The following is a 56,845-nucleotide window of genomic DNA, read 5'->3' as shown; positions in this document are numbered from 1 at the left end:
TGCTGTACAACCCCCGCTTCGGCACCACCGAGGTCTACGCCAACACCCGCAGCGGCATCAGCTACCGCTACTACGCCAACAGCTGGTCCGGCTGGATCAACCTCGGCGGCACCGTAAGCGGCAACCCCGCGCCGCTGTACAACCCCCGCTCCGGCACCACCGAGGTCTACGCCAACACGGGTGGCGACGTCAGCTACCGCTACTACTACACCGGCTGGTCCGGCTGGATAGCGCCGCAGCCGCCACCACCGCCAGCGGTGCCGGCGCCGGCGTACCCCAGCTACGTCGCCCCGCGTGTCGGTGCGCCGCAGAAGGTCAGCTGCTCCACCTCGGGCGGGTTCACCACCGCCATCTACAAGATCGTCTTGTCCGGTGGCCGGTACTCGCTGTACGCGGGCGGTATGAGCCGCGCCGACATCGGGTGGAACGGTGGCCCGTCCACCTACACTCTCCAGTCGGAGACCTACTACCCGGCCGGTGGCACCGCCTCGATCGTGTTCTTCAGCCTGAGCCTCGCCAACCCGGGCAGCACGGACGGGCAGTACCAGGTCATTCCGTTCGAGCAGTTGCCGATCGACGCGAACTGCAACCGCAGCTGACCGCCACGGCCCATTGCGGCAGCCCTGAGCAGATGCTCGGGGCTGCCGCATGCGAACTGTCGGGGGGTGGATGCTTCGATGGGCCATGAGCGACACAGAGATGGTTGTTCTCGGGGCGACCCGTTACGGCAATTCCGTTACGCGGGCTGGTCGTCACCCAGAGCGTCGATCAGGAGTCGGCGGAGCCGATCGACGTTGCCCGCCAGGTAGGTCACGCCAAGTCTGTTGCCGTATCGAACGATGTCGAGTCCGATAACCGGTGCGAGAGTCCGGAAGAGCCGCTCCGGCAGCGGAGGAGCATGAAGGATGGCCGACAGCGCCGTCAACATTCGCAGGACGTCCTCGGCTTGATCGCGACTCAGCTCGATGCGCCTCGCCATGGAGCCCTCCTGCGATGTCGGGCTTCGATTGACGGACACGATAACGGAAATCCGAGACCCGGAACATGCGTGGAACGACCCGGCTTTGACGCAAAGGGTCTACAGAGCGTCCGGCACGCGCAGCGCCTCATGGCGTTCGCCCGGTCGCGCGAACCAGGCAGCGCCGCCGTCGCCGAGCGCGGTATCGATCCGTAGCCGCACGTACGGGTTGACCTCCGGCAACTCCTCCAGCGAAAACCATCCGACCGCCAACGACTCCTCGTCGTTGACGCCCGCGGTTCCGCCGACCGCACGGCAGCGGAACCACACGTTGAGGTACTGGCACTGATCACCGTTCGGGTAGGCGACCGGGTGCAGCGCCACGCCCGCGATGTGCTCGACGGCCACGTGCACACCGGTCTCCTCGTAGGTCTCGCGCACAACGGCGTCGGCCGGCTGTTCACCCGGATCGACGGCACCGCCCGGAAGCGACCAGCGCCCGTCGTCGGCCCTGCGCAGAAGGAGGATCTGCCCGTCCTCGTCGACGACCACGGCGCTGACCGAGGGCAGCAGCAACAGGTCGTGCCCGACGTGCTCGCGCAGATCGAGAATGTACGGAGAGATCGCCACCAGCGAAGCCTACGTATTCGCTCGGTGGACCGGCGGGCCCGACGCCCCGCGCGGTCGTCCGCTCGAGGGCGTCGGGGTCAGGACGCGACCGGGGTCGGGGTCAGGACGCGACCGGTACCGGTCAGGCGGGTACGGCCGGCCGCACGGCGGCCGCCAGCTCGCGCAGCTGGGCGGCCGGCACCTGTTCGCGCAGCTGCGGAAGCTCGAAGCGCTCCTCGTTACGGACATGCGACAGGACCGCGCCCCGCAGCTCGCTGAACCCGTCCTCGAAATCGTCGGAGTCGATGCCGGCGTCGACCAACCGCAGCAGCATCTGGTTGATCGTGCGCTCCTCGTCGACGAGGTCCCGCACCACGTCGAACCCGCCGACGACGGCATTGCGGGTGATCGGGTGCACCAGTTCGTCCTCCACTCCCTCGTGCGCCGCGAGCAGATCGACCAGCTCTTCCCACACGCCGCGCCGGCGCTCGCCGGTCGCGATCTCCATCTCGTAGAACAGCTCCTCGATCCGACGGTGCTGCTCCATCAGCGCGTCGATCATGTCGGGTGCGGGTGCGTTCTCCAGCCGCTCGCGCACCTCCCGGACCTCGGGCACCTCGCGGACCGCGCCGGAGCCGAGCGCCTCCGGCGCCAGGCGGCTGGCCAGCAGCTCGCGCAGGAACTCCCGGTTCCGGTCGAAGCTGAGCGGCTCGGGAAGGCCCTCGCCGACGATCTCCTCGGCCTCGCGGCCCTCGAAGCGGCGCAACAGGTCCCGGGCGATCTGCAGGCGCGCCAGCTCCATCTCCAGGAACAGCTCCCACACCGCCCGTACCCGGGGATCGGTCTCCTGCTGCAGGAACGAGTAGTACAGGTAGCACTCGTCGTACTCATGTATCACCAGCCGCTGCCACCAGCTCGCGCCCGGATCGACCAGCGCCCGGTGCCGGCTGACCTGCTCCTGCTCCACCTGGCCGATCTCGCGGTACGCCGGCCGGGTGAACGGGTCGACGCGGGCGGGGTCGGCGCTGCGGTAGAAGCCCTGCAGCAGCCGCTCGACCGACAGCAGCGTCAGCGCGTTGAGGTCCGACATCGGCGCCGACGTCGGCTCGCGGCCGGGCTCCTGCTCGTACCGCGCCCGGCCGGGGCCGGCCCGCTCCGGCAGCACGTCGGTCACCTCGTCGACGACCCGGTCGGCCCGGCGTCGCCGGAGCATCTCCAACACGTCGGCGTACCGGTACAGGTGCTCGAAGTCTTCCAGCGCGTCGCACTCGTAGACCTCCCGGCGCCGCGGGTCGGGCTCCGTACGGGCCAGCCACGAGTCCAGGTCCACGGCGGCGTGCTCGTACTCCAGCGCCCGTTCCAGGACGCTGCCGGCCTCCGGCAGCAGGCGGTCGGCGACCCGGTGCTGCCGCTCGGACAGGCTGCCGAGGAAGTCCATCTCGCGGCGGATGTCCGAGTCCGCGTGGTTGCGGGCGATCTGGTACTCGAACCTGATCGCGTCGTTCTCGATGCCGTTCACGGCGATGATCCGGCAGGTGGCGTACGGGTCGGCGCCCTCGGAGTCGATGGGGGCCACATCGAGCTCGCGCCAGTCGCGCGTCTGTCGTTCCAACGGGATGCCGTTGTACTCGAGGGGATTGAACACGGCCTCTCCTGGTACTGGGTCGCGGTGGGCGGCCACCGGCAGCGGGCCACCCCATGTCAGGGATCGGCCCGCTTCTCTACCCGGTGTCACCAACCGAAACCTCCCGGCGGCACTTATTCGGTGCCGGATCGCCGGCGCAACGCGACCGCCGGCAGGGTTGAACCGTGCGATCGCGGGTAGCGATTGCGGACATGAGCGCGCTGGCGGGTCCCGCCTGGCGGCCTGAGCAGTTGATCCATCAAATTGATCTATCGACTGAGATGCTCCGGGCGGGCGTTCACGCCGTGGACGGCCGGGAATGGGCCGACCCGACGACACGGCGGCGCACCTGGTGGACGCGTCGGCGTGGCATGGACGCGGGGATCCCACGCCAGCGGATCGCGGATGTGCGGTCGGGCGAGGTCGCGGCCTGGATGACGGGCGGGTACCGCCAACCGCAGTACCCGGCGGTCGTTGTCGGCTCCCCCCACGTGGGCGCCCTGCACCTCGCGGCCGCGCTCGGTGCGCCGTGGCTGCCGGCCGGGTTCCGGCTGTCGGTACGCTGCTCGCCCACCGACGCGAAGCGGCCGCAGCCGGCGCTCCAGCAGGGCCGCGCGATCGCCTCCCACCTGCTCAGCGAGGATCCGGACATCGCCGTCTACCAGCGCTGCGACCCGATGGGGCAGGCTGCCGGGGGCAGCACAACGCTGGACTTCTACGTGAAGTGGACCGCGGTGCCCGAGCAACTACGCCGGTTCCTGTCCGAGCGCCTCATCCCCGGCGGCACCGTGGTGCTCATCCGCGACTGCCGGGGATGGCCCGCCACCCAGCCCGACGACGGGTACCGGTTCCAGGTCGGCACGGTCGGCTCCGGGCTGTCCTGGCCCGACTACTGCCGGCAGCTGCGTCGTCACGGCGACGAGAGCGGCGACGACTGGAGCGACGAGGAGAGCTGGACGGTGCCCGCACCGGATGGCGGCGACGTCGACGCCGAGCAGGGCATCCACCCCGGCCTCCTCGGCGATCTGCGCCGGTGGAGCAGCGCGAGCGGGCGGCGGCTGCGCATCGTCGCGATCACCGATTCGGCCGCCCTGAGCGCGGCCGTCGGCGACGTGTACCGCTCCTGGCTACGCGCCGCGGGCAAGACCGGCAACCGCCTCGTGATCGGCTGCGGGACGCTGCTGGATCCGTGGCACGTCGTACGGGCCGGGCTGGTCCCGTACTGGTGTCCCGGCCCGCTGCACAGCGACATCGACGCGTTGGAGTACTGGCTGGCCGGCAGTGAGCCGTACCGCAGCATCGACCTGCTGGTGGAGCCGCCCGGACGGGTCTCGCCCAAGGTGGTGCCGCGGGACCGGCTGTCGGCGCTGGCCCGGTTCGCCACCGAGCGCGGCGTCCTCGACCCGACGTGCCGGCGCAACTACCCGCTCGGGGTGGTCGATCAGCGGCACGTCAACCGGGTCTTGAGCGAGCAGCCGTACGACGCGCCGCAGCCCACGCCGCTGTCGACGGCGGCCGCGATCGAAGGGCTCGACCGGCTCGCCCGGTACGGCCGACTGCTCGTCACGTGAGAGCCGCTCGCTACGCAAGAGCTGCTCGTCACGCAAGAGCCGCTCGTTACGTGACAATCACCTGGTGGATCTCCTCACCCGCTGGCGGGCGTTGGTACCCGACGCGGACGCGCTCGGCGCTGAGCTGATCGCGTGCTGGTCGCAGCCGCACCGCCACTACCACACCACCGACCATCTCGCGGCGGTCCTCGCGGTGGTCGACCGGTACGCCGACCTGGTGCCCGACCCAGACGCGGTGCGGCTGGCCGCGTGGTTCCACGACGCCGTGTACGACCCGCGCGCCGGCGACAACGAGGAACGCAGCGCCCGGCTGGCGGAGGCAAGCCTGCCCGGCGCCGGGGTGCCGGCAGAGCGAACAAAAGAGACAGCCCGCCTGGTACGGCTGACGGCCGGCCACGCGGTGGCCGGCGACGATCACGACGGTGCCCTGCTGGCCGACGCCGACCTCGCGATCCTCGCCGCCGACCCGGACGTCTACGACCGGTACGCGACGGCGGTGCGCCACGAGTACGCGCACGTGCCGGAGGCCGCCTTCCGCGCCGGCCGGGCGGACGTGCTGGGCGGCCTGCTGGCGTTGCCGGCGCTGTACCGGATCGTGCCGGTAGCGACGGAGTGGGAGGCCCGGGCGCGGGCCAACGTCGGCCGGGAGCTGGCCACCCTACGCCCGACCACCCCGCGCCGATGAACCAACTGGTACATGAGTGTGTACCATCTGGTTCATGAAGCCCGTGACCGTCGCCATCGACGTGCCGGATCCCGGCGAGGACGTCTACAACTTCCTCGCCGCGACCGCCGCGCACGAGTCGTTCACCGACCACATGCTCCAGGACTGGACGTGCAGCGGGCCGGACCGCGGCGTGGGCTCGAAGGCGCACGTCACCTCGGTGCTCGGCGGCCGTCGCGAGCCGATCGACATCGAGGTCGTCGAGGACCTGCCACCGCGCCGCATCGTCGAGCGCAACGTCAGCGCCGGCGGGCGACGGGTCGCGACCGGCACGTACGAACTGGCCCCGATTCCCGGCGGCACCCGGGTGACCTTCACCTACGCCTGGGCCGACGCGCCGCTGGGAGACCGGATGCTGGCCCCGGTCGTGCGCCGGCTGATGCGGCGCAACCTGCAGCTGGCGATGCGCCGGCTGGCCGCGGAGCTGGACCGCCGACGCACCGAACCGAGCGCGGCAGGCCACGCATGAGGCGGCCGGTGACACCGATGCGCATCTTCGTCGCGGGCGCCAGCGGCGTCCTCGGCAGCCACCTGGTGCCGCTGCTGGTCGCGGCCGGGCACTCCGTCGCCGGAATGACCCGCACCCCGTCCAAAGCCGACTCGTTGCGCGCCGTGGGCGCCGAGCCCGTCGTCTGCGACGTGTTCGACGCCGACGCGCTCACCGAAGCCGTGGTCTCCTTCCGCCCCGACACGGTGCTCCACGAGCTCACCGACCTGCCCGACGACCGGCAACTCCTGCCGCAGGCCGCCGAGGCCAACTCGCGGATCCGCCGGGAGGGTACGCGCAACCTGCTCGACGCCGCGCGGGCGGCGTCGGCGGGGCGGTTCCTGGCGCAGAGCGTCGCGTGGACACTGCCCGGCGACGGTGGCGCGGCCGTCGCCGACCTCGAGTCGGCCGTGCTCGCCGCCGGCGGGGTGGTGCTGCGATACGGCCAGTTCTACGGCGACGGCACCTTCTACCCGCACACCCCGCCGGCCCCGCCACGGGTACACGTGGCCGACGCCGCTCGGCGCACGGTGGCGGCCCTCCACGCACCGTCCGGAGTCATCACGATCGTGGACGAGACCGACCCGACGTGACCTCGCCTGACCCCGCCGGGACGCACCGGGACCCGCACCCACGCGACGAACTGCTCGCCGCCGCCGTCGAGTACGCGGCCGGCCAGGGCCTCACCGACATCAGCTTGCGGCAGCTCGCAGCGGAGCTCGGCACCAGCCACCGCATGTTGATCTACCACTTCGGGTCCAAGCAGGGCCTGCTGGCCGCGGTCGTGGCCGAGGTCGAGCGCGGCCAACGGGACGCCGTCGCCCAACTGCGACGCGAGCCGGGCATGACGCCCGTGGAGATCGCCAGACTGATGTGGCAGCGCTTCACCGACCCCGAGCTGTGGCCGTTGGAGCGGCTGTTCTTCGAGCTCTACGCCCAGGCGCTGCAGGGTCGCGAACACACCGGCGGGTTCCTGGACGCGGTCCTCGAGCCCTGGCTCGACCTGTTCACCCAGCTCCACGTCGCGCACGGCCTCCCGCCCGAGCGGGCGCGGGCGTGTGCGCGCCTCGGCGTCGCGGTGACGCGCGGACTGCTGCTCGACCTGCTCGCCACCGGCGACCGCGACGGCGTGGACCAGGCGGCGCAGCTGTTCGTCGAGTGGTACGAGAGCGCCCTCCGCAGTGCCCGCCGTTAGGTGGGCACGGTGCCCAGCGAGAACACGTCGGCGCGGCCCCACCACCCCGGTACGCCGGACAGCGCGACATGGCCGCAGCGCAGCGGCACGTGGGCGTCCATGCCCAGCCCGTCGCGTCTCGGCTCCAGCCCCATCATGCTGCGCAGCAGGAGCAGCGGCGTACCCGACGACCAGGCCTGTGGCGAGCAGGCCGAGGCGTACGCGACGGGCACCCCGGTCGCCCGGCGGTCGGTGCCGACCAGCGCCTCGGGCAGCCGGAACTGGAAGTACGGCGCGGCCTCCAGCATGGCCGCGGCGAGCCGGGCCGCCTCCGTGTACCGGCCGTAGCGCGTCAGCCCCATCGTGATGAGCGCGTTGTCGTGCGGCCACACCGTGCCGTTGTGGTACTCCATGGGGTTGTACGCCCGCTGCCCGGCAGCCACGGTCCGCACGCCCCAGCCGGAGAAGAGGTTGTCGCCGAGGAGGTGCTCGACGACCCGGTCGACGTTCTCGTCGGGCACGATCCCGCTCCACAACAGGTGGCCCATGTTCGACGCCAGCGTCGGTACGAGCTGACCTCCGCCGTCGCGCGCGAGGGCGTAGAAGCCCTCGTCGGGTAGCCAGAACGCCTCGTGGAACCGTTTGCGCAGCGCGTCGGCGTCGCGCTCGAGCCGGTCGGCCAGCGCCAGGTCGCCCCAGCACTCGCGGGCCAGCCGGGCCATCCGCCGGCGGGCGTCGTAGGCGTACCCCTGGATCTCACAGGTCGCGTGCGGCAGCGCCGCGATCGTGCCGTCCGGGTAGACGATCGAGTTCCAGGAGTCCTTCCAGCACTGCACGCGCAGGCCGGTCTCGGGGTTGCGGGTCAGGTACTCGATGAACCCGTCCCCGTCGAGGTCGCCGTACCGCTCCATCCACCCGAGCGCCGCGCGGGCCGCGCCTTCGAGCGCCTGTACGGTCTCGCGGTCGCCGGTCCACCGCTCGTACTCGTCGAGCACGATCAGGAACAGCGGGGTGGCGTCGGCCGTACCGTAGTACGGCGACTGGGGGCGCTCGCGGAAGTACGCCAGCTCGCCCTGGCGAAGCTCGTGCAGGATCTTGCCGGGCTCGGCGTCGCGGAAGTCGTCGATCTCGGTGGCCTGCTGCGCGGCGAGGGCCCGCAGGGTCGTACGGCACATCTCGGGGACGAACGGCAGCGCCTGGTAGCTGGTGATGAGACTGTCCCGGCCGAAGAGCGCCATGAACCAGGGCAGACCGGCGGCGGGCAGCGACGAGTCCGGGACCGACTCGGGGTAGAAGCGCAGCGCGGCGAGGTCGACCAGGCTGCGGTGATAGACCCGGCGCAGGTCGTCCCAGCCCGTGTCCAGCCGTGGCGCGGCGTCGAGCCACTCCTGCAGCCCGATCGGCATGTTCGGCTCGTGGGCCCGCTTGACCACCGGGCGTACGGCAGCCGTCGCGACCCCAACCTCGACCTCGGTGCGCCAGGTCTGCCGGGGTTGCAGCGTGATCCGGAAGGTGGCCGACTCGTCGGTGAAGAAAGCGCCGGCCGCCCGGACGATCGTTTCCCGCCGGAAGGCGCCCCGCTCGTACCCCAGGGTCACCTCGTCGGGGCCGACGCGCCGGTAGAACCGGCCGGTCTTCTGCAGGCGGTCCTTGATCTCGAAGATGTCGGCGAAGTCGGCGGCGAACAGGATCGACAGCTCCAGCGTCAGCGGCTCCATGCTGTGGCTGGTCAGCTCGAGCTCCTCCCGCATCCCGTCGCCGACGTGCCGGCGGCGCAGCAACGAGACGGTGGGGTTGCGGTAGATCGTTCCGGTCGGCTCGACGAGGAAGAACACCGCCTCGTCGTACTCGACGGCCTCACCGGAGAGCGCGTCCAACTGGTTGCCGTTGAGCCTCGCCTGCCAGCGCGAGAGGTGGCGCATGTCGCGGTAGAACAGGCCGGTGGGCTCGTCAGGATCCGGTTCGATGTCGCCATGCATATCACTGACGACGAATGTAATGCCTTCGAGGATGTTGACCTGCGGAAGCTTCACCAAATCTCCAAATTTCGTCCACTTTGTTCAAAGCTGACGATTCATCACCCAGAAATGGCCCGGGATGTTCGATTCGGCAGAGAAGGGGTAGTCGGCCGTCGGCTCAGGGTCTCTACCTCGCCTCGGGTGACGTACCCGGCGAGTGATGACACAACCGGAAGGGGCCAGATAGTGATTCCGACTGAGGGTGACCATAAAGACCCTACTTCCCCGCTCAGAATCGCAATGGTTGTTCCGCCGTGGTATGAGCTGCCCCCGAGCGGGTACGGAGGCATCGAACTGATCTGCTCCGCGCTTGTGGACGCCCTGTGCGCCCGAGGCCACGAGGTCACGATGTTCGGTGCGGGGCAACGGACCGGCACCAGGGCGCGCTTCGTGAGCACCGTCGCCGAGCCTCAGTACGAACACCTCGGCGAGGCGATGCCCGAAGTGCTCCATGCCGCCCGCGTCACCCAGTTACTGGCCGATACCCAGTTTGACGTCATCCACGACCACTCCCTGTCGGGCCCGCTGACCGCGGGTCACCGCAACGCGCCCACCGTGGTCACGGTGCACGGCCCGGCCGACGGCGAGCTCGGCGACTACTACGTCGCACTCGGCGACCACATCCACCCGGTGGCGATCTCGGACTCGCAGCGACGCCAGCGGCCGGAGCTGCGCTGGGCAGCCACGATCCACAACGCCATCGACGCCGACCAGTTCGTCGCGGCACACACCAGCGACGGGCCGGTACTCTGGCTCGCCCGCTTCTCCCCCGACAAGGGCCCTGACCTCGCGATCGAGGCGTGCCGGAAGGCGGGGCTGCCGCTGGTGCTCGCCGGCAAGTGCAACGAGCCCGGCGAGAAGCGGTACCTCGACGAGGTCATCCTCCCCATGCTCGGCGAAGACATCGAACTGGTCGTCAACGGCGACCGGTCGACCACCAACCGCCTGCTCACCGAGGCGCGCTGCCTGCTCATGCCGATCCGCTGGCACGAGCCCTTCGGCATGGTGATGATCGAGGCGATGGCGTCGGGCACGCCCGTCGTGGCGACGCGACGCGGGTCGGTACCGGAGATCGTCCGGCCCGGAACCACCGGCTTCATCTGCGACGACGCGTCCGACCTGCCCGAGGCCCTGGAACGGGTGGGCGAACTGGACCCCGACGACTGCGTGGCGCACGCCCGTACCGCATTCGGGGCCCAGCGGATGGCGCGCCGGTACGAGCGCGTCTACCGGCAGGCGATCGCGTTCGCCCGCCGCCCCCGCCGGGCGATCCGGCGGCAGACCTCGCTCGTACCGACGCGGGTCCTGTCGGCGATCGGCGAGGCGCGCGGAGCCGTCGGCTGAGCCGCTCCACCGCACCACCAGCCGTGCCCTACGGCCGGCGCTCCACCGGGGGCGCTTTCCGTCGACGCAGGCCGGCTGCGTAGAGCCGCTGAACGATCTCACGGCTCGGTACGACCGTCGCACCCAGCCAGACAGCCAACCGTGCCCGGTCGGCCGGGAGATCGTAATGGTCACGCTCGAACGCCCGCCGGGGCGCACCGAGGATCTCGGCGAACGCGTGCAGTTCAGCGAAGGAAACGTCGCTGACCAGGTGTGACCACAGCCGCCCACGAGCCGGCCAGCGCGGCGGGTCGATGTAGATCATCACTTCCCTTGGGGACGGGATCTTGGACACCTAGACCAGTCTGGCCCGCAGGCTCCGCCGGGCGGCCCAGACCAGTCGCCGCCGATAGCCGGTCCAGCTGTCCAAGATCGCAGAGAGGCCTCAGGCGGGCGCGTAGCCGCGCGGATCGGGCGCGCCCAGTCGGGCGGCATCCGCCGCGACGTCGTCGGGCATCCGCTGCGACTCCCGCTCGGCCGCGACCCGCGCCAGGTAGTGGTCGACCTCGCGCCGCCGCCTCGGCTCGTCCCAGCCGAGCACCTGGCCCATGATCAGCGCGGCGTCCTCGACGCTGTCCACACCGCGGTGCGTGGTCTCGATGGAGATCCGGGTACGGCGCGTGAGCACGTCCTCCAGGTGCAGCGCACCCTCGGCGAGAGCCGCGTACGCGATCTCCGCGGCGAGGTACTCGGGAGCACCGACGAGCGGTCGGGCCAGCGTCGGGTCCTCCGACACCAGCGTCAGCAGCTGGTTCGACAGCGTCCCGTACCGCTCCAGCAGGTGCTCGACCACGCCGACCGGCACCCCGTGCCGGCGCGCCACGTCGGCTCGGTTGGTCCACATGTGCTGGTACCCGTCGGCCCCCAGCAGCGGCAGGTCGTACGTGCGGGAGGCCGACACCCGACCGCCGTGCCGGCGCAGGCCACCCAGCCGGCGGGCGGCATGGTCGATGACGTCGGCGGCCATCACCCGGTACGTGGTGTACTTGCCGCCGGCCACCAGCATCAGACCGAGCATCGGCTCCACCACCGCGTGCTCGCGCGACAGCGACGAGGTCTGCTCGTCGCGGGTGTGCGGACCGACCCGGTGGCGGGCCTCGGCGGACAGCAGCGGACGCAGGCCCGCGTACACGCCCTCGATGTCCTCAGGTGTCAACGGGCGGTCGAGCACCTGATTGACCTGCTCCAACAGGTAGGAGATGTCGCTGGCGGACGCGGCCGGATGCGCCCGGTCGAGGTTCCAGTCGGTGTCGGTCGTGCCGATGATCCAGTGCCCGCCCCACGGGATGACGAACAGCACCGACGACGCGGTACGCAGGATCAGGCCGGAGTCACCGGTGATGGCCGAACGCGGCACGACGAGGTGTACGCCCTTGCTGGCGCGCACCCGCAGGCCGGTGTACTCGGCGGGCTGGTTGTCCCCGGCGAGCAGTTCGGAGATGTCGTCGCTCCACACTCCGGTGGCCGAGACGACGGTGCGGGCCCGCACCTCGATCTCCTCGCCGCTCTCCAGATCGGTGACCCGCACCCCGGTCACCTCCCGCGCCGAGCGCAGGATGCCGCCGACGCGCGCGCTGGTGACGACGGCGGCGCCGAGGCTGGCCGCGGTACGCGCCAGGGTGACCACGAAGCGCGCGTCATCGACCTGGCCGTCGTAGTACTCGATCGCGCCGGTCACCGCGTCCTCGCGCAGGCTGGGGAACAGCCGGCGGGCAGCGGTGCGCGACAGGTGCCGGTGCAGCGGCATGCCGCGGGTGGGCTGGCCGCGCAGGAGCCGGCCGGCGAGCCCCGACGCGCTGGCGAACGCGTCGTAGAGCGCGACGCCGGCGCCGTAGTACGCCCGGTGCCAGATCCGTTGCGGCACTCCGGTGGGGCCGGCCGGCGCGGTCAGCGGCACCAGGAACGGCACCGGCCGCACCAGGTGCGGCGCGAGCCGGGTGGTCAGCAGGCCGCGCTCCCGCAACGCCTCGTGGACCAGGCCGAACTCGAACTGCTCGAGGTAGCGCAGGCCACCGTGGATCAGCTTGGACGATCGGCTGGACGTGCCGGAGGCCAGATCCCGGGCCTCGATCAACGCCACCGTCAGGCCGCGGGAGGCGGCGTCGAGGGCCGCCCCGGCGCCGGTGACGCCGCCGCCGATGACCACCACGTCGAACTGCTCGGTCTTCAGCCTTGCCAGGTCGGTGGCGCGCCGGTCGGACGAGAGCTGTCCGGCCCCGAAACGGGACGCCTGAGGATCTCTGCGCACGTACTCCACCGTAACTCCCGGACCGGTGCGGTTACCCCGCGGTAGTGTGGAAACTCATGTTTGCTGTCGCTTAGACCTCGACGAATCGCTAAAGGCCTTTAGACGAAACGGCGAACGACGTTCATAGCAAATTCCGCGCGCAGCGGGACACGCCGATGTCGTCGTACCGGCCGAACAATCCCGCTCGACGTACCGGCTCGACGGCGAACGGCTCATTGTTTTGCAAATTCCGGGTGCAGGTGTTTGCCGGGCCCGACCACCGTCACCGGTACCGTCGCCGAACCCGGCAGACCGTACCGTTTGACTCATGTCCGTGCTGGAGCCGCCACCCGGCGACGGTGAGCGTTCACAGCCGCCGCCCGCGGACCGGCCGCCACAGCCGCCGCCCGCGGACCGGCCGCCGCAGCCGCCGCCCGCGGACCGGCCGCCACAGCCGCCGCCCGCGGACCGGCCGCCACAGCCGCCGCCCGCGGACCGGCCGCCACAGCCGCCAGCCGCCCGCCCGGCGGACGGCTGGCGGGCCCCGGTCACCGTGCTGCTCGCGGTACTCGTCGGCCTGTGGGTGCTTGCCACCGTCACCGGCGGCCAGGTGATCGCCTGGGGCGCCGAGCAGCTGTACGCGGTCCTCGCCGGGCGCGACCTGCCCCGCTGGGGGTGGCTGGCCAGCAGCCTGGGGTCCGGGCTGCTCGCGTTCGTACCCGCGGTGCTGCTGGCGGTCGTGCCACGGATGCCTGGCGCACGGGCGGCCGGGCGGCTGTGGGCACGTGCTGTCGTCGCGGGGACCGCGCTGGGCCTCGCCCGCGCCGCGGTCGGAGTCTCCCGGCATGAGCTGTACCTGCTGCTCCTCGCCGTGGTGGCGGCCGTGGCGGCGGGCGCGCTGCGGCTGCTCGACCGGCACCGGACCGCCGCGACGGACACCCGTCAACGCGGCGCCGACCTGCTCGGCCTCGCCGCCGGGCTCGCCGCGCTGCTGCCATGGCTGGCGGTCGGCGCGCTCGGCGGCGTGGTCGAGACGCTGCTGGCCGTCGTGGCCGCCATAGCAGTCGGGTTCCTCGCCGCCACGGTGGTGGACGGCCTGCTGACCCGGCACGGCTCGGCCTGGCTGCGGGTCGGCGTGGGCGGCCTCGTCGCGGGGGTCGCGCTGGCCGCGCTCGCCGCCGGCACCGGGGCATCCGGCATCGCCCTGGCCGAACTGCTCGTCGTCGCGCCGCTCGGCTTCCCCGCCGCGAGCCTGTACCGCCTCTCCGGCCCTCGGCCGGTCGGATGGCTGGTCTCGGCCGCGGCCGCCGGCCCGCTCGCCCTCGCCGACCCCCAGGAGACGACCCTCGTGCTCGGCCCGTCCGACGCGCCACGGTGGATCCTGACCGCCGCCGCCGGGTCGCTGGCCGTCGGGCTGCTCACCGGCCTCGGGTACGCGCTGAGCTGGGGCCGTGGCGCGGCACCCCGCCGGTGGCTCGCGGGCGTCGTCACCGGCGTCGTCGCGATCGCCGGGATGGCCGTCTACGCAGGCGTCGGTCGGCCCGGCAGCTACCCCGACCGGCTCTTCGTGGTGCTGCGGACCCAGGCCGACCTGTCCGGGCTCGACGCCATCGGCGACCGCGACGAGCGACTGCGGGCCACCTATCGCAGGCTGGTCGACACCGCGGACCGGTCCCAGGCGTCGCTGCGGGGCGACCTGCGCCGGCTGCACATCGGCTACACGCCGTACTACCTCGTCGACGCCCTGGAGGTGGACGGCGGCGAGGCGGTACGCGACTGGCTGCTCACCCGCCCGGACGTCAGCCGGGTCCTCGACAGCCCCCGGCTGCGCCCGATCCCGGAGCTTCCCCCGCCCATGCGTGGCAGCAGCCCGGCGCCGACCGGTCCGCATTGGAACCTGCGGCTGATCGGCGCCGACCGGGTGTGGCGGGAGTTCGGCGTCACCGGCGCCGGGGTCGTCGTGGGCACCTCCGACTCCGGCGTCGACGGCAGCCATCCGGCCCTGGCCGGCCGGTTCCGGGGCGGCGACGACTCGTGGTACGACCCCTGGGCCCACACCCGCACGCCCGTCGACCACGGCGGGCACGGCACGCACACGCTCGCCACCGCGGTCGGCGGGCACGACGTCGGGGTGGCGCCCGGCGCGCAGTGGGTGGCCTGCGTCAACCTGGAACGCAACCTGGGCAACCCCGCCCGGTACCTGGACTGCCTGCAGTTCATGCTCGCCCCGTTCCCGTACGGCGGCGACCCGCTGCGCGACGGTCGGCCCGAGCGGGCGCCCCAGATCCTCACCAACTCGTGGGGATGCACCCGGATGGAGGGGTGCGACCTCAGCGCCCTGCGGCCCGCCGTCGACGCCCTGACCGCGGCCGGCATCTTCGTGGTGGCCGCCGCCGGCAACTCAGGGCCGTCCTGCCGGTCGGTGACCGATCCCCCGGCGCCCTATCCGGGCACCGAGACCGTCGGGGCGGTCGACGCCGCCGGCCGGCTGGCCGACTTCTCCAGCCGGGGACCCACGCCCACCGGCGCCGCCAAGCCCGACCTCGTCGCACCGGGGGTCGACGTGCTGTCGGCGCTGCCCGGCGGCGGGTACGGCCGGGAGAGCGGTACCTCCATGGCCACCCCGCATGTGGCCGGAGTGGTGGCGTTGATGTGGTCGGCCAACCCGCGACTGGTCGGCGACATCCCGCGGACGCGGGAGATCCTGCGGGCCACGACGAAGCCGGCGACCGCCCCCGTCGGGTCCTGTGATGGCCGGTCCGACCTGATCGGCGCCGGCCTGGTCGACGCGTACCGGGCGGTCGAGCTGGCCCGGGCGCAGGGCTGACTCAGTCCGCCGCCGTGTCCGGCTCGTCGATCGTGGCGACCGACGGCCCGCGCTCCCGGCGGACCGCCGCGGCCACCGACTCGGTCTCCCGGAGTACGCGGAGGGCGTTGTGCCAGGCGAGCCTGGCCAGCTCCGCCTCCGACCAGCCCCGGTCGGCCAGTTCGGCCAGCAGCGCCGGGTAGGCCGACACGTCGGCCAGCCCGTCCGGCATGGTCTCGCAGCCGTCGAAGTCGCCGCCCAGCCCGACGTGGTCGACGCCGGCCACCTCGCGTACGTGCTCGACGTGGTCGGCGACGTCCGCGACGGTGCACGCCGGCCACGGGTTGGCCCGCAGCCACTTCGCGTGGGCCGCCTCCCAGTCCGGACCCTCGTCCGGGTACGTGTCCCGCAGCCGCTGCTCGGCGACCATCCAGTCGCGACACTCGGTGTTGACGAACCAGGGAACGAAGGTCACCATCACGACGCCGTCGCTGTCCCGGACCCGGGTCAGCACGTCGTCGGGGACGTTGCGGGGGTGGTCGCACACCGCCCGCGCCGACGAGTGCGAGAAGAAGGCCGGCGCGAGCGACGTGTCCAGCGCGGCGTGCATGGTGGCCGGCGCCACGTGCGAGAGGTCGACGAGCATCCCGAGGCGGTTCATCTCGCGTACCACCTCGTGGCCGAACGGCGACAGGCCGCCGACGCTCGCCTCGTCGGTGGCGCTGTCGGCCCACGGGGTGTTGCGTGTGTGGGTGAGCGTCAGGTACCGGACCTCCAGCTCGTACAGCATCCGCAGCGTGCCCAGCGAGCAGTTGATCGAGTGGCCGCCCTCGGCGCCGAGCAGCGACGCGATGCGCCCTTCGCTACGCGCGCGCTCGACCTCGTCGGCGGTCGTGGCCAGCGCGAGGTGCTCGGGGTGGCGCGCGACGAGCCGCCGGACGGCGTCGACCTGCTCGAGAGTCGCCGACACAGCGTCGTGGCCGGCGAGGTCGCACGGGACGAACACCGACCAGTACTGTGCGCCGACGCCACCGGCCCGCAGCCGGGGCAGGTCGGTGTGCAGGCCAGAGGCCGACTGGTCGGTCGCTATGTCGAGGGCGTCGAAGTCGTAGCGGACCCGCAGGCGCAGCTGCCAGGCCAGGTCGTTATGTCCGTCAAAGATCAGCTCGCTCACCTTCGGGTACGTTACCGGCCAGGCGGGTATGACACCCGCATGACTGAACCGCGTGATCCGAGCCGGCAACGGGCGACCGGCGAATCGGGTGTCGCCGGCAGTCGCCGGGACGCCGCTGTACCGAGCGGCTCCAGCGTGCCGGACGTCATCGACGTGGCCGACCGGTCGACCTACCGCGGCGGCGAGAAGAACCCGACGACGTCATCGCTGAGCGAGATGGTGACGGAGCCCGAGACACCTACCTCCCCCGACTCCCCATGATCCTGGAGGATTTTCCGTGCTCTGACACGGAAAATCCTCCAGGATCATGAACGGCGCAAGCAGAGGGGGCGGGCCGCTGCGCGACCCGCCCCCTCTGCTTGCTGAAGACTTCTCAGAAGTCCATGTCGCCGCCGCCGGGCGCACCCGCCGGGGCCTTCTCCTTCTCCGGCTTGTCCGCGACCACAGCCTCGGTGGTCAGGAACAGGGCCGCGATCGACGACGCGTTCTGCAGCGCCGAGCGGGTCACCTTGGCCGGGTCGATGATGCCGGCGGCCAGCATGTCGACGTACTCGCCGCTCGCCGCGTCGAGGCCGTGCCCAACCGGCAGGTTGCGCACCTTCTCGACCACGACGCCACCCTCGAGGCCGGCGTTGGCCGCGATCTGGCGCAGCGGAGCGTCCAGCGCGAGGCGGACGATCTGAGCGCCGGTCGCCTCGTCGGCGTTGAGCTCCAGCTTGTCGAACGCGGTCTTGCCGGCCTGGACCAGCGCGACGCCACCACCGGGAACGATGCCCTCCTCGACGGCCGCCTTCGCGTTGCGCACGGCGTCCTCGATGCGGTGCTTACGCTCCTTGAGCTCGACCTCGGTGGCCGCGCCGACCTTGATGACCGCGACGCCGCCGGCCAGCTTGGCCAGGCGCTCCTGCAGCTTCTCGCGGTCGTAGTCGGAGTCGCTCTTCTCGATCTCGGCACGGATCTGGTTGACCCGACCCTGGATCTGGTCGGCGTCACCGGCACCGTCGACGATCGTGGTCTCGTCCTTGGTGACGACGACCTTGCGGGCCCGGCCCAGCATGTCGAGCGTGGCGCTCTCCAGCTTCAGGCCGATCTCCTCGCTGATGACCTGGCCGCCGGTCAGCACGGCGATGTCGCCGAGCATGGCCTTGCGGCGGTCACCGAAGCCCGGGGCCTTCACGGCGACGGACTTGAAGGTGCCGCGCACCTTGTTGACGACCAGGGTGGCCAGGGCCTCGCCCTCGACGTCCTCGGCGATGATCGCCAGCGGCTTGCCCGACTGCATGACCTTCTCCAGCAGCGGGAGCAGGTCCTTCACCGACGAGATCTTGCCGTTGTAGACCAGGATGTAGGGGTCGTCGAGGACGGCCTCCATCCGCTCCGGGTCGGTCCAGAAGTACGGCGAGATGTAGCCCTTGTCGAAGCGCATGCCCTCGGTGAGCTCGAGCTCGAGGCCGAAGGTGTTGCTCTCCTCGACGGTGATGACGCCTTCCTTGCCGACCTTGTCCATCGCCTCGGCGATGATCTCACCAACGGTGGGGTCACCGGCGGAGATCGACGCGGTGGACGCGATCTGCTCCTTGGTCTCGACGTCCTTTGCGATCTTGGCCAGCTCTTCGGCCACGGCGGAGACGGCGGACTCGATGCCCCGCTTCAGGGCCATCGGGTTCGCGCCGGCCGCGACGTTGCGCAGGCCCTCGCGGACCAGCGCCTGGGCCAGGACGGTCGCCGTCGTCGTGCCGTCACCGGCCACGTCGTCGGTCTTCTTGGCGACCTCCTTGACCAGCTCAGCGCCGATCTTCTCGTACGGGTCCTCGAGTTCGATCTCCTTGGCGATGCTCACACCGTCGTTGGTGATCGTGGGAGCGCCCCACTTCTTCTCGAGGACGACATTGCGGCCCTTCGGGCCAAGCGTCACCTTCACGGCGTCGGCGAGGATGTTCATGCCCCGCTCAAGACCGCGGCGCGCCTCTTCCTCGAACGCAATAGTTTTGGCCATTCGGCGTTGTCCTCCTGGACACAGTCACGGCTCGCCCTGGCGTTGCCCAGTGGCGCTCCGCTGCGTACGCACCTTCGGCGGTCCATCCAGCGGTTGCTGGGTGGACCCACGTAGGCCGGACCGGATAGCCCGCGACGACCGGTCCCCTGCCGCCCCCGGCCCGTCCGGCATCTTGTTGCCCGCCGGACGGCCCGGCCACGGCCGGTGACCCCACCGACCCCGACCTTTGGCACTCACCACTTTCGAGTGCCAGTGACTTGTTTAGCACTCCCCACCCGAGAGTGCAAGCAAACGGTGCGTGACGAGGAGGGTGCTCCGGACCCCACCGCCGACAGCGCTCCCCGGCGCCGGCCGCCACCCGGAATCCCCGCCGGGCCGCCGCACGCAGAGATCATCCGGCGACCACGGCCGCCGAATTCCACCCACATAGGCCGCAACTTCCCAGAAGCTGCGGCGTTAGCTCCCATAGAAAGCACAACTTTCCGCCAGAACCTGCGTGATCAGATTTCTGACGGCGACGCACGATCGAGAAACGGATCACAAAGAGTGGCGGCCAAGAACCTTCTGCACGACCACCGACAATGGGGCGCGGTGACACAGAGGCTCGACGGCACGAAACAGAGGACACCGCTCCCCGACAGAGGAACGGTGTCCTAGAAGTGGTGCGAGTCTGGAGTTGTGGTCAGGAGGCGAGCCGGACGTTCTCCGCCTGAGGGCCCTTGTTGCCCTGGGCGATCTCGAACTCGACGCGCTGACCGTCCTCCAGCGTCTTGTAGCCGTCCATCTGGATCGCCGAGAAGTGGACGAAAACGTCCTGCCCCCCGTCGACGGCAATGAAGCCGTAGCCCTTCTCGCTGTTGAACCACTTGACGGTGCCCTGTGCCACGGTGCACTTCCTCACTTCGGTATTGCTTAGTCTTGCCAACCCCCGACGTCGCGGTCGCGATGCCGGAGTCGTCGGTGCCTCGATGTGCCCCCATTGGACACCGACGACGAACGACGACCGAACACGCACGCTACACGAGGTCGGCCGACGCCGTACAGCCCCAAATCGGACAGCTGAGCCAACCTTGAGATTCGCGATCATCTCAGCCGTTTTCAGTTAGAGAACGGAATTGGCGGGTAGTCTAAGCGTCACCGAGTGATAGACCTATGTCTATTAGTGATAGCGTAGCGGCCTCAGACATGCCGCCGCGACTGCACTACACGGAAACGACTGGCCACGTACGCCCCATCGGTAAGCGCGGCGTTCGCGGCGGCGTTGGCGCCGCTGCCATGGAAGTCCGAGAACGCGGCTGACTGGTTGACGAAAACACCGCCGGTCAGATTTGCCGAAACGTGCACCCCGACATCCAGCGCGGCCCACTCCGCCTCGTCGAGCACCTTGTCGTCACGGGAGTAGATCGAGGCGGTCAGCGCACCCCGGCGTCCGACGGTGCGCCGGAAGATATCGAGACTATGCGCGGTGGAGTCCGTGGCGATAACGAACGAGATAGGCCCGAACCACTCATTGCCATACACCTGCTCACGGTCCGCATCGAGCTTCAGGATCAGCGGCGTACGTACGACCGCGTCGGCGAATGCCGGATGGGTGACGGCCTGCGAGTCGAGCAGGATCTCGCCCAGGTCGCGAACGCGCTCCAGCCGCTCCAGCACGCCGTCGTTGACGATCGCGCCGGTCAGCTCCACCGCCCGCGCCGGGTCGCCGGTCAGCTTGCCGACCGCCGCCGCGATCCCGCTGGCGACCTCGTCGAAGCTCTTGTGACCGGCCTCGGTCGCAATGCCGTCGCGGGGCACCAGGATGTTCTGCGGGGCCGTACACATCTGTCCGCTGTAGAGAACCAGCGAGAACGCGATGTTTGCGCACATCCCGGCAAAATTGTCGGTGGAGTCGATGATGATCGTGTTGACGCCGGCCTTCTCCGTGTACACCGCGGCCTGCCGGGCGTTCGCCTCCAGCCAGTCGCCGTACTCAGTTGATCCGGTGAAGTCGACGATCCTGACCTCGGGCCGCAGCGCCAGGACGCTCGCCAGCCCCTCGCCCGGCTCCTCGGCCGCGAGCGTCACCAGGTTGGGGTCGAAGCCGGCCTCGGCCAGCACCTCGCGCGCGTACTTCACGGTGATCGCGAGCGGCAGGACCGCGCGCGGGTGCGGCTTGACCACCACGGCGTTGCCGGTGACCAGCGAGGCGAACAGGCCGGGGTACGAGTTCCAGGTGGGGAACGTGTTGCACCCGATGACCAGCGCGATCCCGCGCGGCACCACGTGCCAGGTTTTGTTCATTCGAAGCGGCTCGCCCTTGCCTGCCGGCTTCTCCCAGAGCGCCTCGGCGGGCGTGCGGGTCATCTCGGCGTACCCGTAGGCCAGCGCCTCGAGGGCCCGGTCGAGCGCGTGCGCGCCGCCGGCCTGGAACGCCATGACGAACGCCTGTCCGCTGGTGAACTGCACCGCGTTGGCCAACTCGAAGATGTTCTCCTGGAGCCGGGTGAGGATCTCCAGGCAGACCCCGACCCGGGTCTGCGGGCCGGCGTCCCGCCAGCCGGGCATGGCGGCGGCCGCGGCGACCAGCAGCGCGTCCACGTCGGCGTGCGGATACCGGACGTCGAGCCGTACCCCGAAGGGGCTCTGCTCGCCGCCCGCCCACCCGGTGGTGCCCGGCTGGTCGAGAGGGAACTCCGTACCGAGGTAGGACTCGAAGGCGGCCGTGCCGCGCGGCGCCGCCTCCTCGCCGTGCACGCGAGGGCTGGGTGACTCGTTGAACGCAGACCAGTAGCCACGCTCCCGGATCGCCGTGAGCGCCCGGTCGAGGGTGGCGACGTGCTTGTCGTACAGGGGATGAGGGTTGCCCATACCGTTACTCCCGCTCCGCTTTCGTGCCGTCGTGGGGCACATCCGCTCGCAAGCTCGCGAACTCACTCTCCGCGCTCGCTCACCCGTCATCTTGCACCATGATCTCGGGTTCTCCGCTCCCCGCTTCACACCTGACGGGGATCCGCTAGGGCGCGCCTCCGGCGTCGGCGGTCGCGGGCGCCGGCTCCTCGCCATCGGGACGGCCGGCGCCCGCGGCACGGCCAGCCGGAAGCTCGCGCATGGTGCGCAGCGGCGATCCGAAGACCGGCAGGAACGTCAACATCCCGCCGATCGCCGCCACCCACAGGGCCGGCCGGACCCCGAGGTAGCTCCCCAGCGCCCCGCCGACGAGGCCACCGATCGGCATGGTGCCCCAGACGAGGAAGCGCATGGTCGCGTTCATCCGGCCGAGCAGGCGCTCGGGCGTCAGCCCCTGCCGGAAGCTGACCTGGGTGACGTTGTAGACGACGGCCCCGAACCCGGACATCAGCATCCCGCAGGCGGCGGGCAGGAGCAGCCAGCCGCGCTGGGCCGTCGGGACCAGGAGCCCGAACAGTCCGCCGACCGCGACCGGCAGCCAGATCGCCGGCCCCTGGCCGATCCGGGTGGCGATGCGGGTGGCGGTCAGCGCGCCGACCAGGCCGCCGACCGCGCCGAACGAGAAGAACACGCCGATCGTGCCGGCGGACAGCCTCAGGTCGCGGGCCAGCAGTACCACGACCATCGACCAGGTGATCGTCGAGAAGAAGTTGAACGAGCCCGTACACATCGCGATCGCGCGCAGCAGCCGGTTGCCGAGCACGAACCGCAGCCCTTCGGCGATCTCCCGGCCGAGGTGGGCGTCCGGTCCACGGGCCGGGCGCGGCTCGCGCTTGCGGATCAGTCCGACGAACAGCGCCGAGCCCGCGAAGCTCACCGCGTCGACGGTCACCGCGACCGGGGCGGTCAGCCACTGGATGACGAGGCCGGCCACCGTCGGCCCGGCGATCTGGTTGACGCCGCGGACCGCTTCGAGCTTGGCGTTGCCCTCCACGAGATGGGCGCGGCCGACCAGGTGCGGCAGAAAGCTCTGGTACGCCACGTCGAAGAAGACGGTGAGCACGCCGTTGACCAGCGCGACGGCGTACAACTGCGGCAGGGTGAGCAGGCCGAGCCACCAGGCGACCGGCACGGAGCCCAGCACGACGGCTCGACCGAGATCACCGGTGATGAGCACGTTGCGCCGGCGCATCCGGTCCACCCAGGCACCGGCGGGCAGCCCCACCAGCAGGAACGCCGCCGACTCGCACGCGGTGAGCAGACCGACCTCGAACGCGTCGGCGCGCAGCGCGAGCACCGCGACCAGGGGCAGCGCGAGGATGCTGACCTGCGAACCGAGCTGGCTGATCGTGTCGGCCACGAACAGCTGCCGGAAGTCGTGCTCGCGGAGCAGGCCGAGCTTCATGGTGGCAGCCTCATTGACTGATTGGGAAAAGTCAACCAGTTACGCGTACGCTGCGACCGCATGGGGAACCGGCGACCGGCCACCGAGGCGGAGGCGAAGGCGCTGGCCTCCGCGGTGCGGCTACGCATCCTGCGGCTCTGCCTGGACCGGGCGCTGACCAACAAGGAGATCGCCGACCGGCTCGGCGCCAACCCCGCGACCACGCTCCACCATGTACGTACGCTCGTCGACACGGGGTTTCTCGACGCAGAGCCGGCCCGTCGAGGCACCCGGGGCTCCCGCGAGGTGCCGTACCTCGCGACCGGAAAGTCCTGGACCGTCGCCGTGCACGACGCCGCGGCACCGGGACGCGGCGAGGCGATGCTCGGCGCTTTCCTCGCCGAAGCCCGGCTGGTGGACCTCGATCAGGTCGACATGACCCGCCTGGGGCTGCGGCTCACCGAGGACGAGTTCCGCGAACTGCGCGAGCGGATCGGCGCGATCCTGGACGAGTACGCCGACCGGCCGCACAGCCCGGACGGCCGGGCGTACTCGGTCTTCCTCGCCTACTACGACGACGTCAGCCGCGACGCACCTCCTGCTGCCAGTTGACGAGCGCGTCCACCGGACGGAACCCGAGCGTCTCGTTGATCGAGATCATGTGGTCGTTGGCCGCGGCGTTCCACGTATCGATGAAGCGCAGGGCGGGCTCGTTCTCCAGCGCGTACCGGAGGTTGGCGATCTTCACGATCGTGCCGAGCCGGTGACCCCGGTGCGGCGGGTCGACCAGCGTGATGTTCTGCCAGGCGTGGTCGTGGACCGAGTACTCCGTGCCGAGCTGCGTCCAGGCGACGATCCGGCCGGTCGCGTCGTGGCGTACGCCGGTGTTGTAGGACCCGCGACCGTAGGCGATCCGGGTCTCGTCGATCGAGCGTCGCCGCTCGGCATCGATCTTCTGCGGCTCCACCGCAAGGTCGCCCATCGGAGCGTCGGACATCAGCCTGCTCTCGAGATAGGCGACGTCGGCCAGGTGCTCCTCCGGGGTACGCTCCCGCCACCGCACCAGCGAGTACCCGTCGGCGCGCCGCCACGCATCGGCCAGCAGCCGGTCGTACCCATCGGTGTCCACGCTGGACAGATCGAGCCGGCGGCGGATGTCGCGCAGTGCGTCCTGCGCGCCCATGGCCCGAGCGAAGCCGGTCCCGGAGCCCGGCCGTTCAGCCCCGCCCGGCAACGCCTCGACCGAATCGGCGATCAGCCGCCTGCGCCCGGCAGCCCGAACGTAGGTGACAACCTGCTCGTACAGGGCCCGGCCGGCGCCGCGACGCCGGTGGTCGGGGTGGACGAAGATCTCGCACTCCGCGTTGTCGAGGTTGTCAAGCTGGGGCAGCCTGACCGCGGCGACGCCGACCGGCCGGTCACCGTCGTGGATCAGCCACGCCGACTGGACCGAGTGCGGCAACGGCACCCGGAGCATGGCGTCGTGCGCGTGTCGACACAGCGGCGGGAGGTCGGGAACGTCGTGGGCCACCGCCGCGCGTCGAATCTCGTAGGACGCGTCGAGGACGGCGCGGTCAGCGGGATCGATCTCGACGACGCGGAAGGTGCGGGTACCGGCGGTCATGCCCGGCAGCGTGCACCCGGCCAGGACGCCAGCGCGACCGAATTTCCCCCACACATGGTCGAGAGGACGCTCGCACAACGCCTCCGGCGCTGGGCTCGCGGGCCGGCCGAACGGATCGGCGGCCTCGCGGCGATGCGTCCTCCCGCAGATGAATCGTGCAGGTTTCGTAGGGTGCAGTCAAGGGACCCAATGGCTGGACCTTCGACAGCGCGCAATGTTCTCAGCACTCTGCGCATTCGCCCCAGTCCACGCAAAACGCACCCCGTGAAGAGTGATATTGCGGGCAGGGCCGACTAAACGGACCAGAGAATCCCACTCAACCCATCGATACCAGTCACATCCTGGTACAGATAGCGGAAAATCACCCGCCCAGCAGGCCGGCCTCGCGGACCGCGCGCAGCGAGGGCTTCACGCGGTACGTCGGCCCCACCCGGTCGGCGACCGCGTCGAGCGTCTTCAACCCCTCGCCGGTGTTGTACACCACCGTCTCGGCCTCCGGGTCGAGCCGGCCCTCCGCGACGAGCTTGCGCAGCGCGGCCACCGTCGTGCCACCCGCCGTCTCGGCGAAGATACCCGTGGTACGGGCCAGCAGCCGGATCGCGTCGCGGATCTCCTCGTCGTCGGCGTACGCCATCCAGCCGCCCGTACGGCGGACCGCCTCGAGGGCGTACACGCCGGCGGCCGGGTCCCCGATGTTGAGCGACTTCGCGATGCCGGTCGGCTTCTGCGGGACGATGTCCTCGCGCCCCTCGTGCAGGGCCAGGGCGATCGGGTTGCAGCCGGCGGACTGCGCGCCGAACACCCGCCAGCCACCGGCCGGCGCCTCGGCCAGCCCCAGCTCGACCAGCTCGGTGAACGCCTTGTCGACCTTCGTCAGCAGCTCACCGCTGGCCATCGGGATCACGACCTGGGCCGGGATCCGCCAACCCAACTGCTCGGCGACCTCGTACCCCAGCGTGCGCGAACCCTCGGCGTAGAACGGCCGGACGTTGACGTTGACGAAGGCGGTCGTCTCGAACTCGTCGGTCTCGGTCAGCTCCGAGCACAGCCGGTTGACGTCGTCGTACGAGCCGTCGATCGCCACCACGTCGCCCCCGTACACGGCCGTGGTGACCACCTTGCCCGCTTCCAGGTCCGACGGGATGAAGACCATCGACGGCACCCCGGCGCGCGCGGCGTGCGCGGCGACCGAGTTGGCCAGGTTGCCCGTCGACGCGCAGGCGTACCGGTCGAAGCCGAGGGCGTGGGCGGCGGTCAGCGCGACCGACACCACACGGTCCTTGAAGGAGTGCGTCGGGTTCGCCGAGTCGTCCTTGACCCAGAGTGGAGCGCGCAGGCCGATCTCACGGGCGAGCGCCGCCGCCGGTACGAGCGGGGTGCAGCCCGGGTTGAGCGTGACCCGGGTCGACGGGTCCTGACCGGCCGGCAGCAGCGAGGCGTAACGCCAGATGTTGTTCGGGCCGCGCTCGATCTCCTCGCGGGTCACGCGCCTGAGCGCCGCCTGGTCGTAGGCGACCTCCAGCGGACCGAAACACTCGTAACACGCGTGCTGGGCGGCCAGCGGGTACTCCGCGCCGCAGCCACGACAGACGAGGGCGCGGGCGGGCGAGTTGACGAACGGGGATGCGTCGACGGTCGACGTCATGCGAGGCCTTCCTCTCATCTTTCCCGGTATCGCACCCGGGACGGAATTGGCACCTGCCACGCGCGGCCTCGTCATCGAGTCGTCAGTGGTGGTTGCCGGGGCTTCAACGGGCCGTTCCCTCAGCCCCTCTGGATGAGGTATTCAGTTGTGCTCCCGAGTGTAGAGATCAGCGCAGGTGACCGCCACGGCTTACGACCGGCGCGTGAGTGACGTCACCGAACGTCAGCTCACGCGCCCACCGCGTCAGCTCAGCTGACCACGTCCTTGCGCAGGAAGCGCCACCAGGCGAGACCGAAGAAGACCGCGCCGTAGGCCAGCCCGCTGATGCAGCCCCGGACCAGGTTGTCGGTCTGGATCGGCGTCGACAGCAGCCCCAGCCAGGCCTCCGCGAAGTGGCTCGGCAGGAAGCTGCGGATCGCGCCGAGCGCCGTGATCTGGTCGAGGATGCTCGACAGGATCTGCAGCAGCACCGCGCCGCCGACCGCGCCCAGCGGCGCGTCGGTCGTCACCGACAGCAGGAACGCCAGCCCCGCGACGACCAGCAGGCTCACCGCCAGGTACCCCATGATCCCCAGCAACCGCAGCAGGGCGTCACCGCTCGGGATGTCCCCCGCGATCGTGCTGCGCAGGGGGTGCCAGCCGTACCGGGCGGTGCCGGCCGCCAGCGCGGTCGCCAGCAGCAGCACCATCGCGAGCGCGGAGTACGCCAGCGACACGGCGAGCTTCACCCCCAGCAGCCGGCCCCGCGGCACCGGGATCGCCAGCAGGTACCGCAGACTCCCCCAGCTCGCCTCGCTGGCCACGGTGTCGCCGTGGAACAGCGCGACCACGACGATCAGCAGGAACGACGCCGACACGAAGACGGTGAACAGCGCGAAGTTCAGCCCGCCGGCGGTCGCCAGGTCGACCAGGCTGGAGAAGCTGCCGCGCCGGCCGCCGTTGCCCCGGTTGTCGCTGCTGGGCAGCTCGAACGCGATCAGAATGATCAACGGCAGGACCACCATGAACCCGAGCGCGAGCTGGGTGCGCCGCCGGCTGGCCTGCCGGCGGAACTCGGTGGCGAAGGTGAAGGTACGGGTGGGTCGGTAGCTTTCGATCACCGTCATCGTTCACCGCTCGCTTTCGTGTCGCCGCCGACCAGGGCCAGGAACGCGTCCTCCAGTCGCCGCCTGGGTACCACCCGGTCCACCCCGATGCCGGCGTTGACCAGGGCCGCGACCACCTCGGCGCGCGGTGTGCCGTCGAGGTCGACGACCAGCCCGTTGGCACCGGACGAGGCGACCGACCGGACGACGCCGAGCTTGCCGAGCACCTCGCCGGCCAGATCCACATCGGACACGTCCAGCTGTACGGTCGGCGAGTCGCCGACGATGTCGGCCACCGGCCCGGCCGCGACGATCTGCCCCTTGTGCATGACCACCACGTCGGTACAGGTCTGCTCGACCTCGGCGAGCAGATGGCTGGACACGAGCACGGCGCGCCCGTCCGTGGCGTACCGGCGCAGGACCCTGCGCATCTCGGCGATCTGCGGCGGGTCGAGACCGTCGGTCGGCTCGTCGAGCACCAGCAGTTCGGGCAGGCCCAGCATCGCCTGCGCGATCGCGAGCCGCTGCTTCATGCCGTGGCTGTACGTCTTGACCTTGCGGTAGACCGCGTCACCGAGGCCGGCGATGTCGAGGGCCTCGTCGAAGCGGGCCTCGTCGGCCGGGCGGCCGGTGGCCTTCCAGTACAGCTGGAGGTTGGCGTACCCGGACAGGTGCGGCAGGAAGCCCGGGCCCTCGACGAGCGCGCCGACCCGGCTGAGCACCGGCGCTCCGGGCTTGAGCGGTTGCCCGAAGACCAGCACGTCGCCGGCTGTCGGGTAAGTCAGCCCCATGAGGACCCGCAGCGTGGTCGTCTTGCCGGCGCCGTTGGGGCCGAGCAGGCCGACGACGGTGTTGCGCGCCACGACGAAGTCGACCTTGCTGACCGCCACGAAGCCGTCCGCGTACTCCTTGCGCAGGCCGCGCACGACCAGCGGCGTCTGCACATACCCTTCCTCGGTCTTCACCCGGCGGCGCAGCCGCCGGCGCCCGACGATGACCGCCGCACCGACCGCGATCACGAGGACCACGACGAGCCCGGCGAGGACGTAGCGCCAGATCACCGACGGGGTCTGGATCGGCGTGCCGGGCGCGGACGGCAGCGTGACCGGTCCGCGCACCGCGACCGTGTAGACCGTCGGCGTGGCCGGGGTGCTGTAGGCCTGGTCGGAGGTTGCCACCGTGATCCGCAGACGGTGCCCCTGCTCGAAGCGGCGCACGATGGCGGGCAGCGTCACGGTCACCGGGGTCGCCCCGTCGATGCTCGTGGGCAGGCCGGTCAGCCGTACCGGAGCGACGAGGCCGTTGGGCAGCGTGGCCTGGCCGTTCGCGTCGATGTCGTAGAGCTTGACGAAGAGCACGGCTTCGCCGGTCGGGGACGCCGCTTCGACCTGGATCGTCGGCGCGCCGGTGACGTCGGTGGCCCGACTCAACGGTTCGGAGTAGAAGTCGGCGTGCTGGCCGGGCACCTCGAGGGTCACGCCGCTGGCGGCGCCGAGCGCGCCGCCCACGCCGGCGAGCGAGGACACGGCCGCCGGGGTGCCGTTCGGTGGGTTGGCGATCTGCTGCGCCGGCCCGGCCACCGGCACCTGCGCCTGTCCGGCGCCGGTCGTCCCCGGGTAGTCGGCCACGTCGAAGCCGGCCGCGACCAGCCCGTCACCGCTCGCGTCGATCCCGGTGATCCGGGAGTACGTGAAGCTGGTGCCCGGCTTCGGGCCCTTGCGGGCGAGGTAGTAGTCGAGCCACTGAGCGGTCAGGAACCTGGTCCGGTCCTGGTCGGACTGCGGCCCCTGGCCGCCGTCGTGGCCGCCGGTGAACCAGGCGACCCGTACCGGCGTGCCGTTCGCGGCGATGCCCTTGGCGTTGGCGTCGGCCTCCGAGAGCGGGAAGAGCGAGTCGGCCTCGCCCTGGATGAGCAGGGTGGGCGCCTTGATCCGGTCGATGACGCTGGCGGGGCTGGAGCGGCGCAGCAGGTCGAGCGCCTGGGCGGTCGGGCGGCCGGTCGTGGCCATCGACAGGTACGCCTGGCAGACGTCGACCGCGAATCGGCCGCACTGGGCGCTGCCGCTCACGCCGGCGCCGGCGCCGGTACCGCCTCCCAGGGCGCCGCCCGCCGCCGCGCCGAGCGTGCCGCCCGAGCCGCCCGAGCCGCCCGAGCCGAAGAACAGCCCCGCCCACTGCTTCTTGAACACGCCGGTGGCGGGTCCGCCGCCGCCTGCGTCGGGGAGGAAGGACCGGGCCAGGTCGTTCCACGTGATCGACGGAACGATCGCGTCCACGCGCTGGTCGTAGGCGGCGAGCAGCAGCGACAGGCCGCCGCCGTACGAGCCGCCGACGACCGCGACCCGGGGGTCGGCGGGCCCGTCCTTGCTGACCTCCGGCCGTCGCGCGAGCCAGTCGACGAGATCCTTGGCGTCCTTGACCTCCCAGTCGGGACTGTCGAGGTGGATCTGCCCGGTTGAGCGCCCGAACCCTTCCGCGGTCCACGCCAGGACCTCGTACCCGCGGCTCGCCAGAGCCTCGGCGTCCGAAGCGGAGTCGAGCTTGGTGCCGCCGAAGCCGTGTGCCAGCAGCACCGCCGGTACCGGGTGGGCCGCGTCTGCGGCCTTGGGCACGTACAGCCGGGTGTCGAGCGTGACGCTCCGGTCGCCGGCCGGACCGGTCTTGACCTGGATCATCCGGTCCTCGACGCGGTAGGTGACCGGCGCCGGCCAGACCGCCCAGCCGACGAGCCCGACGAGGACGACCAGCACGACGGCGCCGGCGGTCACCCGGCGCCGGGTCACGCGTACGCGCGGCAGGGCCCGGCGTAGCCGCGTGGGAGAGGAGGACGGCATGGCAGCAACGGTACGGCGTGGATGCTGCGAGAAACCTGAAAGGTCACCGTGGCGGCGGTGGAACGCGAGTGCCCCCACACCCGGTGAGGTGTGGGGGCACTCGCTGACCGTGCGGTCTGTGGTCTTTCACCGGTGCGCGGCCTGGAGCGGGGCCGCCGGGAACCGTCCTAGTGGCCGCGGCGCTGCTCGCGGATCGACGGGCGCGGGTCGCCCGCGGGTACGAGTTCGAGGCCGTCGTCTCCGGCGGCGCCGGCCGGCGTGCGGTCCAGCACGGCCGTCTCAGCCGTGCCGTAGCCGGCGGTCGGCCGGAGCGACTGAAAGGTGTGCCGCGCGATCGCGGGCGTCGGCGCGTCCTCGCGCGTGCGCCGGCGGCGTCCGCGGGTCTGCTCGCGCTCCGCGCGCTGCGCGTTGAGAATAGAGTCGATCTTGGCGTTCTTCGTCCCGTGCGCGTACCCGATCAGGTACGCGATGCCGTTGGCGGCGCAGGCGATCAGGAACGCCGTGATGGGCAGCCATACGAGGGGCGAGTTCTGGAAGACCACAGACATGGAGGGGGCTCCTTTCGTGCTGTCCGCACTTTATGGAGCAATCCGACCGTTGTGGTACACCCATTTCGGATCTAGGCCCGTTTGGATCACGACATCATCCACCCGGTAACCGCTACCCATACTTTCAGTCACCGGCGGACCCTGATCAGATTAGCCGGAACAGGGGGCCACGGAACCCCTCCGAGCAGCCGATAATCCCGCAGCCGGTACGGATGATGATCCTCGCACGCCCGGCCCGATAAAGCTACTCCGGGGTAATGATTCGCGATATCGACAGCGGTGAACGAAATTACTTCGTAGCCGATGAATATCGACGTTTCCGCATTTCTTCGCCGGGCGTCGATCAGCCCCAATTCCCTTACGCCACAACGATGCGGTGCGGGCCGGGGAGGGCACGGCGACGATAGGCTCGTGATCGTGACCGAAGCGCCGCGATCCCTGACCCTGACCGCAAACCTGCGGCCCGCCGCGCTCGACGCCCGGCGCGGTGTCGTCCGCCTGCACCCCGAGGTCTTCACGGCCCTCGACCTGCGCCCGGGCGACCCGGTCACCCTCACCGGCCGGCGGACCACGGCCGGAATCGCCGCGCTCGCCGAGTCCGGCGCGAGCCGCGCACTGCTGTACGCCGACGATCTCGTCCTCGGCAACCTCGGCACCCGCGACGGCGGCCAGGTCACGGTCGCGCCGGCGCCGGCCAGGGCCGCGCGTACCGTCACCCTCACCGGGCCGGCGGAGATCCAGGCCGCCGTCAGCCCCGAGATGCTGCGGCTCGCCCTGCTGGGCAAGGTCGTCACCGTCGGCGACAACGTCTCGCTCATGCCGCAGGACGTCGCGCCGGCCAACAACGTCCGCGGCCTCCTGGAGGCGGCGCGCCGCAGCCTCTCCAACACCATCGGGTACGGATTCACCAGCGCCCTGGTCACCGTCACCGAGGCCGAGCCGGACGGTGCCGCGCTGGTCACCATGGACACCGTCGTCGCCTGGCAAGGCGGCCAGACCACCCATGAACCGGGCACGGTCGGGGCGCCCACGGCAGCACCGGTCAGCGCTCCGGCCGTCGACGACCTCCCCGGCCTGCGCAACCAGGCACACGACCTGGCCGAACTGCTCGATCTCGGCTTCCACCACGGCGAGGTGCTCGCCAAGCTCGGCACCACCGTCTCACTCGGCGTCCTCATCACCGGCCCCGCCGGCTCCGGCAAGTCGACCCTGGTCAAAGCGGTGGCCAGCGCCGTCGGTGCCGAGGTCACCGTACTGTGGGCCCCCGAACTCGCCGCGATGACCAACGACGACGCGGCCACCCGACTGCGGTCGGTCGCCGGAAAGATCCAGATACCCGGCGTACTGGTGATCGCCGACGTCGAGGCGCTCGCCCCGCGCACCTCCCCCGGACCGCTGGCGACCGTCTTCCGACAGGTGATCAGAGGGCTGCTCCGGGACGGCGTCGCCGTCGTCTGCACCACCAGCCACCCCGAGACGGTCGACCCTAACCTGCGGTCGCCGGGCCTGCTCGAGCACGAGATCGGCGTACCGCTGCCGGACGCCGCCATGCGCCGCGAACAGCTCGCCGTCCTCACCCGCGGCATGCCGCTGGCCGACGACGTACGGCTGGACGAGATCGCCGGGCGTACGCCCGGTTTCGTCGCCGCCGACCTGTCGGCGCTGATCCGCGAGGCGGGGGTACGCGCGGCGCTGCGCCAGAAGTCGACCCGGCACGATCCGCAGGTCACGATGGCCGACTTCGACGGCGCGCTGGAGGTCGTACGCCCGACCTCCATGGCGGAGAGCTCGCTGGAGCTCGGCGGTCTGACCCTCGACGACGTCGGCGACATGGTCGCGGTCAAGGAGGTCCTCACCGAGTCGGTGCTGTGGCCACTGTCCTATCCGGACGCTTTCGCCCGGCTGGGGGTGGAGCCGCCCCGCGGCGTGCTGCTCTACGGCCCGCCCGGCTGCGGCAAGACGTTCCTCGTCAAGGCCCTTGCCGGTACCGGCAAGGCCAACGTGCTGTCGGTCAAGGGCGCGGAGCTGCTGTCCAAGTGGGTCGGTGAGAGCGAGCGGGCGGTCCGCGAGCTGTTCCGCCGGGCCCGGGAGGCCGCGCCCACGCTGGTCTTCCTCGACGAGGTGGACGCGCTCGCACCGGTACGCGGACAGGCGACCGACGGGGGCACGACCGACCGGGTCGTGGCAGCCCTCCTCACCGAACTGGACGGTGTCGAGTCCCTGCGCAACGTCATCGTCATCGGCGCGACCAACCGTCCCGACCTCGTCGACCCCGCCATGCTGCGGCCGGGCCGGTTGGAACGCCTCATCTACGTGCCACCGCCGGACGCGGCGGCGCGGGCCGAGATCCTGCGGGCGGCGGCGAAGAACGTCCCGCTCGCCGCCGACGTCAACCTCGACCGGCTCGCCCGGAAGCTGGACGGCTTCTCCGCCGCGGACTGCGCCGCGCTGATACGGGAAGCCGCCCTCGCCGCGATGCGTGAGTCCCTCGAGGCGTCCACGGTGACGGCGGCGCACGTGTCCGCCGCCCGCGAACGGGTCCGCCCGTCGCTGGACCCCGACCAGGTGGCGTGGCTCGCGGCGTACGCGGAGCAGCAGGCGGCGCGCTAGGCGCCGCGCCCGGAGCGGCCGCCGGTCCGGATCCGGCGCAGGCGGTTGACCAGCACCGGGTCGTAGGCCAGCGCGGCCGGCCGGTCGAGCAGCGCGTTGAGCAGCTGGTAGTAGTTGGTCGGCGACAGGTCGAACCGGTCGCGGATCGCCTGCTCCTTGGCGCCCGGCTGGCGCCACCACTGGTTCTCGAAGTCGAGCAGCGCGCGCTCGCCGTCGGTCAGCCCGGCCGCCGTGGCGCCCTCTGTGGACTCCGGCTGGTCGACGGAGTCGGGCGCCGGGTCGGCCGGCTCGCCGTCGAACTCGGGCGGCGGGGTGCCCTCGTTCTCCGCAGGTGCCATCGTCGCCTCCCGGCTCGTATCGCGACCGGGTTCCAGCGTACTGACGGCGCCCGCTCAGGCGACGATGACGTGTACGCCCGCCTGCTCGAAGCCGCGGAGGATCTCCGGATCCGCGCCCGAGTCGGTGACCAGCGTGTCGATCCGGTCGATCGGGCAGATGCGGGCGAAGGCGTGCCCGCCGAGCTTCGAACTGTCCACGACCATGACCACACGCCGGGCCTGGCCGACCATGAGGCTGTTCATCGCCGCTTCGCCCTCGTGGTGCGCGGCGGCGCCGAGGGTCACGTCGAGGGCATCCGCGCCGAGCAGCGCCACGTCCAGGGTCACGTCGCGCAGCAGGTTGCCACCGAGCGGGCCGACCAGTTCGAACGACTGCGGGCGGACCACCCCGCCGGTCACCACGATCTTCATGCGGGAACGTACGAGCAGTTCGTTGGCGATGTTCAAGGCGTTGGTGACGACGGTGAACTGGGCTTCGTCGGCGTTGCCGGCGAGCTCGGGACGGACCGCGAGAGCGCGGGCCACCTCGGTCATCGTGGTGCCGCCGTTGAGTCCGACCACCATGCCGGGCTCCACGAGGGCGGCCGCCGCGGCGCCGATCCGCTGCTTCTCCGCGGAGTGCTTGGCCGTCTTGTAGCGCAGGGGCAGGTCGTAGGAGACCCCGCTGGCGACGGCGCCGCCGCGGGTACGAGTGATCATCTGCTGCTGGGCGAGCTGGTCGAAGTCCCGCCGGATGGTGGCCTGGGAGACGTTCAGCCGCTCGGCGGCCTCCTCCACACTGACCCGGCCGCTCTCGGTGAGTAGCTCGAGCAGCGCGTTCCAACGCGCGTACCGGTCCATACTCACCTCTCTGCGCAGGTGCTGCGAAGTTCTGTGCACACTAATGCGCGAAACGTCCGGAGACAAGCGCAGCGCCTGCGCGTTTCGCCGATACCATGGCCAATGATCAGTGATCTTGACCGCACGCTACACTGTTAACAAAGTTGCCTGCCGGTGGTGGAGACCGGTCGCCGGGCAGCACTGGGAACCCGGGGTGCACACTGTCACGGCGCGACGCAACGTGGCGGGCAGCGGCGCGAACGGGGGTACGAGATGGCCGACGACGTGGTCGTCGCCCTCGACGTCGGGGGCACCGGCATCAAATGCGCCCTGGTCGACGCCGCCGGACAGGTACGCCACAGCGAGCGCCGCGCCACCGGCCGCGAACGCGGATCCGAGGCGGTCGTCACGACGATCCTGGAGATCACCGAAGGGCTGGTCCGCACCGCCGAGCGCACCGGACTGCGCCCGGAAGGGATCGGCATCGTGGTGCCCGGAGTTGTCGACGAGGCGGCCGGGGTGGCGACCTGGTCGGCGAACGTGGGCTTCCGCGACGTTCCCCTCCGGCAACTGGTCACCGAGCGGATCGGGCTGCCCACGGCGCTCGGCCACGACGTACGCGTCGGCGGCCTCGCCGAAGCCCGGCTGGGCGCCGGCCGTGGCTACCGGCACGTCCTCTTCGTCGCGATCGGCACCGGGATCGCCGCCGCCCACGTCGTGGACGGCACCGCCTTCGCCGGAGCACACGGCGCGGCCGGCGAGCTCGGCCACGTCGTCATCCGCCCGGGCGGTCCGGCCTGCGGCTGCGGCCTGCGCGGCTGCCTGGAGGCGATCGCCTCCGCCGCCGCCGTGTCCCGCCGGTACGCCGAGCGCTCACCCGCCGGGACGCCGACCGGCGCCGACCGGGTGGCTGCCCTCGCCGCCGCCGGCGATCCCACCGCGGCGGGCGTCTGGGGCGAGGCGATCGACGCCCTCGCCGACGGCCTGCTCACCGGCCTCACGCTGTTCGACCCGGAGGCCGTGGTCGTCGGCGGCGGCCTAGCCGAAGCCGGTGACGCCCTGCTCAACCCCCTTGGCGCCGCCCTGCGGGAGCGGCTCAGATTCCAACGCGAGCCGGCCCTGATGCGCGCGGCGCTCGGCGACGAAGCCGGCTGCCTCGGCGCCGGACTCATCGCCCGCGACGCCCTCAACGGAGTACCCGCATGACCCTGCTCACCGGAGTACCCGCATGACCCTGCTCACCGGCCCGCGGATCGTCACCGCGCACGGAGTGATCGAGCACGGGCACGTCCGGATCTCCGGAAACACGATCGCGGAGGTGCGCCCCGACCGGCCGGACGGCGACGCGGAGGTCGTACCCGGCGCCTGGATCGTGCCCGGCTTCGTCGACATCCACACCCACGGCGGCGGCGGGCACGCCTTCACGACCGGAGACCCGCAACAGGTACGGGACGGGGCCGGCTTCCACCTGGCCCACGGCACCACGACCCTGCTGGCGAGCCTGGTCACCTCGCCGCCCGAGCCGATGCTCGCGGCGGTACGCGCGTACGCCCCGCTGGTCGCCGAGGGTGTGATCGCCGGCATCCACTTCGAGGGCCCCTACCTGTCGCGGCCGCGCTGCGGCGCCCAGAACCCGGCCCACCTGCGCCCCCCGTCGATCGACGAGCTGTCCCGGTTGCTGGACGCCGGCGGCGGCGCCGTGCGCATGGTGACCATCGCCCCGGAGCTGCCGGGCGCGCTGGAGGCCATCCGGTTCCTGGTCGCCCGCGGCGTCGTGGCCGCGATCGGGCACACCGACGCCACGTACGAGCAGACCCTCGCCGGGATCGCCGCCGGCGCCTCCGTGGGTACCCACGTGTTCAACGGGATGCGTCCGCCGCACCACCGCGAGCCCGGCCCGGTGTTCGCCCTGCTCGCCGCCGAGAGCGTCACCTGCGAGCTGGTCGCCGACGGCGTACACCTGCACGACGGCACCCTGTCCTTCGCCACGTCGGTCACCGGCCCGGCGCGGGCGGCGCTCATCACCGACGCGATGGCAGCCGCGGGCATGCCCGACGGTGCCTACGAGCTGGGTGGCCAGGACGTCACGGTCCGCGACGGGGTGGCCCGCCTGACCGACGGCGACTCGATCGCCGGCAGCACACTGACCATGGACCGGGCGCTCCGGCGAGCGGTCGGCGCCGGCGCGACGATCGTGGACGCGGCGCGGATGGCGGCCACCACGCCGGCCGCCGCGATCGGCCGGCACGACGTGGGCGCGGTGGAGGGCGGGCGGCGGGCCGACCTCGTCGTGCTCGACGACGACCTGCGGGTGCTACGCGTCATGCGCGCGGGCACCTGGCTGGCTCCTCCCTCGTGATCGCGGAACCTTTTCCGGGCCAGGGCACGAAGAAGTTTCCGCGATCATGGAAAACGCGGACGAGCAGCCGGTAGAGCAGCAGTCCGAGCATGAGCCCGGCGACCGAGTCGGTCACCCAGTGGAAGCTGAGGTAGATCGTGACGACGAGCAGGATGACCGGCGGCACCACCCGTACCGCACGCCGCCACCGGACGTCCAGCAGGCCGGCGAGGAGCAGGGCGAGAATCCCGTACCAGACGATCGCGACGACCATGTGCCCGGACGGGTACGACTGGCTGAGCGGGTCGCTGAACAGGCGCTCGGGGTGGGCCACGTGGTGCTGGTTGTTGGGTGGCGCCCGGTGCAGGCTGGTCTTGAGTACCAGCACGACGACGGCGGTGAGCACCTCGGCGGCGAGGACCGGCAGCACCGGCCGCACGGACCGCCGCCGCCAGCCCAGCAGTACCGCGAGCCCGAACACCACGACGGCGAGCGGCGTCCCCTGGCCGAGCAGGAAGCCACCGCGGGCCAGCCAGTACAGCGCCGCCGGCCGGTGCGCCCGGCACCAGTTGTCGACGCCGACGTCCACGCCCAGGAACGCGCCGCCCGACAGCGCGATGGTGAGGCCGATGAAGCCGGCAAGCAGGCCGCCGTCGACCCACCAGGACCGGGTCGGCGGTGGCGGTGGCGAGCCGTCGGCGGGCAGGCGTACCAGCCGGCACAGCGCCTCGAAGCCGGTGTCCGTGCCCGGCCAGTGCCGGCGCAGGGCCTGGGTGCCCGCCCGTCGGGCGACCGAACGCAGGGTGAGTGCGACGATGACGGCGTCGTCGGCGTACCCGACGATCGGCACGAAGTCGGGGACCAGGTCGAACGGCATCGCCAGGTAACCGCCGAGCAGCAACAGCCGTCCGCGTACCCCCGCGGGCAGGCTGCGATCGCGGGCGAGCCGGCCGACCAGCCTCAACAGGTCGGGAAGCAGCCGTAGCGCTTCCGGCAGCGCGCCCCCGCGGGGCCGTCCGAGCAGCAACGCCCCGACCAGGATGAACCAGCAGGTGAGCGCACCCGCGACGCCACCCACCACGATCTCCCACGCCCGCACGCCCGCCACGGTACCTGGCAGCGGCGACATGTCGTCGGAAGATCCGCCGGTACCGCCCGGCACACAGCGAGCCGGCGGGCTCACGGCCGTCGCCGCGAGCCCGCCGGCTCATGTGCTCAGACGCGGATCAGCGCGTTCCGGCCGACCGCAGCGCGATCGCCTTCAGGAAGATGTCGCCGATCTTGGCCGGGTCGGGAGCGAGGAACGTGCCGCCGCCGGTCGTGTTCGTGATGGTCTGCAACTCCTTCTCGCTCACCTGGTTGCCGATACCGATCGCGATGACCTGGATCGGCCGGTTCGGATCCATGATCTTTTTCAGCTCGGTCGTGAGCTGGTCGAGCGTCAGACCCTGCGGGTCGTCGTTCTGGCCGTCGGTGAAGAGCACGATCGAGTTGACCCGGCTCGGGTCCCAGTTGTTCTGCACGGCCTTGTACGCGGCGAGCATGGTGTTGTAGAGCGGCGTGCCGCCGTTGAGCTTCGGCTGGATGGTGCCGAGCCCGTTGGCGAGGTCCTGCCGACTGTTGGCCAGCAGGCCGATCGGCACGACCTCCTTGAAGTCGTTCGCGCCGTCGGCCTGGTTCGTGAAGTCCCACAGGCCGATCGCCCAGGAGTCGTCGCAGAGGGCGAGACCCTTGCGGGCGGCCTCGACGGTGACCTGTTCCTTCGAGGCGCCGCCGGCGGTGGGTACGGGCTCGGCCATCGACCCGGAGATGTCGATGACCGTGAGCATCCGTCCCGGCAGGGTGACGGCCGACCAGGTGGAGAGCACGCGGTCGAGGACCGCCGGGTCGACCGGCTTGGCGGCCGGCGACGGGGTCAGGGGCGTGCCCTTGGCCGCGGTGAACCCGCCGCCGGCGCTGCCGTCGGCGGCGCGGATGCCCGCCTTGGCCAGCTTGTCCCGGTAGGCGTCGCCGGCCAGCGTGACCATCAGCGCACGCGCCGCGCCGGCCTGGTCACCCGAGATGCCCGGCATGACGGCGAACGGGTAGTCCAGCGGCAGCGGCGCCGGGTCGACGAAGACCGGCGCCAGCGGCACGGGTGGCTGGGTGCGGTTGTAGGCGATGACGGCCTGCTCGGACAGCGGAGCGGCGCTCAGGCTGCTGGTCAGCGAGGCGGCGTCGGTGGCGCGCGGGAAGCGCGCGACCAGTTCGTCGCGCAGCGTGGCCTTCCCGGTGGCGAGCGCCCGGAGCGCGGCGACCGTGGCCGCCTGGCCGGTCGCGTCGCCGGCGGCGTTGGCGGCGGCCGCGAGGGCGAGCAGCCCGCTCGTGCCGGAGGCGTCGCGGCTGGGGTCGACGATGCCGGTGCGCAGCTTGGCGTCGGCGGTCACCTTCGACAGCAGGTCGGCCCAGGTCAGCTTCTTGTCCGGCCAGCCGAGGGTGGCCGCCACCGGCTGGGGCATCGCGACGACGACGGGGCTGCGGCCCACCGAGGGAGTATCAGCCGGCACCCAGTCCTGGCCCCCCGTGGCGCGCAGCCGCTGCAGCCACAGCGACGAGTCGGGGATCCAGACGTCGGGCACCTTCATCTTGCCGCTCGCCTGTCCGATGCCACCGAGGACCGAGTTGTGCTGGCCGGCGACGGCTGCGGCGACGTCACCGGAGTCCGCCGCGACCACGTCAACCGCGACGCACTTGCCGTTGAACCTCGGCTTGGTGTCGACCCACTGGCTGGCGGTGCTCTTGACGACGGGGGCGATCTCCTGCGTCGCCGCGACCGTCAGGCGCACCGTGCCCGAACACGAGGGAGCCGCGAAGAGGCGGTATCCGCCCCAGCTCGCGGCGATGACGGCCAGCACCGCGGCCGCGGCCGCGACCGTGCGCAGGCTTCCGGATGTACGTCCACCACCCGCGCCGGACGTGTATCTACCGGCGCGGCGATGGTTCCTATGGCGACCTCCCACGGCTACCCAATGTCCCCGAAGAAGCGTCGCGCGCACCACGTACGTTCAGTCAAAGTTACCGCCGAGAAACAGAGGGGTGGGCTGCCCAGTCTATCTACAGACATGCGCGTATAGACCAACAACAATCAGTAATTGAATCGATACGCTTACTGAGCGTAACGGAGTGACGTGGGCAACATTGCCCGCTCCGTCCCGTTTGTCATGCGATGCAAGCTACTTCGAACTGCCGACCGTGACGCGCGGGATCGCGCAGCATGAGCCGAACAGCGTTAAGTGAGCTTCGTCACTGATCCACCGTTCGGCCGGTTCGTCGGACCCACCCCCGGGGCCTCACAACCAGCCGCGGGTCATCGCCCGCGCCAGCAGCCAACCACCGAAGAGCAGTGCCACAACCGTGCCGACCCAGAAGAACACCACCCAGAAAAGGCCGGGCAGCGGAGTCAGCCGAGCCAACTGGTCGGCGTCCGAGTAGGGCACCCGACCCCGACGGCGCAGTCGCTGCAGTTCGACCACCGGCCGTACGCCGCCGGCCAGCAGCAGCCAGACCGAGAAGTACGCGAACGCGGCCTGGGTCTGGGCGGAGGCGAACCACGACACCGCGAAGACGATGCCGATCGTGGCGACGACCGACACCACCCCGAACATGTTGCGGATCATGACCAGCATCGCGGCGAGGACCACCAACGCCGCCCAGAGCATGACGGTGATCCGGCCTGCGGTCAGCAGCACCGCGCCGAGCAGTCCCAGCACTGACGGCGCGAGGTAACCGGCCATACCCGTCACGACCATGCCGGGCCCGGTGGGACGGCCGGCGGACACCGTCAGCCCCGAGGTGTCCGAGTGCAGCCGGATCCCCGCCAGCCGTCGGCCGGTGAGCAGCGCGGCCAGGGCATGGCCACCTTCGTGGGCGATCGTGACGACGTGGCGCGAGACCCGCCAGCACCGGTACGGACCGACGGCCACCAGCGCCAACACGGCGGTGCCGACCACGACGAGGCGAGGCGGCGCCGGTTGCGCCCCGGCCAGCCCGTTCCATACATCGGCTAGAGACGACACAGACACGCCGTAGCTAACCACGAGCCGATGTTCCCCGTGTCAGGCCCGCATGTACATGTACATACGGACGGTCGTGCCCTTGTGGTCGGTATGGACCCGGACCAGATCACACATGTGGTTGACCAGCAGCAGGCCCCGACCGTGTTCGCTGTGCGGGTCGGGCGGGATCCGGCCCGCCAGCGGATCGGTCAGCTGTCCCGGATCGCAGACCTCGCAGATCACACCGCCACGCTCGCGCCACACCCGGAGCGTGCCGGGCCCGCCGCCGTGGGTGACCGTGTTGGTGGCCACCTCGTTGACGGCCACCTCCAGGTCGGCGATCCGCCCGGTCGGCAGGCCCGCGCGGCCGGCGTGGCCGGCGACGAACCGGCGGACCGCCGGAAGGTCGTCGGCGTCGAAGATGAGCGTCGCGGGCGGCGTCGCCGGGTCTGTCAGCGGCCGGTTGAACTCCGCGACGACGGCCTGCGGCGCCGCGTACGCCGTGCTGGCCCGACGGCCCTCGCCGGTGGCGATGAGCGGGTGGGTCCGCTCCGCGTCGGCGAGCGCCTCCCCGGCGAGCCGCCGCGCGTCGTACGGACACAGGATCACCAGGTCGGCGTCCGCGAACGCCAGGTTGATCAGAGCCTCGTGCTGGACGCAGGCGGGGTACTCGGCCGCCGTCCGGCCCGCCCAGATCGGCTCGCCGACGATCCGCACCCGCTGCGGTGTGTGCTGGCTGACGAACGAGTGGAGGACGCCGGGAATGATCCGGCCCGGGTTGCGTCCCGCCTCGGTCATGTCGACGAACCGGACCCGGCCGGCCGAGTCGCCGAGCGCCGAGCGGATCGGCTCCATGCTGCCGGGCGGCACGGCCACCAGGACCGGCTCGTCCGCCTCCAGACCGCCCCGCACGAAAGGGACGGTGCCGGCGAGTAGTTCATCAGGCGATCGGTAGACGAGCGCCTCGTGTCGGAATGAACTTCGGGCCGAAGCACTCATGCCGTACCCATGTGGCGAAGCCGCCCGTCATGGCTCAACAAGGTCAGGACCCCCTCGCGGAGGACGATACGCTGACATCGGCGGAACCGACCAGATCACTGTCAAGTTGATGAACGTTCGTCCGCCCCGGGTACGAGCGTGATCTCGACATCTGCGATGACCTCCACGGCGCACAGGCTGGCACGTAGGTCGTACGTCTTCGCCATGAGCTCCTCCGCCGGCAGCCGGGCCACCTCCGCTACGGGCAGCAACCGCACCATCACCAGCACCCGCTGCGGTCCGATGTAGACGGCGGTCAGGCTCTCGATGGCGCCTACCCACGGTTCCGCCACGATCCGGCCGCGCAGTCGTTCGAGCACGTCCGGCGGTGGCGACTCGTCGATCAGCAGCCCCTTGGACCGGCGGGCGACCAGGAACGCGACCCCGACGAGGAGCAGACCGATGAGAATGCTGGCCCCGGCGTCCCAGCCGGTCCAACCGGTCGCCCAGTGCAGCACCAACGCGCCGAGCGCGAGCCCGATGCCGACGATGGCGGCGCTGTCCTCCAGCAGCACCGTCGTGGCGGTCGGGTCGGACGCGCTCCGGACGTGTTCGGCCAGTGAGCGCCGGCGGGCGCGGGCCTCCTCACGCAGCTGCGCATGGGCGGTGCGCCACGACAGCGCCTCCAGGGCCAGGGAGACAACCAGGACCCCCACCCCCACGGGCACATTCGTCAGCGGCTTCGGATGCCGGATCGCGTCGACGCCCTCGTCGATGGAGAGGACTCCGCCGACGACGAAGATGCCGATGGCGGCGAGGAACGCCCAGAACCAGCGCTCCTGCCCGTACCCGAACGGGTGGCGCTCGTCCGCCGGGCGCCCGGAGCGCCGCAGGCCGACGAACAGCAGCACCTCGTTGCCGGTGTCGGCGAGCGAGTGAGCGGTCTCGGCCCAGAGCGCCGCCGAGCCGGTCAGGGCCGCTGCGGCCCCCTTGGCGAACGCGATCGCGAGGTTGACGGCGACCGCGACGACGACAGTACGGGTACTGGCCTCACCCGAGGCCGACTCGGACATGAGCCGAGTCTGCCACTCGGCGGGCAGGCCGGTTGTCCGGCCGGCAACCGGCCGGTACGGCGGCATTCGGCTTACACGGCCGCGATCGGCTTATACCGCCGGCAACCGGTGGCTCAGCGCCGCGATCGTCGCCGCCGCCTCCGCGGTGAGCTGATCGACCACCTCCGCGGCCGGCAGCTCGCGGGACAGCGCGTGCGCCTGCCCGGCCCACAGGTTCAGCACCGACGGATCCCCGGCCTCGCGGCCGGCCGCCCGCAGCGGCGCGGTCACCTGGTGCACGTGCGGGTACGCGGCCGGCGCGGCCCCGTCGTGCGCCCGCATGAACTCGTTCACCACGCCCCGCGCGCGCCGGCCGGTGAAAGCCCGGGTCAGCCTGGTGTCGCCCGACCCCGCCACCGCGGCCCGGTGCACGGCCGAGGTACCGGCCTCCGGGCAGCGCAGGAATGCGGTGCCCAGGGCCGCGGCCGAGGCCCCGGCGGCGAGTACGGCCGCGAGCCCGGGACCGTCGGCGATCCCACCGGCCGCCACCATCGGCAGCCGGGTCGCCGCTGCCACCAACCGCAGCAGCGGCAGGAGCGCGTACTCGTCGGCGTCGTCGGCCCCGCCGCGATGCGCGCCGGCCTCCATCCCCTGTACGACGACCGCGTCGGCGCCGACCTCCTCGGTCTCGGCGGTGGCCGCCGGGTGCGAGACGGTCACCCACACCTCGCTGCCCCGGTCGTGCAGCGCGTCGACCACGGCTGCCGTGGGCACGCCGAAGGCGAACGACACGACGGGTACGGGGTCGGCCAGCAGCAGGTCCACCTTCTCGGCGTACGCGTCGTCGCCGCCAACGGGCTCGCCCAGCGCGACATCCCACTGGCGGGCGAGCGGGGCCAGCCGCTCGGCGTACGCGGTGATCGCCGCGGCGTCGGCCGGCGGCCGTACCGGTGCGAAGACGTTCACCCCGAACGGCCGGTCGGTCAGCCGGCGGGCCTGCGCGATGTCGTCGGCCAGCCGCTGCGGTGACAGGTAAGCGCCGGCGAGGAAGCCGAACCCGCCGGCGTCGGACACGGCCGCGGCGAGCGCCGGAGTGGACGGGCCGCCGCCCATCGGCGCGGCGATGATCGGACGGCGCAGGCCGTCGAGGATCGCGCTCACGCCGCGCGGTCGTGCCTGGGCAGGCCGATCGGGGTCTCGGCGGGCAGGGCCGCCCGGCACGTGGCCGCGATCGGGGTGAGCAGGTCCGACAGGCGCTCGACGTCGACGGACTCCCACGGCCCGGCCGCCGCCCGGTCGGTGGCCGCCTCGATGTCGCGGTGCGCGGCGAGCGCCGTGTCGGTGGGCCGACCTTCGGCGTCGAGCCAGCCGCGCTCGGTCAGCCGCCGCGCGGCGTCGTCCCATTCGGCGTCGGTCCAGCCCCGGATCGGCTGGAGCACCTCCCGCGACATGTCGTACGCCGACCGCCAGACGAGCACCTCGCACGGACCCACGCCGGCGGCGACGAGCGCGGCCACGTGCCCGTCGCCGCGGTGTTCGCGCAGCGTGGTGGCGGCCTGCCAGAGCCGGGTCAGGGGTTCGTCGGGTACGGGCAGCGCCGCGTTGGCGGCCCCCAGCACCCGCCCGGCGGGCTCGACCCGACGGGCGGCGTCGGCCAGGAGCTCGGCCGCCTCCGCGATGGCGCCCGCCGGCTGGTCGGCCAGTAGCCGGGCCAGCGCGGCGGTCGCGCCGTCGGCCCGTGCGCGCAGCACCGCCTCGGGGGTCGCGCGCTGCCAGACATCGGGTAGGGCGCGCTCGACCATGGCGGGCGCGAAGTTGTAGAACGACGCCACGACCGGGCCGGCGTCGACCGGGCCGAGCGGCGCCGCGCGCCCGGCGAAGTAGCCGCGCCAGAAGCCGCGCAGCCCGGCCGCCTGGAACGCCGCGAGGGGCTCGGGCGTGAAGTAGGTGATCGCGTGGACCGGTTCGTACAGGGTCCACATCCGGCGCGCCACGTTCATGCCCGCAGCATGGCACGGCAACGCTCCGGGGGCGGCGATGATCTGCGTCACGCCCCGCCCCTGCCGTCATGATCCTGAAGGATTTTCCGTGCTGGGGCACGGAAAATCCTTCAGGATCACGGGAAGGGCCGGGCTACGCGAGGAAGACGTAGTCCGCCTCGTACGGGACCGCGACGGTCGGCCGGGTCGCCGGGTCGCAGGCCCCGGTCGGCGCCACGCCACCGACGGTGTTCAACCGCTCGATCTCCACCACACCGGCGAGCAGGCCGCTGTCGGCGCCGATCCGGGTCGCGGCGAGGTCGAGCTCGGGGATGTTGCCCGCACCGTTGGGCGTCCGGGACAGCACCGTGCCGGTGACCGCGCTGCCGTCGCGGGCGACCCATCGTGGCGGGCCCGCGTCGTCGGTGACGAACGAGTGCGTGATGCCGCCCGCGAGCCGGGCCCGCACGTTGTGCTGGGTGTACGCGTACGAGCCGGACGCCTGCCGGGTGCAGGCGTAGATCTGCGCGCCTTTCAGCACCGGGGCGACGACGGTGGACGCCTGGTACGCGGCCGCGCCGGCGCCCGACCGGAAGAGCTGACCGCGCACCGCCCCGCCACCGAACTCCGCGGTGTGCAGGTTGACGTAGAAGCCCGTCGGATCCTTACCGATCTTCTTGGCGAGGTCGCGCCGGACGTCCTCGACGACGCCGGCCACGCCCGTGAGGGAGGCGGGCAACCCACCGGGGGCCGCGAACAGGTTCACCGCGACCGGCCCGTTGGCGCCGACCCCGCCCTGGTGCAGGTGGCCGTCGGTCGGCGGGGCGATGCCCGACCAGCTGAACGCGAACCGGACGTCGTCGTCGCCGGCGCGCACGAAGGCGACCGCGTGCCCGTCCGGGTCACCGGTGCGCTTACCCGGCGTCGGTACCTCCTGGCCGCCGTCGAGGATCGCGGCGAGCGGGCCGCCGCGCAGAACAGCGTTCAGGTCGACCGGGTGGGTCACCTTGTGCAGTTGACCGCGTACCGCGCCACCCGGGAAATCGGCGTCGTGCAGATTGGCGTAGAAGCGACCCGGATCGGTCCGCAGCGACTCGAGAAGCGACGGATCGGCCACGGTCACCGTGCCGACGGCCGCCGTGAGGGTGTCCGGCAGCTTCGCGCCGAACAGCGGTACCTCCACCGGCCCGTTGACGCCTGCCGCACCGAGGTGGATGTGCCCGGCGGTCGGTGCGCCGATCCCGCTCCACCTGACAGCGAAGGAGAGCTGGTCGCCCTTGATGCGCACCACCTCGACGGCCCGGCCGTCCCTGTCACCCACGGCCGGCGATCCGGCGGGCCCGGGCACCTCGTTGCGGCCGTTGAGGGCGGCGACGAGGTAGGTGGCGTCGTCCGTCGCCCCGGCCGGCGGTTCATTCCGGGCGGTGTCCGCCCACGCCGCCCCCGGCAGGGCGAGCCCGACCCCGGTTGCGGCGGCTACGGCCAGCGCGAGCCGGAAACGTGCTGTTCGAAGCATCCGAGAACCCCTCAGTGGACCGGCGCCCGGTGCGCCGGCGACTGATGCAGACACGGTTACCGCGAGGCAGCGGTTCAGGGCGCAGGGTGAGGCTCGGTCTGGCTGTCGGATACGCGACCGATCGGTGGTCAGGCGGTGTGCGAGTCGGCGTACACGCGCGAACCGACGGCGGCCGGCCGGCGGCCGAGCGCGCCGCGGCGGACGGCGGACCCGAGCACGCCCACGACGACCGTGACTCCCAGCGTCACGAGAAGGACCAGGTTGGGCGCGCCGAACAGCTTCAGCGCGCTGGCCAGCAGCACCACCACGAGAGCGGCCCGTACGACGCGCGCGGGGGCCCGCGACGACAGCCGGGCGCCGATCAGGACGCCGGGGATCGAACCGACGAGGATCCCCAGCGACAGGTCGAGATGGAAATCGCCGAACAGCACATGCCCCAGCGCCGCGGCGGCGACGAGCGGGACGGCCTGGACGAGGTCGGTGCCGACGAGGTCGTTGGCGCGCAGCATCGGGTACAGCGCCAGCAACACGACGATGATGAGTGAACCGGAGCCGACCGAGGTCAGCCCGACCACGAGTCCGCCCACGGCGCCGAGCAGCAGCGTGGGCAGCGGCCGTACCCGCAGCGGCGTCGCCGACGGCGCATCGTCGCGCCGGGAGGTCTCCCGGAGGCTTTTGACGATCAGTCCCATGACAGCGAGAAGGAGCGCAACGCCCAGCGCGAGTTGAACGGCGTGCTGGATGCCGCCGCCAGTGCCGATGGCGCGCATGAGCAGGACGCCGAGGAAGGCGCACGGGACGCTCCCCGCGCACAGCCACCCGACGAGGCGCCAGTTGACGGTGCCGCGGCGGATGTGCACGAAGCTGCCGAACGGCTTCATCACCGCGCTCGCCACCAGGTCGCTGGAGACGGCCGCGAGCGGCGGCACACCGAAGAAGAGCACCAGGACCGGGGTCATCAGCGCGCCGCCGCCCATACCGGTGAGGCCGACGACGATCCCGACTCCGAGGCCGGCGAGCGCGAGGACTGGATCCACCCGTCGAGTGTGGGCCAACCGCCGCAACTTGTCTACCTAACCAACCAGATTGGTGGGAAATCTTGGTCCGGGTCACACTGAGGCCACCCCTTGCCCGCCCCTCGCCGGGAGCGGATCACCGAGCGCCGCCCTTGACACCCGGATCATCCGCCAGATCCCATTGACGCTCGTCAAAATAAAGCCGTCCGCCGCACCAGCGGCGGGCCTGCCCCTGCTCAACCCGCGACAGCAGGAGAGAAGATCTATGGCTTTTCGCTTCATCCGCCGGGCGACGGTCGTGATCGGCGCCACCGCGCTCACCCTGTCGGCGCTCGGCAGCGCCGCCTCCGCCGCACCTGACGGCGGCGCTGCCCGTGACAGCCGATCCCCGCTGCCCGGCACGGTGCCGGCCTGGGCGCAGCCATCGCGCGCGTCAGCGACGCCGGCAGCCTCGGACACGGTGTCCTTCACCGTCGCGCTGTCGCTGCGCGACGGCGACGCGGCCGAGCGCCTCGCGATGGCGGTGTCCGACCCCACCAACAGGCAGTACGGCCACTACCTGACGCCCGCGCAGTTCAACGCGCGGTTCGCGCCGACGCCCGCCCAGGTGGCGCGGGTACGCGCGTTCCTGACCGGCCAGGGCATGGCGGTCGACCAGGTCGCCGAAGGCAACCGGTGGATCCGGGCCACCGGCACCGTCGCCCAGGTCAACCACGCCTTCGGGGCCGAACTCAAGACGTACACGTGGCGCGGCAGGAAGCTGCGCGCACCGTCGAAGTCCGCGTCCGTGCCGGCCTCGGTCCGGCCGGACGTGCTCGCGGTGACCGGCCTCGACGACTCGGCCAAGCTCCGGCACCCGCTCAACCGCCGGCTGCCGGAGCCCGGCGTGACCGCCGCCTCCGCCGCCCCCGGGGCCACCCCGCCGGCGCCCAGCCAGTGCTCGAACTTCTGGGCCCAGAACTACCAGACCCTGCCGCCGGCCTACGGCAAGACGACCTTCCCCACGTACATCTGCGGCTACAGCCCCGATCAGCTGCAGGGCGCGTACGACATCAAGTCGACGCTCGCCGGTGGCCGGAACGGGCACGGCGTCACCGTCGCCATCATCGACGCGTACGCCTCACCGACGATGGCGGCCGACGCCAACGCGTACGCCCGGAACTTCGGCCAGCCGGAGTTCACCGCGGGCCAGTACGCCGAGACGGTGTTCCGGCCGTTCGGCATGCAGGCCGAGTGCGGCGGCGAGTCTGCCTGGAACGGCGAGCAGACGCTCGACGTGGAGGCGGTCCACAGCCTGGCGCCGGGCGCCGCGGTGCGCTACATCGGCGCCCGCGACTGCGACCAGGGCATCGACGAGGCCATCAACTACGCGGTACAGCACCGGGTCGCCGACATCGTGAGCAACTCGTACGGCAACGCCGGCGAGGACATCCCGGCCGCCGAGATCGCCAAGCAGCACGCCATGTTCGTCCAGGCCGCGGCCGAGGGGATCGGCTTCTACTTCTCCTCGGGTGACTCCGGCGACGAGGTCACCCTGGGCAACACCCCGGCCGCGCAGCCCGACTACCCGGCGTCCGACCCGATGGTCACCGCGGTGGGCGGCACCAGCCTCGGGGTCGACGCCGCGAACGGGTACCAGTTCGAGACCGGGTGGGGCACGGACATCGCACCGGTCGACTACAGCAAATCGCCCGCGCGCTACACCGCCGCGCCGCCCGGCACGTTCCGCTTCGGCGCCGGCGGCGGTACGAGCACCGTGTTCGCGCAGCCCAAGTACCAGGCGGGCAAGGTGCCCGCGAGCCTGTCCCGCCAGTTCGGTGGCGCCCCGATGCGGGTCTCCCCCGACGTCGCGGCGATCGCCGACCCGTACACCGGCTTCGCGATCGGGCAGACCGTGGGCGGCGGGTTCGCGCTCAGCTCGATCGGCGGCACCAGCCTGGCCTGCCCGGTCTTCGCCGCGATCCAGGCGCTCGCGAGTACCGGCCGGCACACGCCCATCGGCTTCGCCAACCCGCTGCTGTACGGGTTGAAGTCGTCGGTCTACCACGACGTCGTCCCGCAGCGGGTGCCGACCGCGGTGGCCACCCCGTCCGGGACGGCCCTGGTCACCTTCGACCGCGACTCGACGCTCGCGACCTCGTTCGGCTACGACGACGTGACCGGCCTCGGCAGCCCGCGCGGTGGCGCGCTGCTCGCCGAGGAGCGCAAGGGCCGCTGAGCCCGGATCGGTCGGTCCAGCCCACGTCGGCGGCGACCCGGGCGATCGCCTGGGTCGCCGTCGACGCACCGTACCTCCGGCGGTGGCGTCAGTTGGCGGACGAGACGCGGGCGGAGTTCGTGCCGGCGCTCCGGTCGGGCGCGGCCACCAGGTCGGAGTACTCCGGATGGCGCTTGATGTAGGTGGAGATGAACGGGCAGCTGGCGACGGCCCGGTCACCGCCGGCACGCACGGCGTCGAGCGCGCCGGCCGCGAGCTTGCTGCCCAGGCCCTGGCCCTCGAACTCCGGGTAGACCTCGGTGTGGGTGAAGTCAACGGTCCTGGGGGCCCGCCGATACTGCGTGAAACCGGCCACCCGGCCGTCGATACGCACCTCGTAACGCGACAGTTCGGGGTTGTGGACGATGCTCATCTCAGACACGTTGCCGCCTTTCACGAAGGGCTCATTCGACTTCGGCACTGCTGCTGACCCGGAGCTTGCGTCGGGCGCGTTCGTAGAACGTGGTCTGGCCGAGGCGGACCACGTACGCCGCGCCCGGCACCGGTTTGACCAACAGGCTGTCGCCGGGCCTCACGTACCCCCGCACGGCGCCGTCAACCTCCACCGCCAGCTGCCCGCTCGTGGGTAGGACGTCGAGGACCAACCGCTCGTCGAGGGAGAGGAACAGCGGCCGGTTGAAGGTGGAGTGCGCTGCCGCCGCGCTGACGAGCAGACCCTCCACAGTGGGCGACACGATGGGCCCGCCGGCGGAGAAGCTGTACGCGGTGGACCCGGTCGGGGTGGCGACGATGACAGCATCGGCGGCGTACTGCACGAACTGGTGCCCCTCCACGGTGATGCCCACCGCCGCGATGTGATCGCCCGGGATCCGGGCCAGGTCGATGTCGTTGAACGCGGTCACCGTCTCCCCGTCGGGCAGCGCGGTGGACACGGCCAACCGCGGCTCGACGGTGTGCCGGTGTTCGTCGATCGCCGACAACGCACCCGGCAGGTCGGGCACGTCGACCTCGGCCAGGAAGCCCAGCCGCCCGAGGTTGACCCCGAGGATCGGGGTCTTGCGCCCCTCGGCCAACCTCATCGTCCGCAGCATGGTGCCGTCGCCGCCGAGGCTGACGAGTAGCTGCGAACGCTCGACCAGCTCCTGCGGGTCGACGGCCACGGCGCTGCAGGCGATCCGGTCGACCTCGTCGTGCAGGCCGAGCACGGTCGCGTTCCGCTGGTGTGCCCAGCGCAGGATCGTGTCGATCGCGGCCGCCGAGTCGCGGCGGGGATGCAGTACCAGGCCGACCGTCTGTACATGGCCCATTCCGTCACTTTACGGCGCGTGACGGTCAGGCGTGCGCGTACGAGGGCGCCCCGGCCACCTCGAAAGCGACATCGTCGACGAAGCACCACCACCAGTCCTCGCCCGGCTCGTACGACTGCACGATCGGGTGCCCGGTGGCGTGGGAGTGGAATCTCGCGTGCTGGTTCGGCGAGCTGTCACAGCAGCCGACGTGCCCGCAGGTCATGCACAACCGCAGGTGTACCCAGGGGCTGCCACTGGCCAGGCACTCCTGGCAGCCGTCGGTGGCGGGGGTGACATCCGGACGGGTTTCGCCGAGGTGGGTACAGGCCGGGATAGTCATGATCAGCTCCTTCCGGAGCACGGGCGCGGGAACCGGGTGACTACCCCGACGCCCCGAGATCATGAGCGGGCCGGGCGACGGGACGGGATCCCGTAGGGCAGGCTGTGGGGATGCGCCTCGCGACGTGGAACGTCAACTCGGTACGGGCCCGGCTGCCCCGACTGCTGGACTGGCTCTCCGCGACCAAGCCGGACGTGGTCTGCCTGCAGGAGATCAAGTGCTCCGCGGAGACGTTCCCGGCGGGTGAGGTGGGCGAGCTGGGTTACGCCACCGCCGCGTACGGCATCGGCCAGTGGAACGGGGTCGCCCTGCTGTCCCGGGTGGGCCTCGACGACGTCACCCGCGGCTTCGCCGGCGAACCCGGCTTTCCCGACCCGGAAGCGAGATCGATCTCCGCGACCTGCGACGGGGTACGGGTCTGGTCGGTCTATGTGCCCAACGGCCGTACGCCTGACTCCCCGCACTACACGTACAAGCTGGCCTGGCTCGCCGCGCTGCGTGCGGCGCTGGCGGCGGAACTCGCCGGCGGCGGCCCGCTCGCGGTGTGCGGCGACTTCAACGTCGCGCCGACCGATGCCGACGTGTGGGACCCGTCCGTGTTCGTGGGGTCGACGCACGTGACGCCGCCCGAGCGGGGGGCGCTGGCCGACCTGCGTGCGCTCGGCCTCACCGACGTGGTGCCCCGGCCGATGAAGGGCGACCACCCGTTCACCTACTGGGACTACCGGGCCGGCATGTTCCACCAGGACAAGGGCATGCGCATCGACCTGGTCTACGCCACCGGCGACCTGGCCGGCCAGGTGCGGTCGGCGTACATCGACCGGGAGGCCCGCAAGGGCAAGGGACCGTCCGACCACGCACCTATCGTGGTCGATTTCTAACGCTGCGCACCGACGCAGGGTCACCTGATCGACGACCACCCTTTCTTCTCCGCTCGGCACCCGTTAACCCGGGAAATTCGGGGCTCGACCCCTTCCGCACCGCCCTGCCCACCGACAAGATCGGGCAGTGACGCATGCCTATGACTGACCGCCGGCATGCCCGAGAGGGAGGGTCGTGTGAAGGCAACGACAACAGGTTCACGGGCGAGAAGGATCCTCGTCTTCAGCGCCGCCGCCGTGATGGCCGCCACGAGCGCCGGATCGGCGGCCTGGGCGGGCCCCGCGGTCGCGTCGTCGGGTACGGATGCGGCCGCGTCAGGCATCAGTTGGGGCAAGTGCGATAAAGCCGGCCTGATCAAGCGGAACGCGGAGTGCGGGCTCCTCTCCGTTCCCCTCGACTACAGCCACCCGAACGGCAAGAAGATCAAGCTGGCGGTGTCGCGGATCAAGCACAAGACGCCCGACGCGCAGTACCAGGGCATCATGCTGGTCAACCCGGGCGGCCCCGGCGGCTCCGGGCTCGGCCTGTCGGTTCTCGGCGAGTACGTGCCCAAGAACGCCGGCGACGCCTACGACTGGATCGGGTTCGACCCGCGCGGCGTCGGCGAGAGCCAGCCGGCCCTGTCGTGTGACCCGAACTACCAGGGCCCGAACCGCCCCGACTACATCCCCTGGAACGCGAGCCTGGAAAAGACGTGGCTGGACCGGTCCAAGGCGTACGCCGAGGCCTGCGGCAAGAACGGCGGTGACCTGCTCAACCACCTCACCACGATCGACTCGGCCAAGGACATGGACCGCATCCGGGCCGCGCTCGGCGCACACCAGATCAACTACTACGGCTTCTCGTACGGCACCTACCTCGGCCAGGTCTACTCGACGCTGTTCCCGGAGCGGGTGCGCCGGATGGTCCTCGACAGCAACGTCGACCCGCGCAAGGTCTGGTACCAGGCCAACCTCGACCAGGACGTGGCGTTCGAGAAGAACATCAAGATCTGGTTCGGCTGGCTCGCCAGGTACGACAGCGTCTACCACCTCGGCAACACCGAGCAGGCGGTGGAGGCGCGCTGGTACGCCGAGCAGTTCAAGCTGCGCGCCAAGCCGGCCGGCGGGGTCGTCGGTCCCGACGAGTGGACCGACATCTACCTGTGGGCCGGGTATTACCAGTCCACCTGGACCGATCTCGCCGACACCTTCGCCAACTGGGTGCGCACGGGCGACCCGGCGCCGCTGATCCAGGCGTACCGGAACGCCGACGGTCCGGGCGACGACAACGGGTTCGCCATGTACCTCGGCGTCCAGTGCGTCGACGTGCAGTGGCCGACCAGCTGGGACCAGTGGAAGCGCGACAACTGGCGGACCTTCCGGTCCGCGCCGTTCGAGACCTGGGGCAACGCCTGGTTCAACGCGCCGTGCATCTACTGGCCGGCCAAGGCCCACAAGCCCGTGAAGATCGACGGCAGCAAGGTCGCCAGCGCCCTGCTGGTCGACGAGACGCTGGACGCCGCGACGCCGTACGAGGGCAGCCTGGAGGTCCGCCGGCTGTTCCCGCACGCCAGCCTGATCGCCGAGCCGGGCGGCACCACGCACGCCGGCACGCTCAACGGCAACGCCTGCGTCGACAACCAGATCGCCGACTACCTGGCCAGCGGCAAGCTGCCGGCCCGCAAGAAGGGCAACGGCGCGGACACCACGTGTGACCCGCTTCCCGAGCCCGTACCCGCCGGGGCCGCGCCGGCCGCCGCGTCGACGATGCACGCGCAGGCCGTCCCCAGCCGACCCCGGTCGGTGACACACCCCTGACCGGAGCCAGCCATGATCGCGGAGGCTTTTCCGTGTTTCGCGACCCGGAAAAGTCTCCGCGATCAGGAGTTCGGCTCACTCTTGCGGTGCTGGCCGAACAGGCGGACATGAGCGTACGAACGTTCACACAACGGTTCCGGGCGGAGGCCGGGATCAGCCGGACGCGGTGACTGTCGCGGCGACGGACGGACCACGCGCGGCTGCCCCCGGAGACCGCCGATCCGCGCGTCGAACGGATCGCCCGACGGGCCGGCTTCGAAACCGCGACGTCGCCGTGCCAGCACCTACATCGGCGATCGGGCGGTCTCGGACCGCCTGCCAGCGGACGTTCGCCGGAGCCGGTACCGCGGTGACGCACCGTCCGGACGACGGCCGTCACCGGTCGTGATCGGCCGTATGTACAGGCGTAACAGGAGTCACGGTGGTTCCCCAGGAGTGGCGGACTACCGCTACCGTGTACCAGCACGTTTCGCTGAAGTGTCGGAGATGGGAGGGCGATGCCCGCCGGTTCGCATCCCCCGGGTCGTGGCCGCGCCGAGCGCCACTCCGGCCCCGTTTTCTCATCGGGAACGGTATTCACGTCAGGATCCGGGAACGGCAACACTCAGCCGCCAACCGCCCGACCGGCCGCGGTCGCGAGCGTGCCGACGGCCACCGGCCGGCCTCCGCTCGGCCCGAATCAGCCGGCGGGCGCCTGGGCGCCGCAGCCCGACCGGGCAGCCGCCGCGGCAAGGCCGCCGCGGGCGTCAGGTCCGCCGCCGCAGCAGCCACCGGCCGTCCGGAAGAAGCGGCACCGCGACCCGTGGTGGGCCAAGGTGCTCGTCATCGCGGGCGCGATGCTGATGCTGCTCAGCGGCACCGCCATCGCCGGCGGCACGGTGCTGCTCAACCGCTACACCGGCTCGGTCAACCAGCAGAGCCTGCTCGGCTCCGAGGCGATGGCCACCGGCACGTCGATCAACGGGCCGCTGACCATACTTCTCGTCGGCATCGACGAGCGGCCCGGCGAGGGCGTCGAGGGCTCCCGCTCCGATTCGATTGTCATTGCGCATATCGACGCCAGCCATAATGGGGCCTATCTGGTGTCCATCCCGCGCGACTCGCGGGTGCAGATCCCGCCGTTCCCGAAGAGCCACTACCCGGGCGGCATTGACAAGATCAACTCGGCGTTCTTCTTCGGCAGCCAGAACGGCGGCGGGCGAGCGGGCGGCTTCGAACTTCTCGCGCTCACCATCAAACGGCTGACGGGCATCACGTTCAACGCCGGCGCGATCGTCAACTTCCAGGGGTTCCAGGACGTCACCCGGGCCCTCGGCGGCGTGCACATGTGCGTCGACGAGACGGTGACCTCGATCCACATCGGCTGGGACGCCAATGGCAAGGAAACCGCCCCCTACCGGATGACGCCCGATCTCCAGCTGATCAAGATCCCCGGGGTGCGGCCACAGGTGTACAAGCCCGGCTGCCAGGACCTGTCCGCCTGGCAGGCGCTCGACTACGTGCGCCAGCGCGAGCTGATCAGTGACGGCGACTACGGCCGGCAGCGCCACCAGCAGCAGTTCATCAAGGCGCTCGCGAAGAAGACGCTGAGCGCCGGCGTGGTGACCAACCCGGCGAAGCTCGACTCCGTCCTCCGCGCCGCCGGCGAGGCCCTGACCGTCGACAACGGCAACTTCAAGCTCACCGACTGGCTGTTCACCCTCAAGGACATCAACCCGAGCAACGTCACCATGATCAAGACGAACGCCGGGACCTTCCACTCCGAGACCATCAACGGCCAGTCCTTCGAGACGCTCGACCCCACCAGCCTCCAGCTGCTGCAGTCGGTACGCGACGACAGGTTGAGCGACTTCGTCGCCCAACACCCCGACTGGGTCAACACCGACGGGGCGGCCATCGGGGGCTGACCCACCCGCGACCGACAGACCGCTGACCGAGCCGGCCGGCGACCACCAGAGCATGGTGGTCGCCGGCCGGCTCGGTTAGCGTGGCCATCATGCTCGGCCTGCCCGCGGGCATTCGCGCGTGCCTGTTCGACCTCGACGGTGTCCTGACCCCGACGGCGGCGGTCCACGCCGCGGCGTGGAAAGAGGTGTTCGACGAGTTCCTGCGGCAACACGCCGCGCGCACCGGCGCGGAGTTCCGGCCGTTCGACCAGGTGGCCGACTACGACGAGTACGTCGACGGCAGGCCCCGCGCCGACGGCACCCGGTCGTTCCTGGCGTCCCGCCACGTCACCCTGCCCGAGGGCCAGCCGGACGACCCGCCCGACAAGGAGACCGTCCAGGGGCTGAGCGCGCGCAAGGACGAGGCGTTCGCGCGGCGGCTGCACCATGACGGGGTCAAGCCGTACGAGGGCTCGGTGCGCTACCTGCGGGCGGCGCGCGACGCCGGGCTACGGCGCGCGGTCGTGTCGTCGAGCAGGCACTGCGCGGAGATCCTGGTCGCCGCCGGCATCGCCGACCTCATCGAGGCGCGGGTGGACGGCGTCGTCGCCCCGCGGGAGGGGCTGCGCGGCAAGCCGGCGCCCGACACGTTCCGGTACGCGGCCCGCCTGCTCGGGGTCGAACCGGCAGCGGCCGTGGTGTTCGAGGACGCGCTGGCCGGCGTCGCCGCCGGCCGGGCCGGCGGGTTCGGGTACATCGTCGGCGTCGACCGGGCGGGCCAGGCCGACGAACTGCGCACGCACGGCGCCGACACGGTGGTGAAGGATCTCGCCGAACTACTGGACCGACCGGATCCGGGGGTCAAATCGTGATCAGGCACTCGGCGTTCCCCTGCCATCCCTGGGAGGTCCGCGAAAGCGGGCTCGATCTCCGGGTGCTGGCGCAGTCGGAGTCGGTGTTCGCGCTGTCCAACGGGCACATCGGCCTGCGC

47 protein-coding genes, 1 pseudogene and 1 riboswitch are annotated in these 56,845 nt (G+C 71.4%); of the genes and pseudogenes, 18 read left to right on the top strand and 30 right to left on the bottom strand.

The annotated features are described in order from the left end of the window. A pseudogene (locus HC031_RS28530) lies at positions 1 to 599 on the top strand (hypothetical protein); the annotation flags it as partial. A 137-nt stretch (positions 600 to 736) separates the two neighbouring features. Here the strand turns inward: HC031_RS28530 and HC031_RS28525 are convergent. The 3 genes from HC031_RS28525 to HC031_RS34590 form a co-directional block, all read right to left on the bottom strand. Further along, on the bottom strand, positions 737 to 979 hold the full coding sequence (locus HC031_RS28525; RefSeq protein WP_167928547.1) for a hypothetical protein: 243 nt from the start codon (positions 977 to 979) through the stop codon (positions 737 to 739). Positions 980 to 1,078: 99 nt separating this feature from the next. Next, entirely contained in the window at positions 1,079 to 1,588 is a 510-nt protein-coding gene (locus tag HC031_RS28520) for an NUDIX domain-containing protein (RefSeq protein ID WP_167928546.1), read from the bottom strand. 121 nt (positions 1,589 to 1,709) lie between these two features. Then, positions 1,710 to 3,212, bottom strand: a complete 1,503-nt coding sequence (locus tag HC031_RS34590) for a hemerythrin domain-containing protein (RefSeq protein WP_167928545.1) — start codon at positions 3,210 to 3,212, stop codon at positions 1,710 to 1,712. Positions 3,213 to 3,562: 350 nt separating this feature from the next. Between HC031_RS34590 and HC031_RS28510 the strand changes: the two genes are divergently transcribed. From HC031_RS28510 to HC031_RS28490, 5 genes are all read left to right on the top strand, one after another. Then, positions 3,563 to 4,762: a hypothetical protein gene (locus HC031_RS28510; RefSeq protein WP_167928544.1), complete on the top strand. Its 1,200-nt coding sequence runs from the start codon at positions 3,563 to 3,565 to the stop codon at positions 4,760 to 4,762. A 64-nt stretch (positions 4,763 to 4,826) separates the two neighbouring features. Next, complete coding sequence (locus HC031_RS28505) at positions 4,827 to 5,447, top strand: metal-dependent phosphohydrolase (RefSeq protein WP_167928543.1); 621 nt, start codon at positions 4,827 to 4,829, stop codon at positions 5,445 to 5,447. A 34-nt stretch (positions 5,448 to 5,481) separates the two neighbouring features. Further along, a complete protein-coding gene (locus HC031_RS28500) occupies positions 5,482 to 5,955 on the top strand; it encodes an SRPBCC family protein (protein WP_167928542.1) in 474 nt (157 codons plus the stop codon). Between the two features lie 17 nt (positions 5,956 to 5,972). Beyond that, the gene (locus tag HC031_RS28495) at positions 5,973 to 6,566 is read left to right on the top strand and encodes an SDR family oxidoreductase (protein ID WP_167928541.1); all 594 of its coding nucleotides are present in this window, start codon (positions 5,973 to 5,975) and stop codon (positions 6,564 to 6,566) included. Next, the gene (locus tag HC031_RS28490) at positions 6,563 to 7,168 is read left to right on the top strand and encodes a TetR family transcriptional regulator (RefSeq protein WP_167928540.1); all 606 of its coding nucleotides are present in this window, start codon (positions 6,563 to 6,565) and stop codon (positions 7,166 to 7,168) included. Before HC031_RS28495 ends, HC031_RS28490 begins: the two co-directional genes overlap by 4 nt. Here HC031_RS28490 and HC031_RS28485 read toward each other — a convergent pair. After that, the gene (locus tag HC031_RS28485; protein WP_338090876.1) at positions 7,165 to 9,180 is read right to left on the bottom strand and encodes an amylo-alpha-1,6-glucosidase; all 2,016 of its coding nucleotides are present in this window, start codon (positions 9,178 to 9,180) and stop codon (positions 7,165 to 7,167) included. The genes HC031_RS28490 and HC031_RS28485 overlap by 4 nt on opposite strands. Positions 9,181 to 9,405: 225 nt before the next feature. Here HC031_RS28485 and HC031_RS28480 point away from each other — a divergent pair, with 225 nt between their 5' ends. After that, positions 9,406 to 10,509 (top strand): glycosyltransferase family 4 protein, encoded by a 1,104-nt coding sequence (locus HC031_RS28480; protein WP_167928539.1) that lies wholly within the window; start codon positions 9,406 to 9,408, stop codon positions 10,507 to 10,509. 28 nt (positions 10,510 to 10,537) lie between these two features. Here HC031_RS28480 and HC031_RS28475 read toward each other — a convergent pair whose 3' ends face one another. Continuing rightward, positions 10,538 to 10,843 carry a DUF4031 domain-containing protein gene (locus HC031_RS28475; RefSeq protein ID WP_420813690.1) on the bottom strand — a complete coding sequence of 102 codons (306 nt, stop codon included), beginning with the start codon at positions 10,841 to 10,843 and terminating at the stop codon, positions 10,538 to 10,540. Between the two features lie 90 nt (positions 10,844 to 10,933). Beyond that, positions 10,934 to 12,796: an FAD-dependent oxidoreductase gene (locus tag HC031_RS28470; RefSeq protein ID WP_167928538.1), complete on the bottom strand. Its 1,863-nt coding sequence runs from the start codon at positions 12,794 to 12,796 to the stop codon at positions 10,934 to 10,936. A gap of 307 nt (positions 12,797 to 13,103) precedes the next feature. Here HC031_RS28470 and HC031_RS28465 point away from each other — a divergent pair, with 307 nt between their 5' ends. Next, positions 13,104 to 15,602 (top strand): S8 family serine peptidase, encoded by a 2,499-nt coding sequence (locus tag HC031_RS28465; protein ID WP_205863353.1) that lies wholly within the window; start codon positions 13,104 to 13,106, stop codon positions 15,600 to 15,602. Between the two features lies 1 nt (position 15,603). Here the strand turns inward: HC031_RS28465 and HC031_RS28460 are convergent, their stop codons facing one another. Then, positions 15,604 to 16,755, bottom strand: a complete 1,152-nt coding sequence (locus HC031_RS28460) for a dipeptidase (RefSeq protein WP_338090875.1) — start codon at positions 16,753 to 16,755, stop codon at positions 15,604 to 15,606. A gap of 39 nt (positions 16,756 to 16,794) precedes the next feature. Here HC031_RS28460 and HC031_RS28455 point away from each other — a divergent pair, with 39 nt between their 5' ends. Next, positions 16,795 to 17,016 (top strand): hypothetical protein, encoded by a 222-nt coding sequence (locus HC031_RS28455; RefSeq protein WP_167928537.1) that lies wholly within the window; start codon positions 16,795 to 16,797, stop codon positions 17,014 to 17,016. A gap of 112 nt (positions 17,017 to 17,128) precedes the next feature. Here HC031_RS28455 and groL read toward each other — a convergent pair whose 3' ends face one another. The 4 genes from groL to HC031_RS28435 all read right to left on the bottom strand — a co-directional run bounded on the left by groL (position 17,129) and on the right by HC031_RS28435 (position 23,045). Next, entirely contained in the window at positions 17,129 to 18,751 is a 1,623-nt protein-coding gene (groL, locus tag HC031_RS28450; protein WP_167928536.1) for a chaperonin GroEL, read from the bottom strand. 682 nt (positions 18,752 to 19,433) lie between these two features. Then, a complete protein-coding gene (locus HC031_RS28445) occupies positions 19,434 to 19,637 on the bottom strand; it encodes a cold-shock protein (RefSeq protein ID WP_167928535.1) in 204 nt (67 codons plus the stop codon). Between the two features lie 293 nt (positions 19,638 to 19,930). Further along, the gene (gene paaN / locus HC031_RS28440) at positions 19,931 to 21,601 is read right to left on the bottom strand and encodes a phenylacetic acid degradation protein PaaN (protein ID WP_167928534.1); all 1,671 of its coding nucleotides are present in this window, start codon (positions 21,599 to 21,601) and stop codon (positions 19,931 to 19,933) included. A 145-nt stretch (positions 21,602 to 21,746) separates the two neighbouring features. After that, entirely contained in the window at positions 21,747 to 23,045 is a 1,299-nt protein-coding gene (locus HC031_RS28435) for an MFS transporter (protein WP_167928533.1), read from the bottom strand. Positions 23,046 to 23,105: 60 nt separating this feature from the next. On the opposite strand from HC031_RS28435, the gene HC031_RS28430 reads away from it, so the two are divergent. Next, positions 23,106 to 23,636, top strand: a complete 531-nt coding sequence (locus tag HC031_RS28430; protein WP_167928532.1) for an ArsR/SmtB family transcription factor — start codon at positions 23,106 to 23,108, stop codon at positions 23,634 to 23,636. On the opposite strand, the gene HC031_RS28425 is transcribed toward HC031_RS28430, so the two are convergent. From HC031_RS28425 to HC031_RS28405, 5 genes are all read right to left on the bottom strand, one after another. Continuing rightward, on the bottom strand, positions 23,605 to 24,648 hold the full coding sequence (locus HC031_RS28425; protein ID WP_167928531.1) for a GNAT family N-acetyltransferase: 1,044 nt from the start codon (positions 24,646 to 24,648) through the stop codon (positions 23,605 to 23,607). The two genes, HC031_RS28430 and HC031_RS28425, sit on opposite strands and share 32 nt — an antisense overlap. Before the next feature lie 361 nt (positions 24,649 to 25,009). Then, a complete protein-coding gene (gene thrC / locus HC031_RS28420) occupies positions 25,010 to 26,293 on the bottom strand; it encodes a threonine synthase (protein ID WP_167928530.1) in 1,284 nt (427 codons plus the stop codon). Between the two features lie 11 nt (positions 26,294 to 26,304). Further along, a riboswitch (SAM riboswitch) is annotated at positions 26,305 to 26,432 on the bottom strand. 109 nt (positions 26,433 to 26,541) lie between these two features. Continuing rightward, complete coding sequence (locus tag HC031_RS28415; protein WP_167928529.1) at positions 26,542 to 27,399, bottom strand: ABC transporter permease; 858 nt, start codon at positions 27,397 to 27,399, stop codon at positions 26,542 to 26,544. Further along, positions 27,396 to 30,212 carry an alpha/beta fold hydrolase gene (locus tag HC031_RS28410; protein ID WP_167928528.1) on the bottom strand — a complete coding sequence of 939 codons (2,817 nt, stop codon included), beginning with the start codon at positions 30,210 to 30,212 and terminating at the stop codon, positions 27,396 to 27,398. Before HC031_RS28410 ends, HC031_RS28415 begins: the two co-directional genes overlap by 4 nt. Before the next feature lie 167 nt (positions 30,213 to 30,379). Further along, positions 30,380 to 30,760 carry a hypothetical protein gene (locus HC031_RS28405; RefSeq protein WP_167928527.1) on the bottom strand — a complete coding sequence of 127 codons (381 nt, stop codon included), beginning with the start codon at positions 30,758 to 30,760 and terminating at the stop codon, positions 30,380 to 30,382. Between the two features lie 417 nt (positions 30,761 to 31,177). On the opposite strand from HC031_RS28405, the gene HC031_RS28400 reads away from it, so the two are divergent. Next, on the top strand, positions 31,178 to 33,370 hold the full coding sequence (locus HC031_RS28400) for an AAA family ATPase (RefSeq protein ID WP_338090874.1): 2,193 nt from the start codon (positions 31,178 to 31,180) through the stop codon (positions 33,368 to 33,370). On the opposite strand, the gene HC031_RS28395 is transcribed toward HC031_RS28400, so the two are convergent. Together HC031_RS28395 and HC031_RS28390 are read right to left on the bottom strand one after the other, a co-directional pair. After that, complete coding sequence (locus HC031_RS28395) at positions 33,367 to 33,708, bottom strand: DUF3263 domain-containing protein (RefSeq protein WP_167928525.1); 342 nt, start codon at positions 33,706 to 33,708, stop codon at positions 33,367 to 33,369. The genes HC031_RS28400 and HC031_RS28395 overlap by 4 nt on opposite strands. Before the next feature lie 54 nt (positions 33,709 to 33,762). Beyond that, positions 33,763 to 34,548 (bottom strand): DeoR/GlpR family DNA-binding transcription regulator, encoded by a 786-nt coding sequence (locus tag HC031_RS28390; protein WP_167928524.1) that lies wholly within the window; start codon positions 34,546 to 34,548, stop codon positions 33,763 to 33,765. A gap of 252 nt (positions 34,549 to 34,800) precedes the next feature. Here HC031_RS28390 and HC031_RS28385 point away from each other — a divergent pair, with 252 nt between their 5' ends. Next, positions 34,801 to 35,733: an ROK family protein gene (locus tag HC031_RS28385; protein ID WP_167928523.1), complete on the top strand. Its 933-nt coding sequence runs from the start codon at positions 34,801 to 34,803 to the stop codon at positions 35,731 to 35,733. A 22-nt stretch (positions 35,734 to 35,755) separates the two neighbouring features. Further along, positions 35,756 to 36,886 (top strand): N-acetylglucosamine-6-phosphate deacetylase, encoded by a 1,131-nt coding sequence (gene nagA / locus HC031_RS28380; protein WP_167928522.1) that lies wholly within the window; start codon positions 35,756 to 35,758, stop codon positions 36,884 to 36,886. Here the strand turns inward: nagA and HC031_RS28375 are convergent. From HC031_RS28375 to HC031_RS28335, 9 genes are all read right to left on the bottom strand, one after another. Further along, the gene (locus tag HC031_RS28375; protein WP_205863351.1) at positions 36,849 to 37,964 is read right to left on the bottom strand and encodes a phosphatase PAP2 family protein; all 1,116 of its coding nucleotides are present in this window, start codon (positions 37,962 to 37,964) and stop codon (positions 36,849 to 36,851) included. The genes nagA and HC031_RS28375 overlap by 38 nt on opposite strands. Positions 37,965 to 38,091: 127 nt before the next feature. Next, on the bottom strand, positions 38,092 to 39,786 hold the full coding sequence (locus HC031_RS28370) for a substrate-binding and VWA domain-containing protein (RefSeq protein WP_205863356.1): 1,695 nt from the start codon (positions 39,784 to 39,786) through the stop codon (positions 38,092 to 38,094). A gap of 408 nt (positions 39,787 to 40,194) precedes the next feature. After that, a complete protein-coding gene (locus HC031_RS28365) occupies positions 40,195 to 40,926 on the bottom strand; it encodes a M50 family metallopeptidase (protein ID WP_167928519.1) in 732 nt (243 codons plus the stop codon). 33 nt (positions 40,927 to 40,959) lie between these two features. After that, positions 40,960 to 41,898 (bottom strand): sensor histidine kinase, encoded by a 939-nt coding sequence (locus tag HC031_RS28360; RefSeq protein WP_167928518.1) that lies wholly within the window; start codon positions 41,896 to 41,898, stop codon positions 40,960 to 40,962. 101 nt (positions 41,899 to 41,999) lie between these two features. Next, on the bottom strand, positions 42,000 to 42,950 hold the full coding sequence (locus HC031_RS28355) for a cation diffusion facilitator family transporter (protein WP_167928517.1): 951 nt from the start codon (positions 42,948 to 42,950) through the stop codon (positions 42,000 to 42,002). A gap of 90 nt (positions 42,951 to 43,040) precedes the next feature. Continuing rightward, entirely contained in the window at positions 43,041 to 44,090 is a 1,050-nt protein-coding gene (locus tag HC031_RS28350; RefSeq protein WP_338090873.1) for a nitronate monooxygenase, read from the bottom strand. After that, positions 44,087 to 44,929 (bottom strand): SCO6745 family protein, encoded by an 843-nt coding sequence (locus HC031_RS28345; protein ID WP_167928516.1) that lies wholly within the window; start codon positions 44,927 to 44,929, stop codon positions 44,087 to 44,089. The genes HC031_RS28350 and HC031_RS28345 overlap by 4 nt, the downstream gene beginning before the upstream one ends. Positions 44,930 to 45,062: 133 nt before the next feature. Beyond that, the gene (locus tag HC031_RS28340; RefSeq protein ID WP_167928515.1) at positions 45,063 to 46,424 is read right to left on the bottom strand and encodes a CHRD domain-containing protein; all 1,362 of its coding nucleotides are present in this window, start codon (positions 46,422 to 46,424) and stop codon (positions 45,063 to 45,065) included. A gap of 128 nt (positions 46,425 to 46,552) precedes the next feature. Beyond that, positions 46,553 to 47,461, bottom strand: coding sequence for a TSUP family transporter (locus HC031_RS28335; protein WP_167928514.1), 909 nt, complete (start codon positions 47,459 to 47,461; stop codon positions 46,553 to 46,555). Positions 47,462 to 47,705: 244 nt separating this feature from the next. Here HC031_RS28335 and HC031_RS28330 point away from each other — a divergent pair, with 244 nt between their 5' ends. Beyond that, positions 47,706 to 49,658, top strand: coding sequence for a S53 family peptidase (locus HC031_RS28330; protein ID WP_167928513.1), 1,953 nt, complete (start codon positions 47,706 to 47,708; stop codon positions 49,656 to 49,658). 88 nt (positions 49,659 to 49,746) lie between these two features. On the opposite strand, the gene HC031_RS33590 is transcribed toward HC031_RS28330, so the two are convergent. The 3 genes from HC031_RS33590 to HC031_RS28315 are packed head-to-tail and all read right to left on the bottom strand — an operon-like array spanning position 49,747 to position 51,287. Further along, positions 49,747 to 50,070, bottom strand: coding sequence for a GNAT family N-acetyltransferase (locus HC031_RS33590; RefSeq protein ID WP_167928512.1), 324 nt, complete (start codon positions 50,068 to 50,070; stop codon positions 49,747 to 49,749). A 31-nt stretch (positions 50,071 to 50,101) separates the two neighbouring features. Then, positions 50,102 to 50,965, bottom strand: coding sequence for an NAD(+)/NADH kinase (locus tag HC031_RS28320; RefSeq protein WP_167928511.1), 864 nt, complete (start codon positions 50,963 to 50,965; stop codon positions 50,102 to 50,104). Between the two features lie 25 nt (positions 50,966 to 50,990). Continuing rightward, the gene (locus HC031_RS28315) at positions 50,991 to 51,287 is read right to left on the bottom strand and encodes a UBP-type zinc finger domain-containing protein (protein WP_167928510.1); all 297 of its coding nucleotides are present in this window, start codon (positions 51,285 to 51,287) and stop codon (positions 50,991 to 50,993) included. A 110-nt stretch (positions 51,288 to 51,397) separates the two neighbouring features. Here HC031_RS28315 and HC031_RS28310 point away from each other — a divergent pair, with 110 nt between their 5' ends. The 4 genes from HC031_RS28310 (at position 51,398) to HC031_RS28295 (ending at position 56,726) form a co-directional block, all read left to right on the top strand. Next, on the top strand, positions 51,398 to 52,168 hold the full coding sequence (locus HC031_RS28310; protein ID WP_167928509.1) for an exodeoxyribonuclease III: 771 nt from the start codon (positions 51,398 to 51,400) through the stop codon (positions 52,166 to 52,168). A gap of 177 nt (positions 52,169 to 52,345) precedes the next feature. Further along, entirely contained in the window at positions 52,346 to 53,968 is a 1,623-nt protein-coding gene (locus HC031_RS28305; RefSeq protein ID WP_338090872.1) for an alpha/beta hydrolase, read from the top strand. A 641-nt stretch (positions 53,969 to 54,609) separates the two neighbouring features. Beyond that, positions 54,610 to 55,875 (top strand): LCP family glycopolymer transferase, encoded by a 1,266-nt coding sequence (locus HC031_RS28300; protein ID WP_167928507.1) that lies wholly within the window; start codon positions 54,610 to 54,612, stop codon positions 55,873 to 55,875. 89 nt (positions 55,876 to 55,964) lie between these two features. Further along, positions 55,965 to 56,726, top strand: coding sequence for a beta-phosphoglucomutase family hydrolase (locus HC031_RS28295; RefSeq protein ID WP_167928506.1), 762 nt, complete (start codon positions 55,965 to 55,967; stop codon positions 56,724 to 56,726). Positions 56,727 to 56,845 lie beyond the last annotated feature (119 nt).

It is taken from the genome of Planosporangium thailandense, assembly GCF_011947195.1.
Classification (GTDB): domain Bacteria; phylum Actinomycetota; class Actinomycetes; order Mycobacteriales; family Micromonosporaceae; genus Planosporangium; species Planosporangium thailandense.
Note: the sequence above shows the minus strand (reverse complement) of the source record. Positions and strands in the feature narration are given on the sequence as shown.

Excerpts from the sequence above, each read along its gene's own strand:
- HC031_RS28525 (WP_167928547.1), bottom strand. The coding sequence starts at position 979 with ATGGCGAGGCGCATCGAGCTGAGTCGCGATCAAGCCGAGGACGTCCTG.
- HC031_RS28510 (WP_167928544.1), top strand. The coding sequence starts at position 3,563 with ATGGACGCGGGGATCCCACGCCAGCGGATCGCGGATGTGCGGTCGGGC.
- HC031_RS28500 (WP_167928542.1), top strand. The coding sequence starts at position 5,482 with ATGAAGCCCGTGACCGTCGCCATCGACGTGCCGGATCCCGGCGAGGAC.
- HC031_RS28495 (WP_167928541.1), top strand. The coding sequence starts at position 5,973 with ATGCGCATCTTCGTCGCGGGCGCCAGCGGCGTCCTCGGCAGCCACCTG.
- HC031_RS28480 (WP_167928539.1), top strand. The coding sequence starts at position 9,406 with ATGGTTGTTCCGCCGTGGTATGAGCTGCCCCCGAGCGGGTACGGAGGC.
- HC031_RS28465 (WP_205863353.1), top strand. The coding sequence starts at position 13,104 with ATGTCCGTGCTGGAGCCGCCACCCGGCGACGGTGAGCGTTCACAGCCG.
- HC031_RS28455 (WP_167928537.1), top strand. The coding sequence starts at position 16,795 with ATGACTGAACCGCGTGATCCGAGCCGGCAACGGGCGACCGGCGAATCG.
- groL (WP_167928536.1), bottom strand. The coding sequence starts at position 18,751 with ATGGCCAAAACTATTGCGTTCGAGGAAGAGGCGCGCCGCGGTCTTGAG.
- paaN (WP_167928534.1), bottom strand. The coding sequence starts at position 21,601 with ATGGGCAACCCTCATCCCCTGTACGACAAGCACGTCGCCACCCTCGAC.
- HC031_RS28435 (WP_167928533.1), bottom strand. The coding sequence starts at position 23,045 with ATGAAGCTCGGCCTGCTCCGCGAGCACGACTTCCGGCAGCTGTTCGTG.
- HC031_RS28430 (WP_167928532.1), top strand. The coding sequence starts at position 23,106 with ATGGGGAACCGGCGACCGGCCACCGAGGCGGAGGCGAAGGCGCTGGCC.
- HC031_RS28425 (WP_167928531.1), bottom strand. The coding sequence starts at position 24,648 with ATGACCGCCGGTACCCGCACCTTCCGCGTCGTCGAGATCGATCCCGCT.
- thrC (WP_167928530.1), bottom strand. The coding sequence starts at position 26,293 with ATGACGTCGACCGTCGACGCATCCCCGTTCGTCAACTCGCCCGCCCGC.
- HC031_RS28415 (WP_167928529.1), bottom strand. The coding sequence starts at position 27,399 with ATGACGGTGATCGAAAGCTACCGACCCACCCGTACCTTCACCTTCGCC.
- HC031_RS28410 (WP_167928528.1), bottom strand. The coding sequence starts at position 30,212 with ATGCCGTCCTCCTCTCCCACGCGGCTACGCCGGGCCCTGCCGCGCGTA.
- HC031_RS28405 (WP_167928527.1), bottom strand. The coding sequence starts at position 30,760 with ATGTCTGTGGTCTTCCAGAACTCGCCCCTCGTATGGCTGCCCATCACG.
- HC031_RS28395 (WP_167928525.1), bottom strand. The coding sequence starts at position 33,708 with ATGGCACCTGCGGAGAACGAGGGCACCCCGCCGCCCGAGTTCGACGGC.
- HC031_RS28390 (WP_167928524.1), bottom strand. The coding sequence starts at position 34,548 with ATGGACCGGTACGCGCGTTGGAACGCGCTGCTCGAGCTACTCACCGAG.
- HC031_RS28385 (WP_167928523.1), top strand. The coding sequence starts at position 34,801 with ATGGCCGACGACGTGGTCGTCGCCCTCGACGTCGGGGGCACCGGCATC.
- nagA (WP_167928522.1), top strand. The coding sequence starts at position 35,756 with ATGACCCTGCTCACCGGCCCGCGGATCGTCACCGCGCACGGAGTGATC.
- HC031_RS28360 (WP_167928518.1), bottom strand. The coding sequence starts at position 41,898 with ATGAGTGCTTCGGCCCGAAGTTCATTCCGACACGAGGCGCTCGTCTAC.
- HC031_RS28355 (WP_167928517.1), bottom strand. The coding sequence starts at position 42,950 with ATGTCCGAGTCGGCCTCGGGTGAGGCCAGTACCCGTACTGTCGTCGTC.
- HC031_RS28345 (WP_167928516.1), bottom strand. The coding sequence starts at position 44,929 with ATGAACGTGGCGCGCCGGATGTGGACCCTGTACGAACCGGTCCACGCG.
- HC031_RS28340 (WP_167928515.1), bottom strand. The coding sequence starts at position 46,424 with ATGCTTCGAACAGCACGTTTCCGGCTCGCGCTGGCCGTAGCCGCCGCA.
- HC031_RS28330 (WP_167928513.1), top strand. The coding sequence starts at position 47,706 with ATGGCTTTTCGCTTCATCCGCCGGGCGACGGTCGTGATCGGCGCCACC.
- HC031_RS33590 (WP_167928512.1), bottom strand. The coding sequence starts at position 50,070 with ATGAGCATCGTCCACAACCCCGAACTGTCGCGTTACGAGGTGCGTATC.
- HC031_RS28320 (WP_167928511.1), bottom strand. The coding sequence starts at position 50,965 with ATGGGCCATGTACAGACGGTCGGCCTGGTACTGCATCCCCGCCGCGAC.
- HC031_RS28315 (WP_167928510.1), bottom strand. The coding sequence starts at position 51,287 with ATGACTATCCCGGCCTGTACCCACCTCGGCGAAACCCGTCCGGATGTC.
- HC031_RS28310 (WP_167928509.1), top strand. The coding sequence starts at position 51,398 with ATGCGCCTCGCGACGTGGAACGTCAACTCGGTACGGGCCCGGCTGCCC.
- HC031_RS28295 (WP_167928506.1), top strand. The coding sequence starts at position 55,965 with ATGCTCGGCCTGCCCGCGGGCATTCGCGCGTGCCTGTTCGACCTCGAC.